This is a genomic window from Bradyrhizobium sp. CCBAU 11434 (assembly GCF_028128895.1).
Classification (GTDB): Bacteria; Pseudomonadota; Alphaproteobacteria; order Rhizobiales; family Xanthobacteraceae; genus Bradyrhizobium; species Bradyrhizobium zhengyangense.
The window spans coordinates 227885-280545 of sequence record NZ_LBJX01000097.1 but is presented as its reverse complement, the minus strand read 5'-3'; the positions used below and the strand labels follow the sequence as shown (position 1 = coordinate 280545).

53 protein-coding genes, 1 tRNA gene and 2 pseudogenes (1 of these 56 cut by a window edge) are annotated in these 52661 nt (G+C 62.9%); 24 read left to right on the top strand and 32 right to left on the bottom strand.

Features of this window, described 5'->3' with window-relative positions; genetic code table 11:
* The 3 genes and pseudogenes from XI06_RS29310 to XI06_RS29300 form a co-directional block, all read right to left on the bottom strand.
* Positions 1 to 274, bottom strand: a pseudogene (locus XI06_RS29310) (DUF2147 domain-containing protein); the annotation flags it as partial.
* Positions 275 to 428: 154 nt separating this feature from the next.
* Positions 429 to 929 carry a hypothetical protein gene (locus tag XI06_RS29305; protein ID WP_237868849.1) on the bottom strand — a complete coding sequence of 167 codons (501 nt, stop codon included), beginning with the start codon at positions 927 to 929 and terminating at the stop codon, positions 429 to 431.
* 1 nt (position 930) lies between these two features.
* Entirely contained in the window at positions 931 to 1713 is a 783-nt protein-coding gene (locus XI06_RS29300) for a transporter substrate-binding domain-containing protein (protein ID WP_237862320.1), read from the bottom strand.
* A 114-nt stretch (positions 1714 to 1827) separates the two neighbouring features.
* Here XI06_RS29300 and XI06_RS29295 point away from each other — a divergent pair, with 114 nt between their 5' ends.
* On the top strand, positions 1828 to 2325 hold the full coding sequence (locus XI06_RS29295; protein WP_237869984.1) for a DUF1993 domain-containing protein: 498 nt from the start codon (positions 1828 to 1830) through the stop codon (positions 2323 to 2325).
* Between the two features lie 60 nt (positions 2326 to 2385).
* Here the strand turns inward: XI06_RS29295 and XI06_RS29290 are convergent, their stop codons facing one another.
* The 6 genes from XI06_RS29290 to XI06_RS29265 all read right to left on the bottom strand — a co-directional run bounded on the left by XI06_RS29290 (position 2386) and on the right by XI06_RS29265 (position 8482).
* Complete coding sequence (locus tag XI06_RS29290; protein ID WP_237868851.1) at positions 2386 to 2862, bottom strand: hypothetical protein; 477 nt, start codon at positions 2860 to 2862, stop codon at positions 2386 to 2388.
* 171 nt (positions 2863 to 3033) lie between these two features.
* A complete protein-coding gene (locus tag XI06_RS29285) occupies positions 3034 to 4023 on the bottom strand; it encodes a hydroxyacid dehydrogenase (RefSeq protein WP_271607061.1) in 990 nt (329 codons plus the stop codon).
* Between the two features lie 35 nt (positions 4024 to 4058).
* On the bottom strand, positions 4059 to 5159 hold the full coding sequence (locus XI06_RS29280) for an ABC transporter ATP-binding protein (RefSeq protein WP_237862323.1): 1101 nt from the start codon (positions 5157 to 5159) through the stop codon (positions 4059 to 4061).
* A gap of 6 nt (positions 5160 to 5165) precedes the next feature.
* Positions 5166 to 6071, bottom strand: a complete 906-nt coding sequence (locus XI06_RS29275; RefSeq protein ID WP_237862324.1) for a carbohydrate ABC transporter permease — start codon at positions 6069 to 6071, stop codon at positions 5166 to 5168.
* A complete protein-coding gene (locus XI06_RS29270) occupies positions 6071 to 7009 on the bottom strand; it encodes a carbohydrate ABC transporter permease (protein ID WP_237862325.1) in 939 nt (312 codons plus the stop codon). The genes XI06_RS29275 and XI06_RS29270 overlap by 1 nt, the downstream gene beginning before the upstream one ends.
* Before the next feature lie 132 nt (positions 7010 to 7141).
* Entirely contained in the window at positions 7142 to 8482 is a 1341-nt protein-coding gene (locus XI06_RS29265; RefSeq protein WP_237862326.1) for an ABC transporter substrate-binding protein, read from the bottom strand.
* 485 nt (positions 8483 to 8967) lie between these two features.
* Here XI06_RS29265 and XI06_RS29260 point away from each other — a divergent pair, with 485 nt between their 5' ends.
* A complete protein-coding gene (locus tag XI06_RS29260) occupies positions 8968 to 9786 on the top strand; it encodes a Spy/CpxP family protein refolding chaperone (RefSeq protein WP_237862327.1) in 819 nt (272 codons plus the stop codon).
* A gap of 126 nt (positions 9787 to 9912) precedes the next feature.
* Positions 9913 to 10290 (top strand): response regulator, encoded by a 378-nt coding sequence (locus XI06_RS29255; protein WP_237862328.1) that lies wholly within the window; start codon positions 9913 to 9915, stop codon positions 10288 to 10290.
* Positions 10291 to 10373: 83 nt separating this feature from the next.
* On the opposite strand, the gene XI06_RS29250 is transcribed toward XI06_RS29255, so the two are convergent.
* The 3 genes from XI06_RS29250 to glk form a co-directional block, all read right to left on the bottom strand.
* On the bottom strand, positions 10374 to 10523 hold the full coding sequence (locus tag XI06_RS29250; RefSeq protein WP_237890138.1) for a hypothetical protein: 150 nt from the start codon (positions 10521 to 10523) through the stop codon (positions 10374 to 10376).
* Positions 10524 to 10675: 152 nt separating this feature from the next.
* Positions 10676 to 10879, bottom strand: coding sequence for a hypothetical protein (locus tag XI06_RS29245; protein WP_237862329.1), 204 nt, complete (start codon positions 10877 to 10879; stop codon positions 10676 to 10678).
* A gap of 143 nt (positions 10880 to 11022) precedes the next feature.
* The gene (gene glk, locus XI06_RS29240) at positions 11023 to 11991 is read right to left on the bottom strand and encodes a glucokinase (protein ID WP_237862330.1); all 969 of its coding nucleotides are present in this window, start codon (positions 11989 to 11991) and stop codon (positions 11023 to 11025) included.
* A 254-nt stretch (positions 11992 to 12245) separates the two neighbouring features.
* Here glk and pncA point away from each other — a divergent pair, with 254 nt between their 5' ends.
* From pncA to XI06_RS29175, 13 genes are all read left to right on the top strand, one after another.
* Positions 12246 to 12872, top strand: coding sequence for a bifunctional nicotinamidase/pyrazinamidase (pncA, locus tag XI06_RS29235; RefSeq protein WP_237868853.1), 627 nt, complete (start codon positions 12246 to 12248; stop codon positions 12870 to 12872).
* Between the two features lie 16 nt (positions 12873 to 12888).
* Positions 12889 to 14004: an alpha/beta fold hydrolase gene (locus XI06_RS29230; protein WP_377802679.1), complete on the top strand. Its 1116-nt coding sequence runs from the start codon at positions 12889 to 12891 to the stop codon at positions 14002 to 14004.
* Positions 14005 to 14130: 126 nt separating this feature from the next.
* On the top strand, positions 14131 to 16164 hold the full coding sequence (locus tag XI06_RS29225) for an NAD(+) synthase (protein ID WP_237868855.1): 2034 nt from the start codon (positions 14131 to 14133) through the stop codon (positions 16162 to 16164).
* Between the two features lie 37 nt (positions 16165 to 16201).
* On the top strand, positions 16202 to 16585 hold the full coding sequence (locus XI06_RS29220) for a GrlR family regulatory protein (RefSeq protein ID WP_237890109.1): 384 nt from the start codon (positions 16202 to 16204) through the stop codon (positions 16583 to 16585).
* Between the two features lie 130 nt (positions 16586 to 16715).
* Entirely contained in the window at positions 16716 to 16928 is a 213-nt protein-coding gene (locus XI06_RS29215) for a hypothetical protein (RefSeq protein ID WP_237868858.1), read from the top strand.
* A 384-nt stretch (positions 16929 to 17312) separates the two neighbouring features.
* Complete coding sequence (locus XI06_RS29210; RefSeq protein WP_237868859.1) at positions 17313 to 18128, top strand: sugar phosphate isomerase/epimerase family protein; 816 nt, start codon at positions 17313 to 17315, stop codon at positions 18126 to 18128.
* A gap of 27 nt (positions 18129 to 18155) precedes the next feature.
* The gene (locus XI06_RS29205) at positions 18156 to 19793 is read left to right on the top strand and encodes an ABC transporter substrate-binding protein (protein WP_237868860.1); all 1638 of its coding nucleotides are present in this window, start codon (positions 18156 to 18158) and stop codon (positions 19791 to 19793) included.
* Positions 19794 to 19797: 4 nt separating this feature from the next.
* Complete coding sequence (locus tag XI06_RS29200; RefSeq protein WP_271607060.1) at positions 19798 to 20781, top strand: ABC transporter ATP-binding protein; 984 nt, start codon at positions 19798 to 19800, stop codon at positions 20779 to 20781.
* On the top strand, positions 20778 to 21764 hold the full coding sequence (locus XI06_RS29195) for an ABC transporter ATP-binding protein (RefSeq protein ID WP_237868862.1): 987 nt from the start codon (positions 20778 to 20780) through the stop codon (positions 21762 to 21764). The genes XI06_RS29200 and XI06_RS29195 overlap by 4 nt, the downstream gene beginning before the upstream one ends.
* Positions 21764 to 22693 (top strand): ABC transporter permease, encoded by a 930-nt coding sequence (locus tag XI06_RS29190; RefSeq protein WP_237862340.1) that lies wholly within the window; start codon positions 21764 to 21766, stop codon positions 22691 to 22693. Before XI06_RS29195 ends, XI06_RS29190 begins: the two co-directional genes overlap by 1 nt.
* Positions 22690 to 23550 carry an ABC transporter permease gene (locus XI06_RS29185; protein ID WP_237868864.1) on the top strand — a complete coding sequence of 287 codons (861 nt, stop codon included), beginning with the start codon at positions 22690 to 22692 and terminating at the stop codon, positions 23548 to 23550. The genes XI06_RS29190 and XI06_RS29185 overlap by 4 nt, the downstream gene beginning before the upstream one ends.
* A gap of 161 nt (positions 23551 to 23711) precedes the next feature.
* Positions 23712 to 25559, top strand: coding sequence for a dihydroxy-acid dehydratase (gene ilvD, locus XI06_RS29180; protein ID WP_237868866.1), 1848 nt, complete (start codon positions 23712 to 23714; stop codon positions 25557 to 25559).
* Positions 25560 to 25794: 235 nt separating this feature from the next.
* Positions 25795 to 26121, top strand: a complete 327-nt coding sequence (locus tag XI06_RS29175; RefSeq protein ID WP_128951785.1) for a hypothetical protein — start codon at positions 25795 to 25797, stop codon at positions 26119 to 26121.
* 131 nt (positions 26122 to 26252) lie between these two features.
* On the opposite strand, the gene XI06_RS29170 is transcribed toward XI06_RS29175, so the two are convergent.
* A complete protein-coding gene (locus XI06_RS29170; RefSeq protein WP_237862343.1) occupies positions 26253 to 26669 on the bottom strand; it encodes a hypothetical protein in 417 nt (138 codons plus the stop codon).
* Positions 26670 to 26902: 233 nt separating this feature from the next.
* Between XI06_RS29170 and XI06_RS29165 the strand changes: the two genes are divergently transcribed.
* Positions 26903 to 26992 (top strand) — tRNA-Ser (locus XI06_RS29165).
* A 280-nt stretch (positions 26993 to 27272) separates the two neighbouring features.
* Here XI06_RS29165 and XI06_RS29160 read toward each other — a convergent pair.
* From XI06_RS29160 to XI06_RS29095, 14 genes and pseudogenes are all read right to left on the bottom strand, one after another.
* The gene (locus XI06_RS29160) at positions 27273 to 28034 is read right to left on the bottom strand and encodes a DUF1275 family protein (RefSeq protein WP_237868868.1); all 762 of its coding nucleotides are present in this window, start codon (positions 28032 to 28034) and stop codon (positions 27273 to 27275) included.
* Positions 28035 to 28073: 39 nt separating this feature from the next.
* Positions 28074 to 28784: an SDR family NAD(P)-dependent oxidoreductase gene (locus tag XI06_RS29155; protein ID WP_237868869.1), complete on the bottom strand. Its 711-nt coding sequence runs from the start codon at positions 28782 to 28784 to the stop codon at positions 28074 to 28076.
* A gap of 37 nt (positions 28785 to 28821) precedes the next feature.
* Entirely contained in the window at positions 28822 to 29604 is a 783-nt protein-coding gene (locus tag XI06_RS29150) for a 3-hydroxybutyrate dehydrogenase (RefSeq protein WP_237862346.1), read from the bottom strand.
* 44 nt (positions 29605 to 29648) lie between these two features.
* Positions 29649 to 31134 (bottom strand): annotated as a pseudogene (locus XI06_RS29145) (MDR family MFS transporter).
* Between the two features lie 41 nt (positions 31135 to 31175).
* Positions 31176 to 32324 (bottom strand): HlyD family secretion protein, encoded by a 1149-nt coding sequence (locus XI06_RS29140; RefSeq protein WP_237868870.1) that lies wholly within the window; start codon positions 32322 to 32324, stop codon positions 31176 to 31178.
* Positions 32325 to 32377: 53 nt separating this feature from the next.
* Positions 32378 to 33553: a patatin-like phospholipase family protein gene (locus XI06_RS29135; RefSeq protein WP_271607059.1), complete on the bottom strand. Its 1176-nt coding sequence runs from the start codon at positions 33551 to 33553 to the stop codon at positions 32378 to 32380.
* 34 nt (positions 33554 to 33587) lie between these two features.
* Positions 33588 to 34385 carry an acetoacetate decarboxylase gene (locus tag XI06_RS29130; protein WP_237868872.1) on the bottom strand — a complete coding sequence of 266 codons (798 nt, stop codon included), beginning with the start codon at positions 34383 to 34385 and terminating at the stop codon, positions 33588 to 33590.
* Positions 34386 to 34456: 71 nt separating this feature from the next.
* Positions 34457 to 35662 (bottom strand): NAD(P)/FAD-dependent oxidoreductase, encoded by a 1206-nt coding sequence (locus XI06_RS29125; RefSeq protein WP_237868873.1) that lies wholly within the window; start codon positions 35660 to 35662, stop codon positions 34457 to 34459.
* A gap of 123 nt (positions 35663 to 35785) precedes the next feature.
* Complete coding sequence (locus XI06_RS29120) at positions 35786 to 36076, bottom strand: hypothetical protein (protein WP_237862352.1); 291 nt, start codon at positions 36074 to 36076, stop codon at positions 35786 to 35788.
* Positions 36077 to 36177: 101 nt separating this feature from the next.
* On the bottom strand, positions 36178 to 37128 hold the full coding sequence (locus XI06_RS29115; RefSeq protein ID WP_237862353.1) for a helix-turn-helix transcriptional regulator: 951 nt from the start codon (positions 37126 to 37128) through the stop codon (positions 36178 to 36180).
* A 53-nt stretch (positions 37129 to 37181) separates the two neighbouring features.
* Positions 37182 to 38060 (bottom strand): helix-turn-helix transcriptional regulator, encoded by an 879-nt coding sequence (locus XI06_RS29110; protein ID WP_377802680.1) that lies wholly within the window; start codon positions 38058 to 38060, stop codon positions 37182 to 37184.
* Positions 38061 to 38328: 268 nt separating this feature from the next.
* Positions 38329 to 40437, bottom strand: coding sequence for a PAS domain-containing sensor histidine kinase (locus XI06_RS29105; RefSeq protein WP_237868874.1), 2109 nt, complete (start codon positions 40435 to 40437; stop codon positions 38329 to 38331).
* Positions 40430 to 40864 (bottom strand): response regulator transcription factor, encoded by a 435-nt coding sequence (locus tag XI06_RS29100; RefSeq protein ID WP_237862356.1) that lies wholly within the window; start codon positions 40862 to 40864, stop codon positions 40430 to 40432. The genes XI06_RS29105 and XI06_RS29100 overlap by 8 nt, the downstream gene beginning before the upstream one ends.
* 39 nt (positions 40865 to 40903) lie before the next feature.
* The gene (locus tag XI06_RS29095; RefSeq protein ID WP_237862572.1) at positions 40904 to 41566 is read right to left on the bottom strand and encodes a response regulator transcription factor; all 663 of its coding nucleotides are present in this window, start codon (positions 41564 to 41566) and stop codon (positions 40904 to 40906) included.
* A gap of 466 nt (positions 41567 to 42032) precedes the next feature.
* Here XI06_RS29095 and XI06_RS29090 point away from each other — a divergent pair, with 466 nt between their 5' ends.
* Both XI06_RS29090 and XI06_RS29085 read left to right on the top strand, forming a co-directional pair.
* Complete coding sequence (locus XI06_RS29090) at positions 42033 to 42797, top strand: sigma-70 family RNA polymerase sigma factor (RefSeq protein WP_237868875.1); 765 nt, start codon at positions 42033 to 42035, stop codon at positions 42795 to 42797.
* Between the two features lie 122 nt (positions 42798 to 42919).
* Entirely contained in the window at positions 42920 to 43849 is a 930-nt protein-coding gene (locus XI06_RS29085) for a helix-turn-helix domain-containing protein (RefSeq protein WP_237868876.1), read from the top strand.
* 1493 nt (positions 43850 to 45342) lie between these two features.
* On the opposite strand, the gene XI06_RS29080 is transcribed toward XI06_RS29085, so the two are convergent.
* On the bottom strand, positions 45343 to 45855 hold the full coding sequence (locus XI06_RS29080) for a GNAT family N-acetyltransferase (protein WP_237868877.1): 513 nt from the start codon (positions 45853 to 45855) through the stop codon (positions 45343 to 45345).
* 157 nt (positions 45856 to 46012) lie between these two features.
* On the opposite strand from XI06_RS29080, the gene XI06_RS29075 reads away from it, so the two are divergent.
* From XI06_RS29075 to XI06_RS29065, 3 genes are all read left to right on the top strand, one after another.
* Positions 46013 to 47104, top strand: a complete 1092-nt coding sequence (locus tag XI06_RS29075; protein WP_237868879.1) for an AI-2E family transporter — start codon at positions 46013 to 46015, stop codon at positions 47102 to 47104.
* Between the two features lie 70 nt (positions 47105 to 47174).
* Entirely contained in the window at positions 47175 to 47639 is a 465-nt protein-coding gene (locus XI06_RS29070) for a potassium channel family protein (protein ID WP_237868881.1), read from the top strand.
* Positions 47640 to 47793: 154 nt separating this feature from the next.
* The gene (locus XI06_RS29065) at positions 47794 to 48483 is read left to right on the top strand and encodes a MarC family protein (RefSeq protein ID WP_237868883.1); all 690 of its coding nucleotides are present in this window, start codon (positions 47794 to 47796) and stop codon (positions 48481 to 48483) included.
* 15 nt (positions 48484 to 48498) lie between these two features.
* Here the strand turns inward: XI06_RS29065 and XI06_RS29060 are convergent, their stop codons facing one another.
* Positions 48499 to 49182 (bottom strand): helix-turn-helix domain-containing protein, encoded by a 684-nt coding sequence (locus XI06_RS29060; RefSeq protein ID WP_237868885.1) that lies wholly within the window; start codon positions 49180 to 49182, stop codon positions 48499 to 48501.
* A 273-nt stretch (positions 49183 to 49455) separates the two neighbouring features.
* Here XI06_RS29060 and XI06_RS29055 point away from each other — a divergent pair, with 273 nt between their 5' ends.
* On the top strand, positions 49456 to 50079 hold the full coding sequence (locus XI06_RS29055) for a response regulator transcription factor (RefSeq protein ID WP_237868887.1): 624 nt from the start codon (positions 49456 to 49458) through the stop codon (positions 50077 to 50079).
* Between the two features lie 171 nt (positions 50080 to 50250).
* Positions 50251 to 50574 (top strand): response regulator, encoded by a 324-nt coding sequence (locus XI06_RS29050; protein ID WP_237868888.1) that lies wholly within the window; start codon positions 50251 to 50253, stop codon positions 50572 to 50574.
* A 14-nt stretch (positions 50575 to 50588) separates the two neighbouring features.
* Here XI06_RS29050 and XI06_RS29045 read toward each other — a convergent pair whose 3' ends face one another.
* The 3 genes in view from XI06_RS29045 to XI06_RS29035 are tightly spaced (at most 23 nt apart) and all read right to left on the bottom strand, a layout consistent with a single transcriptional unit that may run on beyond the window.
* On the bottom strand, positions 50589 to 51176 hold the full coding sequence (locus XI06_RS29045; RefSeq protein ID WP_237868889.1) for an invasion associated locus B family protein: 588 nt from the start codon (positions 51174 to 51176) through the stop codon (positions 50589 to 50591).
* 23 nt (positions 51177 to 51199) lie between these two features.
* Positions 51200 to 52084: an alpha/beta hydrolase family protein gene (locus XI06_RS29040; RefSeq protein WP_237862366.1), complete on the bottom strand. Its 885-nt coding sequence runs from the start codon at positions 52082 to 52084 to the stop codon at positions 51200 to 51202.
* A gap of 11 nt (positions 52085 to 52095) precedes the next feature.
* Positions 52096 to 52661, bottom strand: partial view of an aspartate:alanine exchanger family transporter gene (locus tag XI06_RS29035; RefSeq protein ID WP_237862367.1) — the 3' end only. The gene runs 1123 nt beyond the window's last position; the window shows 566 of its 1689 coding nt (coding positions 1124–1689); its start codon lies off the right edge, out of view; its stop codon occupies positions 52096 to 52098.

Below are 52661 nucleotides of genomic sequence, written 5' to 3'. Positions count from 1 at the left end.
CCGCCGGAGGCGCGGCAACGGGAGGTGGGGCCGGCGCGGGCGGCGGTTGCGGATCGACCTTGGCCTGCTGCGGCGCCTGCTGGTCCTGCTTGGTGTCGTTCTTCTTGGCTTTCTTGGCTTTGCCCTGGCCGGTGTTGTCATAGACGCCGGGGATCTGCACCGTGCCGCGGTCCGGATCGATGCGGATGGTGCGCCCGCCATACTCGAACGTGTACTGCGCCTGCGCTGCGGTGCTCACCAAAAGGAATGCGGCCGTGGCCAACAGCTTCCTCATTTCCATCTCCCGAAAAGCTGATCCCCGCACCGACGCTTACGCCCCGGTTCATCTGCGAAAAGTGATCTAGATCACTGTCTCCGTATGAGTCGTCTGCCGGTGGTCCCCGGTTCAATAACGCCGGACTCGGTCCAGAGTTGGACGGGTGGTCCAGCTACTTCTCCGGGCAGCGCGAATCCGCGGCCTGCTCGGCACGGGCGAGGGCCGTCGCGTTGGCCTTGCCGGTGTGGATTTCGACCGCTCCAACGAGGCAGGCCTTCTCGCCATTGATTGCAAACACCGAGAGCTCCTGGATTTCGCGCTCGTCGTCACCGACCCGGCTCCAGGTCCGGATCACCGCGGCCCTGGGGACGCCGGCGCGCATGATCCACTGCACCTTGTCGCCAAAGGCTTTGCCGGCACCGCGCCATTGCGCCGTCGGCCCCTGCACCTTCTCGATCGCGCGCCTCGGCGCAATCGTCAGCGAGACGATGTTGCCCTCGTCGGCGAAGCGCACGACGTAGCCGGCCGGACCTGGGCAGGTCCACAGCCCGAACCCTTCCTTGGATTGGTCCTTGCAGGCGGGGCCCATCGCCGGCGTGAAAGGCGTCTGCCCGAATGCGCTGCCGGCTCCCGCCAGCGCGAGCGCCGTCGCCGACACGATCACCAGCCGCATGCTAGTCGAACCAGGCGGCGTAGATCTTCTTGTAGCTGCCATCCTCCATGGAGATGTGCAGCCATTGGTCGACGAAGGCTTTCAGCGCCATGTCGCGCTGGAGCCAGTAGGCCTTCTCCGAGAAGTCGAACGGCTTGTCCGGATGCACTGCGCAGAGCACGCCTGAGTTCTGCTTCTGCTGGTAGCGGGTCTCGGAGGCGTCCGTCATCATCAGGTCAGCGTTACCCTTGGCGATCTCGTGGAAGATCTCGGTGTTGTCGGGGAAGACGGTGATGTCGGCATCCTTGATGTTGGCGCGCGCGAAACGCTCATTGGTGCCGCCGGGATTGACGATGACGCGGATGCCTTTCTTGTCGATGTCGGCAATGGACTGGTACTTGCCGACGTCGGCGCAGCGCGCGATCGGTGTCTTGCCCTCGCGCATGATCGGGATCGAGAAGTAGCCCTTCTTCTGGCGATCGAGCGTCACGGAGACGCCTCCCATCGCGATGTCGAACTGGTCCGCCTCGAAATCCTTCATCAGCTTCGGCCAGGCCGTCGGCACGAACTCGACCTTGACGCCGAGCGCCTTGCCCAGCGCCTGCGCCATGTCGACGTCGAAGCCGGAGAACTGCTGTGTTGCCTTGTCCAGATAGGTGAAGGGCTTGTAGTCGCCGGTCATGCCGACGCGCAAGGTGCCGCGCTTGATGATCTCGTCGAGGCGAGAGGGCGACGCCTGCTGCGCGTGAGCCGAAAGGTTCATCAGCAGTGCGACGGCCAAAGCCGCCAAGATTCGAACGGTCATCTCTTTTCCACCCAAGCCCGAGCTGTCATTGTGCAGCTCTTCTGAGTTGGATTTAGACCAGTTGCCGGCCGCTGGCGAGGCGGAATTGAAGGGAATTGTGAAGTGACGATCTCGATGTACGAGGCCTCTGTCGGCCTCTTCGTGCCTTACCTGCGCAATCTGTCCGTGCTGCTCGACAAGGGCGTTGCCTATGCCGAGACCCGCAAGTTCAATCCGGCGGTCCTGCTCGGCATGCGCATGGCGCCGAACATGTACGATCTGGCGCAGCAGGTCGGCGAGGCCTGCCGCCACGCCACAGTGGCGCCGGCCCTGCTGGCGCGGTGCGAGCCGGTTGCGCTGCCGCCGCTGGAGCACGACATGGCCGGGCTTCAGGCTCGGATCGCCACCTCAATCGAGTTCATTGAAAGTCTTCCGCGTGCCGAAATCGATGCGGCGGCGGAGCTGAAGGTCTTCTTCAAGCTGAAGAACGGGACCGAGCTGCCCTTTACCGGGCGGACGCTGCTGCTCACCAACAGCGTCCCGCAGTTCTTCTTTCACGTCACGACCGCGTACGACCTGTTGCGGCACGCAGGCGTCGAGCTGGTGAAGAAGGACTTTTTGGGAAGGAAGTAGAGGCTTGGTCTACACCTCTCCCCGTCAGGGAGAGGTGTACGGAGTGATAGGGCAAAGGAATTACGCTTCGCCCTTGCGCTCGTAATCGGCGAGCGAGCTGCGGCCGGCTATCTCGCTGCGCAGCAGCTCGAAGCGCCTGTTGGCCTCGTCCTCGTGTTCGTCGACGAAATGCACGGCGGCCTCGCTGGTCATTGGGCCACTGACCACGGGAGCAGACTGCTCGCCGATGGTCTCGTGCACGTAATACTGGCCGTCGTCGCCGCGATGGACCGTCCATTTCAGGCGGATCGCCACCATCGGTCCGGGACCGACTTTGCTATAGCCGTCGGCGTCGGCCGGGTGCTGCGGCACCAGCGGCTGCTCCTCGACCACGGGATGCTCGTGCGCGTCCATGGTAGAATGTTCGGCTACGGCAGGATGCTCATCAGCGACGGCCGCCTCCGTCTCGGTGTCCCGGACAACGAAGGTCGGCTCGGGGTGCTCGAAAATGCTGGCGATGGTCGCCAGCGCTTGGTCGGTCGGGTCGATCTCTGACAAGGGTCCATCCTCCAGCTCGACGCGGCCGGCAAGTCTGTCCCACTGCCGCCGCGGCCGGATACATTACGCGGGTTTGATTAAGGCTGAGTTGGGGCCCGATCTGCACCAAAATGGGACGCATTCTGGCCATCCGAAGGCGGGTAGAATGGTGGCCCGCCCCCGGGATTTGCCTCAGCCGAGCACGTCCTGATTGATGATGTTCTGCCTGATCGGATCGCCGTCGATCACACTCAAGATGTTGCGCGCGGTCTGCTCGCTCATGCGCTGGACCGCCTCGACAGTCACGCCGGCGACGTGCGGGGCCATAATCACGTTGGGCAGCGCGAACAGCGCATTGCTGACCGGCGGCGGCTCGACCTCGAACACGTCGATGCCGGCGCCTGCAACCTTGCCGGAGACGAGGGCATCGTACAGCGCGGCCTCCTTCACGATGCCGCCGCGGGCGGTATTGATCAGATAGGACCTTGGCTTCATCCGGCCGATCCTGTCAGCATCGAACAGGCCGACGGTCTCAGGTGTCTTCGGGCAGTGGATGGTGACGAAGTCGGCGTTCGGCAGCGCCGCGTCGAGATCAGTGACCGGCTCGCAGCCGGCGGTCTTGATGTCGGCGGCAGGCTTATAGGGGTCGTAGACCTGCACCTTCATTTCCATCGCCTGACAGCGCTTGGCGGTGCGGCTGCCGATGCGGCCGAAGCCGATGATCAGCACGGTCTTGCCGTAGAGATCGAACGGCAGCATGCCGAGCCGGTTGGCCCATTGGCCGTCCTTGACGCAGGCATGCATCTCATTGGCGCGCTTGGCCAGCGTCAGCATCATGAACAGCGCCTGCTCGGCCACCGAGGGCGAGTTCGCGCTACCCGCGACCATCAGCGGCACCTTGCGGCGGGAGAGCGCGGGTACATCGACGGCGTCGTAGCCGACGCCGATCCGGGTCACGACTTTCATGTCGCGGGCCGCCTCGAGTTCGGTCTCGCCGAACGCGGTGGCGCCGAGCGCCACGCCGTGGACCGGCGCGTGACTCTTCAGCAGAGCCTCAAAATCCTTGGCGGAGATCAGGTTCGTAAACTCGACGAGTTCGATATCGTCTCGCTGGGTGAGGAGGGCGCGCGCCCCTTGCGACAAAGTTTGTGTAACGAAAATCTTCTTCTTGTTGGTCGCCATCGCTCCCCGCCTGCTCCAAGTTTCTTAGACCGGCGTCACAGCACGGCGCCGGTCTCCTCGTTTAGCAGGTGCATGTTGTTGAGGTCCATCGCCAAACGCATGGGAGCCCCGTCCTTGGCGCCGGCATTGGGGTCGACACGGCCGCAGACCGGCGTGCCGTCGAGCCCGAAATAAACCAGCGTCTCCATTCCCATCGGCTCGGTGACGTCGAGCACGGTGTCGAAGCTCTCGACTCCCGACCCTAGATGCGCATGCGACTCGGTGAGATGCTCGGGGCGGATGCCAAGCAGCAGCTTGTCGGTGCGCGGCAGCGCGTTGTAGCGCGCGGCGCGCGCCGATGGCAATGCAAAGGCGATGCGGTCGGTGAGGCGGATCTGGAGCGTGCCGCCGGCATCCTCCAGCCGACAGGGGATGAAATTCATCGCGGGCGAGCCGATGAAGCCTGCAACAAAACGCGTCGCCGGCTTGTGGTAGAGCTCGTTTGGCGTGCCGATCTGCTCGATCCGTCCCTTGTTCATCACCACCACACGATCGGCCAGCGTCATCGCCTCGACCTGGTCGTGGGTGACGTAGACGGTCGTGGTGCGCACCTTCTGGTGCACCTTCTTGATCTCGATGCGCATCTGCACGCGAAGTTTCGCGTCGAGGTTGGACAGCGGTTCGTCGAACAGGAAGACCTTTGGATTGCGCACGATGGCGCGCCCCATGGCGACGCGCTGGCGCTGGCCGCCCGAGAGCTGCTTCGGCTTACGGTCGATCAGGTCGGTGATGTCGAGCAAGCGTGCGGCTTCGGTCACCCGCGCCTTGATCTCGGCCTTGGGATAGTGCTTCAGCCGCAGGCCGAACGACATGTTCTCGGCAACCGTCATGTGCGGGTAGAGCGCGTAGTTCTGGAACACCATGGCGATGTCGCGATCCTTGGGCGGCACGTCGTTGACGACGTCGCCGCCGATCATGATGTCGCCGTCGCTGATGTCCTCGAGCCCCGCGATCATGCGCAGCGTAGTCGATTTGCCGCAGCCGGAGGGACCGACCAGCACGATGAACTCATGGTCGGCGATATCAAGGTCGATACCACGGACGGCTTCGACATCATCGTAGCGCTTGATCACCTTACGCAAGGAAACGTCGGCCATGAGCATTCAACCCTTTGTCGCGCCGGCAGTCAGGCCAGCAATGTAGTAGTCCATCAGGAAGGCGTAGATGATCAGCGGCGGGGCCGCGCCGAGCAGCGCGCCGGTCATGATCTGCCCCCAGTTGAAGACGTCGCCCTTGATCAGCGTGGTGGTGATGCCGACCGGCAGCACGAGCTGGTCGACCGATGTCGTGAACACCAGGGGATAGAGGAACTGGGCCCAGGACACCGTGAACGCGAAGATGGTCGCCGCGATCAGCCCGGGCAGTGCCACCGGAATGAAGATGCGCAGCAGCGTCTGGAGCCAGGAGGCGCCGTCGATGATCGCGGCCTCGTCGAGCTCCTTCGGGATCGAGGCGAAATAGCCGATCATGATCCAGGTGCAGAACGGCACCGTCAGCGTCGGATAGATGAACACCAGCACATACCAGCGGTTCAGGAGCGTGATGCCGGTGAAGTCCTGGATCATCGCCAGCATCTTGAACAGCGGAATGAACAGCAGGCTGTCCGGGATCAGATAAGTCAGGAACACGCCGGTCGCGAGCGTCGCCGATCCCCAGAATTTCATCCGCGCCAGAGCGAACGCCGCGGGGATGCTGATCAGCATCGTCACGATCACGACCACGATCGAGATGATCGACGAATTCCAGAAGAATCGCAAAAACTGGTTCGAGGTCAGCAGCTCGACATAGTTCGAGAGCGTTGGGTGAAACACCCACCACGGGTTGGTTGCCGCCGAGATCTCTGCGCTGCTCTTGAGCGAGGTGATCAGCATGTAAACTGGCGGCGTCAGGAAGAAGATCGCAAACAACACCAGGAAGAAATAGGACCAGCGCAATGCCCAGGCGCGATCCCGGCTCATGCTGCCGAGTTTGCGGGTCGGTCCAGCCTTGTCGATTACGAGCGTACTCATCAGGCTTCATTCCCGCGTTTGGAGACGTCGCGCAGGATGAAGATCGCCGCGACGGCGAGGATCGGCACCATGAACAGCGAGACGCAGGCGCCGAGCGGAATGTCGCTGCTCTGGATGCCGACCTGGAATGCCCAGGTGGCGAACAGATGCGTCGTGTCCAGCGGTCCGCCCGAGGTCAGGATGCGCACGATGTCGAAATTGGCGAAGGTCACGATCAGCGAGAACAGCGTGGTGATCGCGATGATGTTGCGCATCATCGGCAGCGTGATGTACCAGATCTTCTGCCACCAATTGGCGCCGTCGATCGCCGCCGCCTCATAGAGCTGGTCGGGAACCGATTTGAGCGCGGCCAGGTACATGATCAGGAAGAACGGCGCGCCGTACCAGACGTTGACAAGGATGACGGAGAAGCGTGCCCAGAAGGTCTCACCGAGCCAGGGGATCGGGCCGACGCCGAAGAAGGAGAGCGTGTAGTTAAAGGCGCTATAGGACGGATCGAACAGCCACAGCCAGGCCAGCGTGCTCATCGCCGGCGGAATCACCCAGGGCACCAGCAGCATGCCGCGCCATTTGCGCTGCTTCTTGCCGGGAATGTTGTGAACGAAATGCGCGACGATGAAGCCGATCAGTGCCTTGAAGACCACGGCGGTGACCGCAAAGATGCAAGACTGCTTCACCACCATCCAGAACGTCTCGCGTTTGAACAGGAAGGTGAAATTGCCCAGCCCAACGAATTTGGTCATCGCCTTGTTCAGCGTCGCCAGATATAGCGAGAAGAAGGCGGGGTAGAGCACGAGCAACGCGATCAGAAGGATCAGTGGCAGCGTCAGGAAGAACGCCACGGTCGATTTCCGGCCCAGCATGTTGCGCAGACCCGAAGCTTTTCGCGGGCGCGCGTTGCGGACGAGGCGACCTTGCTGAACGACGACATCGGCCATGGAATGAGCTTTCTGACGGAAGATGAAGGAGGAAGCCGGCGACCGGTCGACTCCTTTGTCATGCGGACGGAGTGCGAGCGCGCCTTGGCGGCTCATGCCCGGAGGCACGAACCGCCTTGGCACACACCCGGCTCAGGTCCGCATAAAACCCTCGCACTCGTCCTCGGCCCAGGCGAGCGCGGTTTCCATCTTCTCACCCTGCGCGAAGCGCAACGCCATCTTGGTCAGCGTGGCCTGGAAATAGATCTGCTGGGCGATCTTCGGCGGCGCCGGTGACGCGGCGATCGACAGGGTCTGACGATGGTAGGGATCCGGATAGTGGAACAGCGTGCCCTTGGGCGGCCCTTCCTCGGCCCAGGTCTTGAGCTTCGTCATGTTCGCGTAGGCCGGGAGATCGTATCCGCCGCTCGCCACGACGAACTTTTCAATCGCCGCGGGTGAAGACAGATGGACGAGCAGGCTCTTGGCCGCCTCCTTGTTCTTGCCGAAGCTCCAGACGCCCCAGAAATAAGGAAGGAACGGCGCAAAGCGGCCCTTCGGCCCCGACGGGAAACCATGAGTCCAGCATTGCTCGGCGACCTGCGGCGCATCGCGCTTGGCAACGGCCCAGGCGCTCGGTGGGTTCATGATCATCGCGCCGCGGCCCGAGATCAGCCATTTGTTGTTGGAGGCGTCATCCCAGGACGGCGCATCGGCTGGCAACACGGCGATCAGCTTCTTGTAGAATTCGAGTGCCTGCCGCACCGCGTCAGTCTTGACGGTGACGTCGCCCTTGGCATTGACGAGCTCGGCGCCAAACGATTGGAAGATTGCACCCGCCGTATCGACGCTGTCGGTGGTCTCGCCGAGACCGATGCCGAAGGGGAAGCCGGCCTTCTGACAGGCTTCCGCCGCCTTCAGGAATGTCTCCAACGTCCAATTGTCATCTTTCGGCGGGCCGCCGGCCGGGTACATCTCCTGGACGTCGATGCCCGCGTGCTTCTTCATGAGATCGATACGGGAGCAGGGGCCCTTGATCTGGCTTCCTGGGGTTGCCGGTACTGCAAGCCATTTGCCGCCCGACTGCGCCAGATATTTGACAGTGCCGTTGACCTCGCCATTCTGCTTGATGAGCGGCTCCATGACGTCGTTGAGCGGCTCGAGGTTTTCGGAATAAGCGTGCGGCCACCAGCTCGGCATCTGAAGAATGTCGTGACCCGACTTGGCCTGTGCTTCGGCCGCCGCGGTCAGCTCAATCTTCTTGTTGTTGCTGGTGATGTAATCAATCGAAACCTCAACTTTTTCCTTCTCACCCCATTCCTTGACGAGTGCGGTGGAGGCATCGTTGGCGCCGGGCACCCAGTGGTCCCAGAAACCGATCGAGAGTTTGCCGGCGGCGTAAGCGCCTCGGACATAGGGCGCTGCGATCAGCGCCGTGGAGGACATTGCAGTGGCAGCCACAAATTGACGTCGCGTCAGTGTCTTGCGTGACATCTCGTTTCCTCGCCTTGGTTTGTTTTATTGTTCTGTCGTTTCCTTTGAATTTCCCAAGTTTGTTTTTGATTTTGTTGTTGGACGTTTCTTTTTGGCCTCGTCATCCCCAGCGGCAGATTCACGCGAGGGACGCGGCAAATTGGTAGCGCGATCAGATCATGATTGATTGCGTCTGTCGAGAAAGCCGAATGCGTCGCGCTCTAGAACTAACGTTGTGTATGGGGCAGCGACGGCGCACGTCGTCGGTCATGAGCTGCGGCAGCTCTTATTGCGATGCACACGTGGAGCGAAGCCGCCAAATGACCCGTGCGCAATTACGCCGTAGTTCCGAATAGGCTTGCATCGCCGCTTCGCGCCAAAGCTCTTTCGAGCGGGGACAGCGATGTCCGTACCTAGACCTCGGCTCGGCGAAAACGGTAGAGTTGCAACCGGCAGGAGGCCTGCCGTTTCCTTGAGAAGGCAAGCAGATCGAGATGGAGACCCAAATGATCAACCCGGCGCCGCCTGCGCGGCTTGGCCTGCGACGATGGCTCGCGCTCGGGTCCGTGCTGACACTGCTTGTCGGCGCGTCCGCGGTTGCGAATGCACAAGGTTTGGTCAAGGGCGTCCAGGACGGAGCCGCGGCTGGTAACAAGGCGGCGGGTCCTGTCGGAGGCGTCCTCGGCGGCGCCATCGGCGGCGTGGTCGGCGTATTCACCGGTGTGCTCGGCGTCGGGAATAACAACAACGGCCAGGCGCCGGCAGCCAAGGACGCCAGCAAGGATGCTGGTAAGGACGCTTCCAAGGATGCGAAGGACGCCAAGCAGTCGGGCCCGGCCAAGGACAAGGACGCCAAGACAGCAAAAGGCGCCAAGGGGGCCAAGGCGAGCAAGGAAGCCAAGAACGCTCCCCAGGACACCAAGGACAATAAGGACGTCACGGTCCTGACCCAGCCCGGCGCGCCGCAACTGACCGCCGACCAGATCGTCGCCAACAGCGATTCCTATATCGAGCGGATCAAGACCGAGCTGAATCTCACGCCCGATCAGGAGAAGAACTGGTTCGGCTTCTCCAGTGCCATGCACTATCTCGGGCACAATGGCGCGGAGCGTCTCAACCTGCGGATGGAGCGGGCCAAGCGCGATCCGCCCGACGACATTATCGAGCAGATGCGCAACGAGGCGCAGTTCCTGATCGACCGCGCCGCCGACCAGCGCAATGTCGCCGATGCGGCCGAGCCGCTGTACTCGAGCCTCGATGACAAGCAGAAGCAGGTGTTCATCCAGGAGATGGTTCGCCTCAGCCATGAGCGCGGGCTGGATTGACCAGATTTGGATTGATCGAGCTTGAATCGGATTGCATGCATTGGTGGAATTTGAAGGCCACGAATTCGTGAATCCTTTTCGCAAATGGGGTATGCTTAGCTTCGCAACGAGGCTTGCGGGGTTGATATGGCGGACGGACTCTCCGTTTTCCTGGTCGAAGACGAGGCGTTGATCCGGATGATGATGGCTGACATGGTGGAAGAGCTTGGCCACCATGTCGTCGCGGAAGCGGACAATGTGCGCGATGCGAGCGCTTTTGCGATGACCGCGCAGTACGATTTCGCGATCCTCGACATCAATCTGATGGGCGTTTATGTCGATCCGGTCGCCGATCTGATCGAGCGGCGCGGCAAGCCGTTTCTGTTTGCCACCGGTTACGGGCCGGAATTGCTGCCGTCCTTGCTCCGGCGCCGGCCAATTCTGCGCAAGCCGATAGCGCTCGATCAGCTCAAGAGCATCATCGACTCGCTGTTTCCGGATATGCCCGCCAAAGTGCCGCACTGACACCGTCGACAGTGGAGGCATCGCCCATGAAAATGGCCGCCCGAAAGGGGCGGCCATTTGGTGACGGAAGGTCCGTCAGTGAATCACATCAGGCCGGCGCTGAGGTCGACGCCCTGCGCCATCAGGCTGAACGAGGCAATGAGGCCCAGGCAGCAGAAGACGACAATCGCTTTAAAAGAATAATCGTTCGACCGGGTCTGGATGGCAGCCGGCATTTCGGCGAGCGAAATCATGCTCATGTTCATTCCCCCTCTGTTTAATCCTGAATTGCATCAGGTGAGGGAACTTCTAGAGCAGAAAGTTTGATACAGGATTGCCAAGGATACTTAACGGAATCGCAATCGATCGCAGACTCCTCGCCGCCGGGCGTCAGGCCTTGCAAGCGTTAGTTGCGGCCGCCCCTTAGCACCGTCGCAATGGTGTGGGCCGTCATGGCGGCGCGGTCCGAGGCACGCTGTGCGGCCAAGCGGTCCCTCGCTTTTTCCTCGATCAACAGCTCGATCAGCGCTACCCGCTTCGTTTCATCATCCGCCTCGGTCAGCAGCCGGTGATAGCGGTGATAGTCGAATCCTACATCCTGCTTACGCATGTCACGCCCCCGATACGTACGCCACACACGCCGGGATTGTTTCGCATCGGACGCAAACGGGCAAGCACGATCCTGCATGGAACTGCGGATTGGCCGCAGTCAGCTGTGAATTGCCGGAGACAGACGATCCGTGCCGGCGCCCCTCAAGCCAGATTGTGATCGGCGAACATCTTCAGGCCAACGAAGCTTGCGTCGGGCTTCATGACAAGGCGCGTCGGGATGTTGCGCAAATAATCCTGGAAGCGCCCCTTGGCTTCGAAACGCGCACGGAAAGCTGAAGCCAAGAGGAATTCCGGAAAGCGTGGGACGATTCCGCCGGCAATGTAGACGCCGCCCCTGGCGCCGAAGGTCACCGCAAGATTGCCGGCCACGGAGCCGAGGATGGCGCAAAACATCTCCAGCGTCGCGCGACTGAGCAGGCAAGAGCCGTCCAGCGCCGACTTGGTGATCGCTGCCGCATCGCGTTGCGGCACCTGGGCTTCATCGACCTCGGCCATCGCCTCGTAGAGGGATTGCAGGCCGGAACCGGACAGGGCGCCGCGCTCGATCGAGACATGGCCGAAGCGCCGGCGCATCGAGGCGATTACCCGTTCCTCGCGTTCGTTCTCCGCCGGCAAGGTGGCATGCCCGGCCTCCGTGACGACAGCGAGCCGGGAGCCGTGGCGTTCGACCAGGCAGGAGACGCCAAAACCAGTCCCGGGTCCGACCACCAGCAGTGGCTCACCTGGCATGCCGTCCTGCCCGCCGAGCGGAATCAGGTCGGCCGGCTGCAGGGCGGGCAGGGACCAGGCCACCACCTCGAAATCGTTGAGCACGTGGACGCTGTCGAAGCCGAGCGCCGGCTGGAGCTCGTTGCCGTCGATGACCCAGGGGCTGTTGGTCATGACGCAGCGGTTATTGGTAACGGGGCCCGCTACAGCCAGAACGGCCCTAACCGGCTTTTCGCTGTCGGCCCGGCGCAGCACGTCGGCGATGGCCTCGCGGACCGTTGGATGGTCGGCGACCTTCACATAGTCGATCGGTCCGATCTGCTCGCCATTGCTCAGCGCGAAACGTGCATTGGTGCCGCCGATATCGGCGAGAAGAATGTTTCCTGTCTTGCCGATACTCATGGTCCTTTGGCTGCCGTGGCCTTTGGCCACAGGAACCGTTCTCCTCTGCTTCGTCGCTGCGATCCGTATGGCGCGGATACCAGAGATTCCGCTCTTGGGCACAGCTAGTCAACACGGACCCCCCAAAAGCGTTGCATTCAGGACGGTGGTTGCGAAGCCGGGCGGGAAGGTCGACATTGGCGAGAGCGGCTGGCGCCCGATGCGCCGGTCAGACGGCATTGGACTTGCGATTGGGAAGCGATTGGGGCCTCTCGATGAAGATATCCGACCGCGACGTGCTGCTGGTGATCGACGTGCAGAACGATTTTTGCACCGGAGGGGCGCTCGCCGTTCCCGGCGGCGAGAAGGTCGTCCCCGCCATCAACCGGATCGCCCAAAAATTCGCCAATGTGGTGCTGACGCAGGACTGGCACCCAGGCAATCACGTCTCCTTCGCGCCGAACCATCCGGGCAAGCAGCCGTTCCAGACCATCGAGTTGGACTATGGCACCCAGGTGCTGTGGCCGACCCATTGCGTCCAGGGCACGACTGGTGCCGAATTCCATCGGGATCTGGACCTGACGCGGGCAAGCCTGGTGGTGCGCAAGGGCTTTCGCCGCGGGATCGATTCCTATTCGGCGCTGTTTGAGAATGACAAGACGACGCCGACCGGCCTGCTGGGCTATTTGCGCGAGCGCGAGCTGAAGACCGTTTTCGTTGCCGGCCTTGCGCTCGATTTTTGCGTCCGCTTCTCCGCCGAGGATGCCCGCAAGGCTGGCTTCGAAGTTGCAGTGATCGAGGACGCCTGCCGTGGCATCGACCTCGACGGCTCGGTCGCGGCGACCCATCGAAGTCTTGGGGAGCTCGGTATTTCCGTCGTCAGCCTGGAGGCGTTCTTGTGAGGATCAATCGGTAATGGTGGCGGAGAAGACCAGTCAGCAGCCCGAGGAGGCGGGGCGTGGCCCCGATGACCCCATGCTGTGGCCGTTTGCGGCAGCAAAGCTCGCGATGGATGCCTGCTTCTGGTGGTTGGAACGCAGCCCGACGGAGCAGGGCGAAAGCGAGCTCCCCTGGACCACATCAGGCACCGTAGCATTGGAGCTTGCCACCATGCGGCTGCGGGATTGCGCGCCGACGCGATCCGGCCAGCCGGCGCTTATTTGCGCGCCCTATGCGCTGCACCGGGCCCTGATCGCAGATTTTGCACCCGGTCACAGCGTGGTGCAGTCGCTGCAACAGGGCGGTATCGATCGGGTCTATCTTACCGACTGGCGCTCGGCCACGCCTGAGATGCGCCACCTCTCGATCGACAGCTATCTGTCCGATCTCAACGTGGCTGTCGACGAGATCGGCGCGCCGGTCGATCTGGTCGGCCTGTGCCAGGGCGGCTGGCTGTCGCTACTCTATGCGGCGCGTTTTCCGGCCAAGGTACGGCGGCTGGTGCTGGTTGGCGCGCCGGTCGACCTCTCGGTCGAGTCCAGGCTGGCGCAGCTCGCCCGCAACGCGCCCGAGATGGTCTACGATCAGCTCGTTGCGCGCGGCGGCGGCAATGTCAGCGGCGAGGAGATGCTGCATGTCTGGTCGAAGGTGCCAGGTCCCGACGACATCGCGGCGGCATTGCAGCGAGACCTCTCGGACGAGGAGGGGGCGGCCCTGCTGGCGCGCTTCGACCGCTGGAACAGCGAAACGCTCAATTTGCCCGGCACCTACTATCTTCAGATCGTCAACTGGATCTTCCGCGAGAATCGGATCGCATCGGGTCATTTCACGGCGCTCGGCCGTGCGATCGACCTGAGGGACGTCAAGGCGCCAGTATTCATGCTGGCCGGGCTCGATGACAATGTCGTGCCGGCCGCGCAGGCCTTTGCCACGGGGAAGCTCCTCGGCACGCCGCCGGCTTTCGTCGCAGCACGCTCAGAGCCGAGTGACCATCTCGGTCTGTTTATGGGTGCGCGGACCCATGCCCATGCCTGGCCCCGGATCGCCGAATGGCTGCGCAACGACCTCTCCGGCGTGCTGGCGCGCAGCGCCTGACATCAGCGTGGCTTGCAAATCCGTTATGCATGACGACGGATGGCCTGCACGGGGCTCGGTCGATGGGCTACATAGAGTCGAGAGCCGGCCGCGGCCGGTCCGACAAGATCTAAGGTCCTTTGCGCGATGAGCTTCCACTCGATCTACGCCCACGGCTTTGCGCGCGTTGCGGCCTGCGTCACCACCTCCCATGTGGCTGATCCCACCGCCAATACGAAGGCGATCATCGCGGCGGCAAAAACCTGCGACGCGCAGTCGGTCGCGGTCGCCGTGTTTTCCGAGCTATGCCTGTCCGGCTACGCGATCGAGGACCTCGTCAAGCAGGATCCACTGCTCGATGCCGTCGAGCGCGGGCTCGCCTCGATCGTCGAGGCTTCGTCGGGCCTGATGACCGTGCTGATCGTCGGTGCGCCGCTACGCTTTGGCAATCGCATCTATAATTGTGCCGTCGTCCTTCACCGCGGCCGTATTCTGGGCGTCGTGCCCAAGATCTATCTGCCGACCTATCGCGAATTCTACGAGGGCCGCCATTTCGCCTCGGGCGCCGGCATCGCCGGTGAGGCGGTTGCCATCGGCAAGCTCCAGGCGCCGTTCGGCACCGACCTGCTGTTTGCGGCCGAGGACGTGCCCGGTCTCACCATCGGCGTCGAGATCTGCGAGGACATGTGGGTTCCGGTGACGCCGGCCTCCGAACTGGCACTGGCCGGCGCCAGCGTGCTGATCAACCTCTCGGGCAGCCCGATCACGATCGGCCGGGCGCGCTCGCGTGCGCTGCTCTGCCAGTCGACCTCGGCGCGCTGCCTTGCGGCCTATGTCTATTCCGCCGCAGGCGCCGGGGAATCCACCACGGACCTCGCCTGGGACGGCCAGACCTCGATCTACGAGAATGGCGTGCTGCTGGCCGAGGGCGAGCGCTTCAGGCAGGACGGCCAGATCACGATGGCCGACGTCGACCTCGACCTGCTCAGGCAGGAGCGTGCCTTGATGGGTACGTTCGACGACAACCGCCGGCAGCGCGAAGCGCTATTCCGGAAAGTGACATTCGCCCTCAAGCCGCCGTCCGTGGATATCGGCTTCCTGCGCAAGGTCGAGCGTTTCCCGTTCGTGCCGAGCGACGAGCATTTGCTCGAGCAGGACTGCTACGAGGCCTACAACATCCAGGTCGCGGGCCTCGTGCAGCGCATGCGCGCCACCGGCACCAAGCGTGTTGTGATCGGCGTATCGGGCGGCCTCGATTCCACCCACGCGCTGATCGTCGCCGCCAAGGCCGTCGACCTGCTCGGCCTGCCGCGCGAGAATATTTTGGCCTACACCATGCCGGGCTTCGCCACCGGCAGCGAAAGCAAGACCAATGCACTGGCGCTGATGAAGGCGTTGCAGACCACCTGGCAGGAGCTCGACATCCGCACCACCGCCACGCAGATGCTGAAGGACATCGACCATCCCTTCGGCAAAGGCGAGAAGGTCTACGACGTCACCTTCGAGAACGTGCAGGCGGGCCTGCGCACCGACTATCTGTTCCGGCTCGCCAACCATCATGGCGGCATCGTCATCGGCACCGGCGACCTCTCCGAACTCGCGCTGGGCTGGTGCACCTATGGCGTCGGCGACCAGATGGCGCATTACAACGTCAACGCCGGCGTGCCGAAGACGCTGATCCAGCATCTGATCCGCTGGGTGATTGCTTCGAAGCAGTTCAGCCGCGATGTGAACGGAACCCTGGCTTCAATCCTCTCGGCCGAAATCTCGCCGGAGCTGGTTCCCGTGAAGCCGGGCGAGAAGCCGCAAAGCACCGAGGCTTCCGTCGGGCCCTACGAATTGCAGGATTTCAACCTGTTCTACACGCTGCGCTTCGGCTTACGGCCGTCCAAGATCGCCTTCATGGCGTTCCAGGCGTGGAAGGATGTCGCCGAGGGCGAATGGCCGCCGGCATTCCCGGCCGATAAACGTCGCGCATACGATCTTAAGGAGATCCGCCGCTGGCTTGAGGTGTTCCTGCGACGGTTCTTCGCCTTCAGCCAGTTCAAGCGCTCGGCGATGCCAAACGGGCCAAAAGTTTCAGCCGGCGGCTCGCTGTCACCGCGTGGTGACTGGCGCGCGCCGTCGGATTCCAGCGCCGCGGCCTGGCTCGAGGACCTCGAGCGAAACGTGCCGAGCTGAGGGCGCGGCGGGTCGGCATTGCCGGGGAGACGATCTGATGTCGGCCGGGGACGGGTCGGAAGCGGGCGAGAAGGCCAGGGTCGTCAACGGCCTCTACATCTTCGATATCGAGATGCGTGACGGCAAGCGCGGTCAGGCGAGAGGCGTGGTCGTGCTGTGCGACGGGCGCATCATGGGTGGCGACAGCTATTTCTACTACACGGGCAGCTACACCTTCCGGAACGGCAAGTGGCGCGGCGACATGATCGTCAACCAGCACACCGAGGCGGTCGGAAGGACTCTCGCCTTCGGAGGCAGGGAAGTCACTTGCGGCTTTTCGGGGGACTACTCGGCCGGCGGTGCGGAGGTTGAAGGCATGGCGCTGGTCGGCAAGACCAGCGTGACGTTCACGGCCCGGCTGACATTAAAGGATGCGATGTAGGGCGACCTGATCTTCCCACGAGCGAACGACGATTCGGCTCAGGAACATTCGTACCGAAGGGGCGTTCGCGTCTGTCATTGAAATCGAGCCGTCAACGGTGGGCTCGAGTGCGTGGACGGATTCACTGAGCGTGACGGTTCAGATGCCGGGCGGCAGCTCATCCACCCCGATCCCGCTCGGTACCGCCGCCGGCGATATCATGGTCGCGAAGCAAGGGCAGGGTGACTGCACGGTGATTATCGATCCGCAAACGCGCCGAGTGCTGGACCGGCAAGGCACCGTCAAAACGACTTCGCGCCGCGCGGCTCATAAAGCCGGCGGCGCGAAATTGCGTTCGAAGTAGAAAGTTCCGAGGTCCGGAGTGCCTAGGAGTCCGGACCTCGTCACCTTGCCCCAGCCTTCAATCCCCCGCCCCATGTGGTCCCCCAACCCCATGGTGCGCGATCAGAGGGTGATGCCCGTGGAAGTGGCCGCCGATCGATGTCCCGCGATGTACGCGAGTTGTAGTTAGGATTCCATTCCGGATCACTACGGACTGAAAAACACTTGATCCAGCACGCGGATGTATGCGCATGCGCACGCTGCATTTGCCGCTGCACGAAATCACGCAAGCGCGCGACACGATGTCCACATCTCATGCAGCTTGCGGAACCTCGATTTCACCGGCCTGTCATTGAACTGGTCTAGCGCTGCTCTCCGTCATCGCTGACGATCAAGGGAGCAAGTCATGTCGAAGCCGGTGTTGGGCGCCGCACTGTCCATCAAGTCGATCCCCGCTCATCGCGACTGGCTTCTCGAACGGCAGCGCGATCTCGAAATTCAGGATTTCTTCCGCGCCGATCTGCTTGACGGCGACTGGCGCACGCCCGCCGCTGAAATCAAGCAGATGCTGTCGGGCCACAGCGGGCGCCTCGGCATCCACGGTCCGTTCTGGGGCTTCAAGATCGACAGCCACGATCACCTGATCCGCCAAGCCGTGACCAAGCGGCTGCTGCAAGGCCTTGATGCTGCGGAATTCCTCGGCGCGACGCAGATGGTCATGCATTCGCCCTTCACCACCTGGGATCACAACAACCTCGATCTCTATCCTGATAACCGCGCCAACATCGTCGAGCGCGTCAAGGCGACGCTGGCTGAGGTGATCGCGCGCGCCGAGACCATCGGCTGCGAGATCGTCATCGAGAACATCGAGGACAAGGACCCGCGCGACCGCGTCCGTCTCGCCAAGGCGCTCGAAAGCAGCAGGGTCCGTGTCTCGCTCGACACCGGCCACGCCAACTACGCCCACATCTCCACCGGTGCGCCGCCCGTCGATTATTACGTCGAGACCGCCGGCGACATGCTGACGCATGTGCATCTCCAGGACACCGACGGTTTTGCCGACCGCCACTGGGCGCCGGGTGAAGGCAACATCCCCTGGGTGGCCGTGTTCCGTGCGCTCGACCGGCTGAATTCCAATCCGCGGCTGATCCTCGAACTGCGCAACCATGACGACGTCCGCAAGGGTGCGGCGCATCTCGCCGCGCTCGGTCTCGCCGAATAACAGACATCAGAGGGCAGGGTCACCGCCATGAGCAAGCTTACCCGTCGTACGATCCTTAAGTCCGGCGGTGCCGCCGCCGGCACGCTGCTGCTGCCACGCTTTGCGATTGGGCAGGCCGACAACCGTCCGTCGGTGACGATCGCGGTGCAGAAGGTGACCAACGCCAACGTGCTCGACGTGTTGCGCGAGCAGTCCAACGTCGGCGAGCGCGTGTTCTTCTCATCAATCTGGGAAGGCCTGATTTCCAAGAACTGGCGCGGCAATCTCGAGGCCGTGCCCGGTCTTGCCACCGAATGGCGCCGCATCGACGACCAGACTGTGGAAGTGAAGCTGCGCCAGGGCGTGAAATTCCACAATGGCGACGAGCTGACGGCCGAGGACGTTCTCTTCACCTTCAGCCGCGAGCGCATGTTCGGCGAGACCGAGGCCAAGAGCCGCAGCACCATTCAGGCGTTCGAGAAGATCCCGATGCCGAAGCCCGGCAAGGAATTGCCACCCGACGTGCCCGCGGTTGCGCGCCGCATCTGGCCGGACCTCGTGCGCGTCGACGCCGTCGATAAATACACAGTGCGCTTCTACAACGCGACGCCCGACGTCACCATCGAGGGCCGGCTGTCGCGCTTTGGCTCCGACATCGCCAACCGCCGCGCCTGGGACGAATCCGCAAGCTATCTCGACTGGGCGCGCAAGCCTGTCACCACCGGTCCCTACAAGGTCGTCGAGCTCAAGCCCGACGTGTCGCTGACGCTGGAAGCGCACGACGAATATTGGGGCGGCCGTCCGCCGCTCAAGCGCATCCGCTTCCTGGAAGTCCCTGAAGTGGCGAGCCGCATCAACGGGCTACTCTCGGGCGAATATCAGTTCGCCTGCGACATCCCGCCGGACCAGATCGCCGGCATCGAGAAGAATTCCGCGTTCGAGGTGCAGGGCGGCACCATCCTCAATCACCGCCTGACGGTGTTCGACAAGAACCACGCCGTGCTCGCCAACCCGCTGGTGCGCCGCGCCTTCACCCACGCCATCGACCGGCAGGCCATCGTCGACAGTCTGTGGGCCGGCCGCACCCGCGTGCCGAAGGGCCTGCAGTGGGAGTTCTATGGCGACATGTTCAACGCCGATTGGGACGTGCCTGCCTATGATCCCAAGCTCGCGCAGGATCTGTTGAGGCAGGCGAACTACAAAGGCGATCCGATCCCGTACCGCCTGCTCAACAATTACTACACCAATCAGGTCGCGACCGCGCAGGTGCTGGTCGAGATGTGGAAGTCGGTTGGTCTCAACGTTGAGATTGAGACCAAGGAGAACTGGTCGCAGATCATGGAACGCGCGCCGACGCGTGCGGTGCGCGACTGGTCGAACTCGGCGGCCTTCAACGATCCGGTGTCGTCGCTGGTTGCCCAGCATGGTCCGAACGGCCAGCAGCAGCAGATCGGCGAATGGACCAACGCCGAGCTGAACAAGCTCTCCGAGTTCCTGGAGACCTCGACCGACCGCGCGGCACGCAAGAAAGCTTTCCACCGGATGCTGGAGATCGCCGAGCGCGAGGACCCCGCCTACACGGTGCTGCACCAGAACGCGACCTTCACGGCCAAGCCGAAATCGATCAAATGGAAGGCGGCCCCGGCGTTCGCGATGGATTTCCGCGCCGGCAATTTCGAGGCGTAGGGCGGTGACGCCGCTCATCAGCATCCAGGGCTTGAGCGTTGCCTTTGGCGGCGTGCCGGTCCTGCGGGGCGTCGATCTCGCGCTTGGCAAGGGCGAAGCTCTCGGCCTCGTCGGCGAGTCCGGCTCGGGCAAATCAGTCACGTGGCTTGCCGCGCTTGGGCTCCTGCCGCGACATGCTGATGTCTCGGGCTCCGTCCGGCTCGACGGACGCGAGCTGCTTCTCGCGCCGGCCTCCGAGCTCGACAAGGTCAGGGGCGGGAGGATCGCCATGATCTTCCAGGATCCGGCGAGCGCCCTCAATCCGGTGCTGACCATTCGCAAGCAGCTTTGCGAAGCCTTGGCGCTGCATCGCGATCTCTCCGGTGAGGCCGTGAAGGCGGAAGCGCTGCGGCTGCTCAACCTCGTCGGCATTCCCGACGCGGCGCGGCGGCTCTCCGCCTATCCGCACGAATTCTCCGGCGGCCAGGTCCAGCGCATCATGATCGCGATGGCGCTTGCCGGAAATCCTGACCTGCTGATCGCGGACGAGCCGACCACCGCGCTCGATGCCACCATCCAGGCGCAGATCCTCGAACTGCTCTCCACCATCTGCCGGGAGATGAACATGGCGATGGTTTTGATCAGCCACGATCTCGGCGTCGTCGCCGAAAACTGCGACCGCGTTGCCGTGATGTATGCCGGCCGCATCGTCGAGCAGGCGCCCGCCAACCAGCTCTTCGCCGACCCCGTCCATCCCTATGCGCAGGGCCTGATCGGGGCGCTGCCGCCGCTCGACGGGCCGCACCGTCGCCTAACCGCCATTCCCGGCGCGGTGCCCGATCCGGCGCACATGCCCGGCGGATGTGCCTTCGCGCCACGCTGTGCGCTCGCAACTGAACCGTGCGGCCTTGCCGCGCCGACTCTTGCGCCGATCGCCGACGACCGCACCGTTGCCTGCATCCGCGCCGAGGCCTCGCGCCGCGCGCTGCTCGGGATCGCCGCCGAATGAACCCGCCGCTCGTCGAGGTGTCCTCGATCTCACGCAGCTATGCGATGCGTTCCGGGATGTTCGGACGCAGCACCGCCGTGCACGCCGTTGACGGCATATCGCTGACGATTCCCAAGGGCGAAACACTCGGCCTCGTCGGCGAGTCCGGCTCGGGCAAGTCCACGACGGGACGCATCGTGCTGGGCCTTGAGCCGCCCGATCGCGGCGAAGTGAGGTTCGAGGGCAAGCCGATGGCGGCGCTCGGAACGCCAGCGTGGCGCGCGCAACGCGCCCGCATGCAGATGATTTTTCAGGATCCGCTGGGCGCGCTGGACCGACGCCTGCCGGTCGCGACCCAAATTCGCGAGCCCCTGGATATTCACGGCATCGGCACACCGGACGAGCGCGAAGAGCGGGTCCGTGAATTGTTCCGGGCGGTCGAGCTGACGCCTGCCCATGGCGCGCGTTATCCCGGAGCGCTCTCCGGCGGCCAGCGCCAGCGCATCGTGTTGGCGCGGGCGTTGGCGACGAAGCCGGATTTCCTGGTCTGCGACGAGCCGGTCAGCGCGCTCGACGTCTCGATCCAGGCCCAGGTGGTAAATCTGCTCTGCGATCTCCAGGCGCAGCTTGGGCTGACGCTGCTGTTCATCAGCCACGATCTGCGCGTCGTCAGGCAGATCAGCAATGTCGTCGCCGTGATGTATCTCGGCCGCATCGTCGAGATCGGCAGCGCCGACGATCTCTTTGCGCGCCCAGAACACCCGTACACGCAAGCGCTGGTCTCAGCGTCACCCGCGCCCGGTCGCCGCAGCGCGGGTCGCATCATGCTCTCAGGCGATCCGCCGAACCCGGCGGCACGCCCGCAAGGCTGCGCCTTCCACCCACGCTGCCCGCGCGCCATCGCGCGCTGCGCGAGCGAGGTGCCGCCACTTTCCGCGGTCGGCGGCGACAGGCAGGTGGCCTGCCATCTCGTCACGGGCGCCCAAACGCGGGATGCCGCGTGATGGGACGCTATTTCGCCATTCGAATCGGACGCGCGGCGCTTACGATCGTGCTCGTCGTCACCTTCGCCTTCGTCGTGCTGCGTCTCTCGGGCGATCCCGCGCTGATGATCCTGGGCCCCGAAGCGCCGCCGGAAGTCCTCGCCGCCTTCCGCAAGGCCTGGGGCCTCGATGACCCCATCTGGTTTCAGTACCTCGATTACTTCGGCGCCATCGCCAAGGGCGAGCTCGGCCGCTCCATGCGCGACGGAAGGCCCGCGATGGAGCTCGTGCTGGAGCGAATTCCGGCGACGCTGGCGCTGACGCTGCCGGCCTTTGTGTTCAAGGTCGCGCTTGGCATTCCTGCCGGAATCTATGCCGCGCTGCATCGCGGTTCGGCCATCGATCGCGCCGTGATGATGACGGCGGTTGCCGGCTTCACCGTGCCGAGTTTTGTCCTTGCGCTGCTGCTGGTGCTGATCTTCGCCGTGCAACTCGGCTGGCTGCCGTCAGGCGGACAGGACAGCTGGCGTCACGCTATCCTCCCGATCGCGACACTCAGCCTTGGCGGGGCCGCGGTGCTCGCACGTTTCACCCGCAGCGCGATGCTGGAAGTGCTCGGCCAGCCCTATATCCGCACGGCGTCGGCCAAGGGCGTGCCGTGGCGCAAGGTCGTGACCTCGCATGCGCTGCCAAACGCGGCGATCCCGACCGTGACCATTCTTGGCTTTATGATCGGCTCGCTGATTGCGGGTGCGGTCGTGGTCGAGAGCGTGTTTGCCTGGCCGGGGGTAGGGCGGCTGCTTGTCGTCGCCGTCGCCAACCGCGATCTCGCGGTCGTGCAGTGCATCTTGCTGCTGGTTGCACTGACCATGGTGACGTCGAACCTCGTCGTCGACTTCCTTTACGGCTTCCTCGATCCGCGCTTGCGCGCCAAAGGAGCGCATGCATGACCGAGGCAACGCTGAAGGACACCGCTGTCAGCAGGCGCATCAGCCTGCCGGCGATCCCGATCTCGGTTACGCTCGCAATCACCTGGATCGTCGCGATGCTCGTCATCGCGGCCTTCGCCGAGAAGTTCACGCCCTATGGCTACACGCAGTTCGATCTGCGCAATCGCCTGGCTGCCCCGGGCAATGTCGCGCATTGGCTCGGCACCGACGAGCTCGGCCGCGACGTGCTGTCGCGCCTGCTCGTCTCGATCCGCATCTCGCTGCTGATCGCATTCGGCGCGACCGCGATCTCGGCCGTTGCAGGAACCACGCTCGGCTTCCTCGCCGCGCATTTCCGCGGTTTGGTCGAGCAGCTCGTGCTGATGCTGTCCGATTTCCAGGCCAGCATGCCGTTCCTGATCATGGCACTCGCCGTGCTCGCCTTCTTTGGCAACTCCCTGCCGCTCCTGATCGGCCTGATGGGCCTGTTCGGCTGGGAGCGCTACGCCCGCATTGCGCGGGGCCTTGCCATCTCCGCCAATGCGCAAGGGTACGCCGCTGCCGTCCGACAATTGGGGGCGCGGCCTTCGCGGATCTATCTCAGGCACATCCTGCCGAACATCGCCTCGACCCTGATCGTCTCGACGACGCTTGTTTTCCCAGAGGTGATCTTGATGGAGTCGGGCCTGTCCTTCCTCGGCCTGGGCGTGCAGCCGCCGATGACCAGCCTCGGCAACATGGTCGGCTACGGCCGCGAGTATTTGACCCGGGCGCCCTGGATCATGCTGGCGCCGGCCACGACGATCGTGGTCACGACGCTGGCGGTCTCCGTGATCGGCGATTGGCTGCGCGATAAGCTCGATCCGACCCTGCAATAGGGGCGCGTCGGGAGCAGGGGAGGCCTGCACCGGGCCAATCCGGGGGTGTCAGGGGCAAGTTCCCGTTGCGCCTGACCACCCCGTGCGCTATCCGGCCGGAAAGGCCTGAGGCGGCTCCAAATTTTCCGCCCGGCCGGTCAACCCCGAGGACGGAAACCGCCATGCCAGCCTATCGCTCCCGCACCACCACCCACGGCCGCAACATGGCGGGCGCCCGCGGCCTTTGGCGCGCGACGGGCATGAAGGACGGCGATTTCGGCAAGCCGATCATCGCGGTCGTCAACTCCTTCACCCAGTTCGTGCCCGGCCACGTCCACCTCAAGGACCTCGGCCAGCTGGTCGCCCGTGAGATTGAGCAGGCCGGCGGCGTCGCCAAGGAATTCAACACCATCGCGGTCGACGACGGCATCGCCATGGGTCATGACGGCATGCTCTACAGCCTGCCGTCGCGCGAGCTGATCGCCGACAGCGTCGAGTACATGGCCAACGCCCATTGCGCCGACGGCCTCGTCTGCATCTCCAATTGCGACAAGATCACGCCCGGCATGCTGATGGCCGCGCTGCGTCTCAACATCCCCGCCGTGTTCGTCTCGGGCGGCCCGATGGAGGCCGGCAAGGTCAAGCTGCAGGGCAAGACCAAGGCCGTCGACCTCATCGACGCCATGGTCGCCGCGGCCGATTCCAAGGTCAGCGACGATGACGTCAAGGTGATCGAGCGCTCGGCGTGCCCGACCTGCGGCTCCTGCTCGGGCATGTTCACCGCCAACTCGATGAACTGTCTCACCGAGGCGCTTGGCTTGGCGCTGCCCGGCAACGGCACTGTTGTCGCGACTCACGCCGACCGCAAGCGCCTGTTCGTCGAGGCCGGCCACACCATCGTCGATCTCGTGCGCCGCTACTACGAGCAGGACGATGCATCCGTGCTCCCGCGCAACATCGCGAACTTCAAGGCGTTCGAGAACGCCATGACGCTCGACATCGCGATGGGCGGGTCGACCAACACCGTGCTGCATCTGCTCGCCGCAGCCCACGAGGGCGAGGTGAAATTCACCATGCAGGACATCGACCGCCTGTCGCGCCGCGTGCCCGTGCTCTGCAAGGTTGCGCCCTCGGTCGCCGACGTGCATGTCGAGGACGTGCATCGCGCCGGCGGCATTTTGGGCATTTTGGGCGAGCTCGACCGCGCCGGCCTGATCGACACCTCTGTTACGACCGTGCACGCGCCGACCATGAACGAGGCGCTCGAGCGCTGGGATATCAAGCGCTCCAAGAGCGAAGCGGTGCGGACCTTCTATCGCGCCTCGCCCGGCGGCATCCCCACCCAGGTCGCCTTCAGCCAGGACCGCCGCTACGACGAGCTCGATGCCGACCGCGAGAAGGGTGTCGTGCGCAGCATCGAGCACGCCTTCAGCAAGGATGGCGGTCTCGCCGTGCTCTACGGCAACCTCGCGCAGGACGGCTGCATCGTGAAGACCGCGGGCGTCGATTCTTCGATCCTGAAATTCTCCGGCCCCGCGCGCGTGTTCGAGAGCCAGGACGCGGCCGTCGAAGGCATTTTGGGCGGCAAGGTCGTCGCCGGCGAGATCGTCGTGATCATCTACGAAGGCCCGCGCGGCGGCCCCGGCATGCAGGAGATGCTGTATCCGACCAGCTATCTGAAATCGATGGGCCTCGGAAAGGCTTGCGCACTCGTCACCGACGGGCGTTTCTCCGGCGGTTCGTCGGGCCTGTCGATCGGTCATCTTTCGCCGGAAGCGGCCGAAGGCGGCAACATCGCGCTGGTACGCACCGGTGATCGCATCGCCATCGACATCCCGAACCGCAGCATCAACCTCGAGATCTCCGACGAGGAGCTCGCCAGCCGCCGCGCGGCCGAAGAGGCGAAGGGCGATGCCGCCTGGCAGCCGGCTGCGCGCAAGCGCAACGTCTCGACTGCGCTGCAGGCTTATGCCGCGCTCACCACCAGTGCTGCGCGCGGCGCCGTGCGCGAAGTGAAGCGCCGCAAATAGGCGCATCTTCCGTGGGTGTGATCGCAACTCTTGCGCTCACGCATGGTCAACAAGTTCTGAACGGCCGGCGATAGCCGGCCGTTCGCATTAAGGATGCCCCAACGAACTTCGGCAGAGATGAGTTTTGCGGCGTATAATGCGGCCACCTTCGCAAATCCATTTCGGGCAATTGGGGCGCCACATAATGTCTCGTAGTCTTGCTGTTGTCTTCTCTACAGTCGTCGCCGCGTTTTCGATGACATCAGCGGCTTCTGCCGGCTGCTATAATTGCTACGCGCCGCCGCAGCCGTGCACGACCTGCTATCAGCAGCAATACGTCGCGCCGCAATACCGCACCGTCGATGAGACCGTGATGGTATCGCCGGGGGCGACCGTGGCGCACCGCACGCCCGCGCAGTACCGCACCGTGATGGTTCCGCAGACCGTGATGGTGGCGCCGCCGGGTGTGCAGTACGAGCGCATCCCGCCGCAATACGCCACACGCCAGCGCGTCGAGATGGTCTCGCCGGGTTATTCCTATTATGCTCCGGTGCAGCCGGCTTGCGGCCATTGCGGCTACTGAGCCGACATCGTAACGGACGGATTTGGCGCGGGGCTCTCATGGGGCGCCGCGCTTTTTTTGTCCGTTGCCAAGGAGAAATGGATCGCTTTGAAAGACGACGGCCCGCTTATCCGGTCTCTACCAGATTCCGTTCATGGAATGGCCACCTTGTTCGACACCACTATTCGGCGCCGCAGCCGGTCGATGAGAGCGATGTAAACCGCCCTTGGCCGACTCGCTTCCGGAATCGAGAACCAGAACTCTGAGAGAAGGGACGGATCTGTGAAGCCGCAGAATCCATAGAGCCTCTGGCCTCTGGCGTTGTAGATCTCGACCCAGGTGCGAGATGCAGAGGTATTGAGCCCGCATGGTGGCAGCTTTGGCGAAGCTGCAAAGAGCGCGGGCGAGTAATCGCTCCAGTTGACCACCCTCAGCCCGACGATAAGCGTGGGTCCGAAAATCACTTGCCCGGCAAACTGCAGGACGGGACGTGGAAACGGCTGCGCCAGCGCGGGCGTCGCAAATCCAACCAAAAGCACCAGGGCCCAAAGAATTCGCTTCAGCCTCATATTGATCCTCCCTCGAAGGCGTAGGGCCACGCTAGCGACGACCGACGGAAGCCCATTGATCCCGGTCAACGGAGAGGCGGTTCCTTTTGGCGGCGAAGCAACTACGGATCGGTCGCGATGACACCCTCCTTCCGAAACAGGGCTCCTGATGGCGCCCGAATCTCGATCGCGCCGCCAAGGCCAAACTTCGCGTTGCCTTCCCGAACGGCCTGCGATAAGCGACAGCCAGGTTTGGAAGGGTGGCCGAGTGGTTTAAGGCACCGGTCTTGAAAACCGGCGTGCCCGCAAGGGTACCGTGGGTTCGAATCCCACCCCTTCCGCCAGTATATTGTTCTCCACTGTTCACCGCCCCTCGTGGCCAAGATATTGCAATATCAGAAGAATTTCCCCTGCGCGCCACGCTTGGAGTGAGTGGCTACGGTTGCAAGCTACAAATAGATTCGCTGCCACTTGGAATTTTGAGGGGCCACCCGGCATCCGGCGCGCTAGCTCGGACGTGACCCCATAAATCTTGAGTAGCCGGCGGACGCATAAGATCTGTTCACGTTGGCGCGTAGTGAACTCCCGAAGCAACGGCCCGCGGCGTGCCAGCGTTGACAATCGCTAACGCACCGCGGTTGCAACTGCGGCTACTGCTGCTGGAAGCGACCAAGCCCAGTCACCTGCCGCCGAAACCGCTACTGCGGCAACGACGCACCCCAGGAGGAAACCGAGTAGGCGATGAAGCGAGTGACTGAGCGGCGTTGAATCTTGCGGCAGCAGAGGGTTGTGCACGGCAAGCAGGTCCATAGTCGACAAAACGGCGTTGGCCAGATTGCCGGTCATCACCGCTGTCGAGATTGCGCCGGGCACTGCGAGACGGAGGAGCGCGTATTGGCAGGCCATGGCCGACACGGCCAACAGCGCAGCCGCACCGGCCCGCAATCCAACCGGATCGGCAGATGGCTTGGCGATGACGCTGAAGATCAACAGCGTAGCTAGCATGAGGAATTGAACGCGAAGCAACAGCTGCGCCAGGTTCGAGCCGCGACGGCCGGAAGCTTTGGCGACCATCCAGATGACCGCCAGGGCCAGCATGAAAACAGGGACCGCCAACAGCTGCGCCCAGTGAAACGAGCCGCCGTCGATGACAACGGCAGCGGCTAGCACGATATTGCCGGTCACGTGGGCAGTGAAGATATGACCCAGCGTGAAGAATCCGGTGAAGTCGACCATTCCGGCGATGACGCTGAGCAACGGCGGCAGCCGCGCCTCCAGGCGCGACAGCTTCGCTGCATCATTCGCTAAATCCACGGGCCGTTCTAATATGGGGCTGTCTTGAGCGAACATAGACCAGCAGTTCCAGTTGAGCTTCAGCGGCTCCATCGACCTCAGGTCTGGTGACCGGGGTCGTACGGCTCCGTCCTAGAAGCCAGCGCTTTGTCCGCCATCGACATGCAGGATTTCGCCCGTGACGAAGCCGGCAGTTTCAAGATAGAGGACGGCTTCGACGATTTCGTGGACCTCGCCCATGCGCCCAATTGGATGCTGCTTCGCGAGGACATCATACATCTCGGGCCTGTGCATCGACGTCTTGGTTGCCCCGGGGGCCACAGCGTTGACGCGGATTCCCTTGCTTGCGTACTCGATTGCAAGCGACTTCGTCGCCGCATTCAAACCACCCTTCGTCAGGGCCGCCAGTGCCGACGGCGCGCTGCTACTGACGTTCTCGTCGAGGCTGCTCGTGATCTGCAAGATATGCCCGGACCCGCGCCCTAGCATTTGCGCGGCAGCACGTCGCGTCACGTGGAAGAAGCCGCTGAGGTTGATCGATAGCATCCTGGAATAGTCGTCGTCGGTATACTCAATGAACGGCTTTCCGATGAAGATGCCGGCATTGTTCACAAGCGTGTCGATGCGACCGAACCGATCGAGTGCCTGCAAAACAATTTGCTCTGCCGTCGTCGGGTCGCCGATGTCGCCGGATACTGCGAGAATATCCGGATCCGGCGACGGCTTGATCGAGCGGGCGTTCGCAACCACACGGTAGTTTCTGTCGCGATATGCCTCGACCAACGCCTCTCCGATACCCCGCGAGGCGCCGGTGATGATTGCAACTTTGCGTTCTGTGTCCATGATGGCTTCCGTTCCTGTTCTTCGACTGCTGCTTCAGCTATTGCGCGGTCCAGCCGCCGTCGACCGAAATCGCGGTGCCCGTAATCTGGTCTGCCGCAGCGGAACATAGGAAGGCCACTGTGCCTCCAAGCTGCTCCGGGGAGACGAACTCCGAGGACGGCTGTTTCTCGCCCAGCAGTGCCTTTGCGGCATCCATCTGGCTGATGTTCTTCTGCGCAGCGATGTCGCTGATCTGCTTTTCGACCAAGGGCGTCCGTACCCATCCAGGACAGACTGCGTTGCAGGTCACGCCGGTGCCGGCCGTCTCCAGGCCAACCACCTTGGTCAGGCCGATCAAGCCGTGCTTGGCCGCCACGTAGGCTGCCTTGTGGGTCGATCCGACCAGGCCGTGCGCGGAGGCGATGTTGACGATTCGCCCCCAGCCCTGCTTCTTCATCTCGGGGACCGCCGCCGCGATGCCGTGGAATGCGGCCGACAGATTGATGTCCAGGATCGCGTGCCAGTTGGCGGGCGGAAACTCTTCTACGGGTGCGGTGAACTGGATGCCGGCATTGTTCACGAGGATATCGAGGCGCCCGAATGTCTCGACCGTCGTGGCGATCAACCGGCGTACGGCGTCGCCCTTCGACATATCGGCGCCGTCGTAGACGACGCGCACCCCGTGCTCGCGCTCGATCCCGCCGCGGATCGCCTCGATCTCACTTGCGTCGCCGAAGCCGTTCAACACAATGTTGGCGCGAAGCCTGGCGAGCTGCCGGGCGATACCGAGCCCGATTCCGCTGGTCGATCCGGTAACGATTGCGACTTTGCTTTTCAACATTTGACGTCCTTTCAGTGCTTGGAGGTGGTTGTCGTCTTGGTCGGTCAGTGGCCGCCGCCGGCTTCGATATGGCCGGGTTTCGTGAGCATGAGCGCTGCTGCGAGGGCGACGATCTGCGAGGCGCCGAGCAGATAGAAGGTGTCGCTGAAGCCCAGGATGAATGCCTGCTTCTGGATGATCTTGCCGATCGCGACATAGGCCCGATGAGCCGCATCGACGCGGTCGATCACGCCGTGATTGATGAAATATTGCGTGAGCTGCTCGAGCCGCGTGCGGGTCGCGTTCTCGAGATGCCGATCCGGCGTTCTCCGCCTCGACGCCCGACGTCGCGACGGCCGAGAGCGGGGCGAAGACCAGGGCCTGACCAAAGGCGCGGATGACGTTCGGCCATAGCAGCTGGTCCGCCGCATAATCGTTGGTCATGAAGATGTTCATGAAGTTGGACCCCGCGAACAGTGCAAAGCCGACGCCGATCACGATGCGCGGATCAAGGCGCTTCAGCAGCTGCGGCACCAGCGGAATCAACAGGAGCTGGGGAAATCCGGTCCACGCCAGCACCATGCCGATCTGCTCGGAATTGTATCCCTGGATGCGGGACAGATAGACCGGCAGGACGTAGACGGAGCCATACAGCGCGACGCCGAGCAGAAAGTTCGCGAGCACGCCGAAGCCGAAATTGCGACGGAACAGGATGCGGAGATTGAGCAACGGCTTCTTCGTCAGCAATTCGATCACGACGAACAGCGGCAGAGCGATAGCGGCGACAATTGCGAAATGAACGATGAACGGCGAGCCGAACCAGTCATCCTTGTTGCCTTCCTCCAGCACGGTCTGCAGCGCCGACAGGCCGATCGCCATCGTGATGATGCCGAGCCAGTCGCCTTCGCGCAGCAGCGACAGCTTCATCGGGCCGGGTTCGAGCGAGACATAGAGCATCGCGATCATGATCGCGCCCGGCACGGTGTTGACGTAGAAGATGTATTGCCAGCCAAGATTCTCGGTGAGATAGCCGCCGATGGTCGGACCAATCGCGGGCGCGAACGTGGCTGAGATCGCGAACATCGCGAGCCCGATCGGTTGCTTCGCCTTGGGAAGCAAGGTGATGATCAGCGTGAACGCCATCGGGATCAGGACGCCGCCCGTGAACCCTTGCACGGCGCGCAGCACGATCATCTGCGGCAGGTCCTGGGCCAAGGCGCAGGCCGCCGAGAACACCAGGAACAGGAGGGCGTTGGTCAGCAGGTAGATGCGGATCGAGAACACCTGGGCGAGCCAGCCGGAGAGTGGAATCACCACGATCTCGGCAATCAGATAGGAGGTCGAGATCCAGCCGCCATCATCGATGCCCGCACCGATCCCGCCCTGGATATCGGCCAGCGAGGCATTGACGACCTGGATATTGAGAACCGCCATGAAGGCGCCGAGCGTGGCGCCGATCACGGCAAGCCAGGTCTTGGCGGAGACGGCAGGCGTTGCAGCTTCTGGCTCGCTGGCCGGAACGTCGTCGAGGGTGGTGTTCAACGTGGTCATGGTTGTTCCTCGTCACGTGCGACTGAGCGGCGCGCGGTTGCTCAGCTGCGGGGCTTGCCGTCGCGCGAGGCGAGCTGCTTCCCGGCTGCGCGCTCGGCGACCACCGTCGACTTCGTGTCGATCGTCGGCACGGCCGACATGCCCGGACGCAACAGGCCTTTCAGGCCATGGCCGTCGAGTACGATCTTCACCGGCACGCGCTGGACGATCTTGGTGAAATTGCCGGTTGCGTTATCCGGCGGCAACAGCGCGAATTCCAGGCCACTCGCGGGGGACAGGCTGTCGACATGACCCTTCAGCACGGTCGATTCGAAACTATCGACGTATAGCTCGACGGGCTGGCCGCTACGCACGTGGGTGAGCTGTGTTTCCTTGAAATTGGCGACCACATAAACCGCATCGAGCGGCACCACGGCCATCAATTGCGTGCCGGCCTGGACATATTGGCCGACCCGGAGCGAGCGGGCACCGATCGTTCCATCGACCGGGGCTGTGATCCGGGTATAGGACAGGTTCAGCGCTGCCTGCTGCTCGACCGCACGGGCGCGATCACGCTGTGCGACGGCCTGCGCGCGCTGGGTCGCAAGCACCTCGACCTTCTGGTTGGCGGCGATCAATCCAGCTTTACCTTGCTGCAGCTGCGCGGTCTGCGCCCGCAGCGCCGCGTCGGTCTGCTGGGCGCGCTGGATGGTGCCGGAGCCCGACTTCATGAGATCGTCGTAGCGGGCTCTCTCTTCCTTGGCGAACTTCAGGTTCGCCTCGGTGGCCTCCACCGCAGCGGCCTGCTGTTGAATCAACGGCTGCTGCAGCGCGATTTGCGCGTCGAGATTCTTCACCGCGGATTCCGCGGCAGCGACGTCGGCCTTGGCCTGGCTGAGGGCTGTCCTGAAGTCGCGGTCGTCGATCCTTGCCAGCAGCTGGCCGGCCGTCACCGACTCATTGTCCGTGACCAGCACTTCCGCGATGTAGCCCGATACTTTCGGCGCGATGATCGTGGAATCTGCTTTGACGTAGGCGTCGTCAGTCGTTTCCAGATAGCGGCCGGTCGTGAAATAGTAATGGCCGAAATGGGCTGCGGCAGCGACGCCGAGCGCCGCAGGGAAGGCGATCGCCGCTCGCCTGATCGCCTGTCGCGACGGACGCAGCTTCAACTTCGCCGTGGGATCTGCAACGTAATAGGCGTTCGACATGGCATTCTCCGAATGACCTGATCAAGGGCAGTTAGGCGACGAGCTGGAGCAGCCTAGTCGCGGCGATGGACGTCATGGGTGACGATGCCGAGCTCCGGGTCGGGCGGGTCCAGGCGATTCGGGTCGGCGAGGGTGCGGCGGATGTCGTCGAGGCCGCTCTGCCAGTGGGCGCGCATCGCGCTCAGGCCGAATTCGTAGTCTCGCGAATGGCCCTCGTGGCTCTTGGTCTGATAGATCAGATGAACGATGTTGTAGGCGCGCTGGCGTGCCATCTCGGCGATGGCGCACATCTCGGGATCACGCATTGCGGATTCCGGCAACTTCTCGATCGTCCGCTGCAGCGCCTGACGCATCGTCTGCATCCGCAGCGCCTGATCGGTGACGTTGCGGGTACGGCTGGAATACTGGATGTCCTTCTGCCGACTCGACACCTCCATCATGTCGTAGGGAACGCGTCCCTTGGCCGACCAGAGGTCGATCTGGAACGTCAGCGTGTCGCACGGCTCGCCGGACAGCAGACGGGAAAGGGGGGTGTTGGAGACTACGCCGCCGTCCCAATAGTGCTCGCCTTCGATTTCGACGGAGGGGAAACCCGGAGGCAGCGCGCCCGACGCCATGAAATGTTTCGGTCCCAGCCGGCGCTCGGCGGTGTCGAAATAGGTCAAATTGCCCGTGCGGACATTGACCGCGCCGACGCTGACGCGGACCTCGCCCGAATTCAGTCGATCGAAGTCGACTAGCCGCTCCAGCGTTTGTTGCAGCGGCGCTGTGTCGTAGAAGCTGGTCGCTGCGTCGCCGGAGAACGGCGACCAAAGCGGCGAGGGGAAGCGCGGCCTGAAGAATCCCGGCTGGCCCTGCACCAACGCCCGCGTCGCAGCCAGCGCGTTGCGGATCGAGCGAATGTCGAACGCAAAGGGCAGGGCATTGGCCAGTCCTTCGCCGGCCGGCCACTCGATCGAGAAAGCACAGATGGTTTCCCAGAACTCGCGCAGCCGCGCGACGCGCTCGGCCTCGGGTGAGCCCGCGATGATGGCGGCGTTGAGCGCGCCGATCGAAATGCCGGCCAGCCAGTTCGGCCGGATGCCGGCCTCGTGCAGGCCCTCATAGACGCCGGCCTGATAGGCGCCGAGTGCGCCGCCGCCTTGCAGCACGAGAGCAACGACATCATAAGGCAGTGATTTGTTCGACTGCGACACAGGGTTGCTCTGCTCGCGCATCATGTTCAGCATTTTGATGACTCCCGATGGCATGGATGACGTTCGATCAGCCAGTGCTCGCATCGGCCAGGCTCTCTGCGTGGCCGTGGCGGCGCGTGGTCGCGCTTGACGCGAGATAGTCGTGGACCACGGTGCCTAGCCCGAGCGTCAGGTCGGCGACGACATGCTTGGCCGACAGCACCTGGAGGACCGGCAGCTCGGCGACCGGAGCAAGCGCATGCGAATACAAGTCGAGCGCAGCCGGCCCGGTCCATGCGCCCTTCACGGTGATGTCCTCGAGGTGGTAGCGCACCAGCTCGCAGATGCGCGGCGCGCCGTCGACATGCGGAATGATCTTGAGCAGGAAGTTCGGCGCGGTGAGCTTCTTCGCTTCCATCGCGGCGTCGAGCGCGCGATGCTTGTAGCCCATCGTGCCGGTTGCGATGCGGACCGAGCCGTAGTTCAGCGTGCCGACCAGCGTGTCGATCTCGACCGCGAGCTTCGGTTGCGCTAGCTTCTTGGGGAAACCCCACAGCTCGCGTCCGCCCGCGATGGGAGGGTGATCGTTGAGAAACATCTGATGCGTGAAGCTACCGGTCTGGCCCTGATAGGACACCGGAATGACCTGGCCACTTTCGGTGTAGTCGCCAAAGCCGGTGGAATCGGGCATGCGGATGAATTCGTAGTTCACCACCGGCTCGGTGATTTCGAGCGGAGCCGGCACGATTCGGCGCAGCGCCTCGGGATCCGTTCGGTATTGGATGATGAAGTATTCGCGGTTGACGAAGCGATAGGGTCCGGGTGGGAAGGCCGGATTGGTCAGCGGCATTGCAAACGCAGTTGTGCGCACGGTCTCGTGTTTCATCGGTCTGGCTCCAGATTTACGGAAGACGACGGGCCGCGCTCTGAGGTTCGCGGCCCGATCGATTGACACGGCTAAAGTTCGCCGACGTGCTCGGGATCGGCCGCCGCCAGTGCCGCAGCGCGTTCGGCCGGCGGCGGATAGATCCAGACGGTGTTGATCTGCTGCTTGGTCTTCTTTGCTTCCGCGCCGACCAGTTTCAGCGTTCGCTCCCACCCAAGCGTGAAGATCGCGCCGGCCTCCCCGAGGTCGAGACAGGTGGCGTAGGCTTCCTGGTGGTATGGCTTGGTCGGAATTCCCAGAAGCTCGGCGGCTGCGTTATTGCCGGCAAAGGCACCCATCCGCAGGGCATGCTGGCACGACATCAGGGCGTAGTTTCCAATTCCGTCGCACGCAGCCCTGGCGGCGTCACCTGTGGCGAACACGCCAGGCACCGACAGCACGCGCAGATCGCGGTCGACCAGCAGCCGGCCGAAATTGTCCCGCTCGGCCGGAATCTGCGCGGTCAACGGCGCGGCGCGCATGCCGGCGGCCCAGATCACGGTCGCACTCGCGATGTGCTCGCCACTCGACAGCGTGACGCCGGACTTATCCAGCGACGCGACGCCGACACCAACCCGGGTCTCGACACCGAGATTGCGGAGGGACTCCTCGATGACGGGGCGCGGGCTCGCGCCCATGTCGGGAGCGACCGCACTGTTCCGCTCGACGATGATGACACGGGGTTTGGCATCCTTGCCGAGGATCGCGCGGAGTCGTGACGGCATCTCGGTCGCCACCTCGATTCCCGTGAAACCGCCGCCGGCCACAACGACCGTGTCGCGCGCCGCGGATTGCCGCTGATGCGCCAGGGCGTGCAGATGCCGGTCGAGCGCGATCGCGTCGTCGAGCTGGTCGACGCTGAAGCCGTGCTCGGCGAGGCCGGGAATATTCGGGCGGAACAACCGGCTGCCGGTGGCGACGATCAACCGATCATAGGGAAGCGTCTTTCGTGCGCCCTTGGCCGCAACGATCTGCACGGTGCGGGTCTTGCTGTCGATCGTCTCGGCGCTGCCCTGCACGTAGTCGACGTCGATCGCGTTGAGGACGTCCAGCAGAGGTGCCGTCAGGGTCTCAGGCTTCGGCTCGTAGAGCCGGGGGCGGACCACCAGGGTCGGCTCCGGTGCAACAAGCGCGATTTCGAGAGCCTCGGGCGAGACGCCCTGGATGTCGCGCAAACGGGCTGCGGAAAGGGCGGCGTACATGCCGGCAAAGCCGGAACCAATGATGACGAGTCGCATGTGGTGGTCTCCTGTGGTTTGTGGTTGCTCGGACTTAGGCGCGTTGCCGCCGCCGCCTCTCGTTGGCGGCAAGGCTTTTGCGATCGATGATGACGCGAAGAGGTGGAACGAAATCGCGTGGTCTTACCGGGAAGCGCAACTCGACATCGAGGACTTCAGCGGGAGCCAGCGGTTGCGAAACATCACCGGCTGAGCTGCGTTCGGAAGCCAGTCGGCGTAGGGCCGAGCGTCGTCCGTGGTCATGATCGACATCACCGGAATGGCCCTCTGCATGGACTGAGCCGGAATTTCCATCTGTTCGCCGGTTGCCGAGGTGAAGCGGACGGCCAGCGAAAGGCCGTACAGGATCGTGGTTGCGGCAATTCTCCTTCGCGGTACGAATGCAAGAAGGCTGATGAGGGTTCTCGAGGCCATCGTTTGTCTCCGTATTTGGGAGCGTAGGGGACCCTGAACATCTACCTGTCCGGAGCTGCAATTGCGCCAGAGCGATTGCGGCACCTGCAGAGCGATTGTCATTACCGCGTGCGTCGTCGCCATTCGCTCGGGGTTTCGCCGGTCAGCTTCTTGAACGCCGCCGCAAACGCAGTTTGCGAAGCGTAGCCAAGCTGTTCGGCTACTGAAGCGATCGCCACGTCGCTGTCGCGCAGCATGTTCATGGCCCGCTCGAGCTGGTTCTGGCGCAGCCAGGCATGAGGCGACAGTCCGGTGCTTTCCCTGAAGGCCCGGCAAAAGTGGAAGCGCGACAGCCCGGCATCGGACGCGAGCGCGGCGAGGGACACGTCAGCATCGCTGTCCGAGCGCAGTCGCTCGATGGCACGTCGCAGCGCATGGGGAGAGAGCCCGCCCGCGATTGGCTCCTGCGCAGTCGGCGTGCCGGAGTGCTCTGCCAGGAGACGCGTCGCTATCAGATCCGTCAGTTGCTGTCTGAATAGAGCATCCAAAGCTGCATTGCCTTGCAACACGTCGGCCGCACTCATCAGCAGTTCGAAAGTGAGGGAATCGAGATATGCAGTTCTTTCCAGAAGATCGCCGGGAGCGGGTGCATTGGCTTCACGCGAAACGCGTTCGAGGGTTGCGGGCGGAAGATAGAGCTGGATGACGTCCACAGAGCCGGGGATATCCCATCGCGCGCTTGTCCCGGCCGGGATGATCGTCACCACTCCGGAACGCGCCGTGCCAATCGCAACCGACCTGCCGATGCGCCGCTCGAGGCGTTGGACCCCGGTGGGGTAAGCCATGATGACGTGGTCGGCCATGGGTTCGACCACATCGTGCAGGGCGCCATGCTTCCAGTGCGCGATTGCGCCGTTGGAGGGGTCGGAAGCCATCTGGAGCGGTGCGGTCTTGAGGACGCGCGACATCTCCAGATCGGCGGGACGCCGGTCACCGACCGGCAACTCGCGCTGGCGACCGCCAGGCGCAACCAGCAGAGCCCTCAGAGGATCGTTCAAGATCTCGTTGCTCATGGCGCTATCCTCGCATTCGGAAACGGGCTTCGTTACCTGCGGAGCGATTGATGCTAACGGACGCGCTGTCGCCAATCGCTTGGCGTTTCGCCGGTCGATCGCCGGAATGCCGCGGCGAAGGCCGTTTGCGAGGTATAGCCGAGCTCCGCTGCGACCGAGGCGATGGTTGCGTCGGTGTCGCGCAGTATGTTCATGGCCTGCTCGAGCCGGTATTGCCGCAGCCAGGCATGAGGTGAAAGACCGGCGCTCTCCTTGAAGGCACGGCAGAAATGGAAGCGCGACAGGCCGGCGTCAGAAGCCAGCGCATCGAGGGAGAGGTCCGCCTCGCTGTCCGAGCGCAAGCGTTCGATCGCACGGAGCAAGACTTTGGGCGAAAGCCCGCCCACGACCGGCTGGAATGTCGTTGGCGAGCCGGTGTGTGCCGCCAGGAGGCGCGTGGCCAGGAGGTCTGTCAGTTGGAGCCTGAACAGCGTATCGAGGGCTCCATTGCCGTTCAGCACGCCGGCTGCACTCAGCAGCAGTCGGGACGTAACGGGGTCGGGGTGTGCCGTTCGCTCGAGGAGATCGGTCGACGAGGTCCCGGCTTCGTCGGCGACGCGCTTCAGCGAGGCATGAGGAAGATAGAGCTGAACGACATCGACGGATTTCGGAATGTCCCATCGGGAGCTCGATCCTTCCGGAATGATGATCACGACGCCGCGACGGAACGTTCCTTTGGCAACCGAGCTTCCGGTCCGCCGCTCCATGCGCTGGACCGTGCCATTGTAAGCCATGACGACGTGGTGGCTCATGGGTTCGACCACGTCGTGCAGCGGTTCATGTTGCCAGTGGGCGATCCCTGCACCGGAAGAGTCCAATGCCATGTGCAGAGGTGTCGTGTGGAGAACGCGAGCCATCTCCGCATCGGCAGCAAGCCGCTCGGCAGTCGGCATGTCCGCCTCGCGCGTCCTGGCCGCGACCGGCAGAGCCTTGACTGGATCGGTAATCGGCTTGCTCATGGATATTGCTCGCGTCGAGAACAACCTGTGCTCCGCTTTCGCCGGCCTATACGTGGCCGCCGAGGCAGGCTCCTTGTTCCGTGCATGATGATGGGAAACAGCGCGCAGCGGTATCGTGCTGCCGGTTCGGTCTGGCTGGTTCAGCGGATAGAGTCAGCTGTACCTTGGGATAGGATGACGCGTGATGTGCCGGATTTTCGGGTCATGCGCGTGCGGATGGCGCCACCGAGCTTGTTTCAGGGCCGGCAACCGTCAACGGCGGGAGCGCGAAGTGGAAATGCGCTCCGCCGTTCGCACGGTTCACGCCCGTGATACGACCGCCATGCGCCGTGATGATCGACTGGCAGATAGCGAGGCCAATGCCGATTCCCGTATCCTTGGTGCTGAAGAAGCTGTCAAAGATGTGTTCCAAATCCTTGGCGGGAACGCCCGGTCCATTGTCGAGAACGGAGAAGACCACCGAACCTTCGTCGTCGATCGACGTCCGGGTGTCGATCCGGCGCGTCGGTTGGCCCGACTGCACGATGGCCTGGACGCTGTTGACCAGCAAATTGATGATCACTTGCTGCAACTGAATCCGGTCGCCCATGACCTTGGGAAGCTCAGCGCCGAAGTTCGCTGAAAGGAGGATCGACTTTGAATCGATGTCATGGCGAATGAACAGGAGCGCTTCCTCGACCACCTCGTTCAGGTCGATCAGGCGCTTCTCCGGTTCGTGCTTCGCTGCCATGTCGCGGATGCGATGAATGATGTCGCTGGCGCGGCGCGCGTTCGATACGATTCGTGAGGTGAGTTGCGTGACCTTTTCCGTGTTCTGATCTTCGCGTGCCAGCCACCTCAAGCTGGTCTCGCCGTTAGTCACGATGGCCGCAAGCGGCTGATTGATTTCATGGGCGATCGACGTCGCAAGCTCTCCGAGCGTCGCGATGCGCCCGGCATGCGAGAAGTCGGCCTGCAGCTTGCGAAGCTGCTGTTCGGCGTTCAACCGCTCGCTGATGTCCTGCATGGTGATGAAGGTGTTGTCGAGCTGCTCGGGCGGCACCGGATATGTCACCGTGAACAGGACGTCGACGATCGAACCGTCAAAGGCGCGGATCCTGGTTTCCGCAATGAAATTCCGGCGGCCTTCGAAGTGCGCCACCATCACTCGTTCAGCCAGTCCTGGAGCGGCGGCGAAAATGTACCTGACGGGCTTGATGAGATCGGCGGGGTTGCCGGCGCGAAACAGCGAGACGGCGTCCCGGTTGACGTCGGTGACGCGAACGACGTCTTTGGCGTGTTCGACGAGATCCGGATTGCGCCCGAGATGGGCCGCGATATCGTGGACACCGGCTGCCTTCAATTGGTCGAAAGCCTCACCTGCGCGACGCGAATCGACCTGCCAAAGCGCGGTCGGAAGATACTGGATCAGCCTACGATATCGATCCTCGCTCGCCTGCAGTTCCCAGGTGGTCCGGTCGTCATTCGTCACGCCGTTGATCGTCACGAACACGGTGTCGGGCGGCTTCGGCTCCGCCGAATGCCAGGCCTTGATGACGGGTTCGCGCAAGCTCCCGCTCAAGACCATCTTGCGTGTCTCGAGGCGCGTGCGATCGCTGGCGACACTTTCGAGCAGTGTCGCCAGGACAGAGCGGCTCTCGGCTGGCCAGAACGTGTCGATGGATTTTCCGATCATCTGCTCGTAGCCGGCATGCGCACCGAACATGCGGACCGCGCGATCGTTGACGGCCAGGATGCGGGTTGCGGACAGCATCCTGTCGACCCAATCCGGATGCTGATCGAAGTCGATCGCGACGCCGCTACGTCGATGTTCCGCGATCGCATCGAGCAAGGGGCGCGCGGCCGACGTGTCGAGCTCCCAGGATGCAGCGAGGGACGATTGCAGCTCCGCATCCATGCGCAGATACGACGCTCGGGTGAGGGACCCGGCGTCACGACCGAATTCGACAATATCGAGAAGGTCGCCGGCGGAGTCCCGCCTGACGATTTGTCTCACGGCGGCGACGATATCAGTTCCGGTCAGCCCGCGCCGGTGGACCACACCCTCCCACCGGCCTTCGCGCAGCAGTGCGTTGAAATGGTCGGTGCCGGCGTGGGCGAGCGATCCGATCGTCTGGACATGCTGCCCGACCATCGCCAGGGCAGGCCATCCGTAGAGCGCTTCCGAGGCCGGGTTCCAGTACCTGATGACACCATGAACGTCGCTGACGATGATGCTTTCGGATGCCAGATCGGAGAGTTCCGCGACGAAAGGAGCGGCGAAAGCGGGGTCGTGGCCGTTTGCTGCGGCGCGTCGGGAAGAATTAGTCATCTGACGGTGCGTCCCGTCGATCGTCGCGCACGCCGCTTGCGCGGTTTAGCGCCGACTCCAGGTGGCGAAGCAGAACATCATCATTGACCGGCTTCGTCAGGCAGGCAAGGGCGCCGCCGCTCAGCGCGCGTGCGCGGGTGGCCGCATTTGTATCAGCAGAGATGACAATAACCGGCATCGACGAGCCAAGTTCCCGTAGTCGCTCCTGGAGTTCGAGGCCACTCCGGCCCGGCATGCTCACGTCGGTAATCAGACAGTCGAACCGATCGGGCTGATATTCGGCCATGAAGGCTTCCGCTCGATCGAATGTCCGGCATGCGAGTCCCAGCACCAAGAGGAGATCCGAAAGCGCCTCTCGCACGGCCTCGTCGTCATCTATGACAGCGACGATGGGTGCTTTGGGCGGACGAGCGGTTTTCGCTGGCATGGCCCTTCGACCATCCGCCCATTGCGTCCTGGGTTGTACCTATTCTTTGGTGTAGGCCGATGGCTTCCCTCGAATTTCCGGGGGCAATGATTCCCAGATCCTGACCAACTGGCCGACCGATCCGGCCTGGAGTTTCCGCGTCGCATTGCCGCGGTGCAGCTTGACCGTGATTTCGCTGATGCCGAGATCGAACGCGATCTGCTTGTTGAGACGACCCCTGACCACTTCACGCAGCACTTCACGTTCGCGCGGAGTCAATGTCACGTAGCGATCGACATGTTGGCGGACACGTTCGGCCGATGCCCTTTGCGCCAGGTCTTTTTCGATCGCTGCGGTGACCGCGTCGAGCAACGCCTGATCCCTGACTGGCTTGGTCAGGAAATCCACCGCTCCTGCCTTCATCGCTTGCACCGTCATGGCGATATCGCCGTGACCGGTGAGGAAAACGATCGGCCGCGCGTTGCCGTTTGCGGCAAGATGCTGCTGCAGATCCAGGCCGCTGGCGCCGGGCATGCGGACGTCGAGGATCAGGCAACCCGGTCGCTCCGGCAGATCGGCGTGCAACAGTTCCTGGGTCGAGCCGAAGCAGCACGCGTCGAGTCCAACCGACAGCAGCAACTCGCGCAGCGCGAAGCGAATCTCTTCGTCGTCGTCCACGATCAGCACAAGCGGACGGTCGGTGATGTCGGCGTTGATGGTCATGAGATGGCAAGGCGGGTCAGGTGGAGCATGAGAGCTGGCGGTAATATCAAGCATGGCTTGGCCTCTTGATCGCTTCCTGCTCCGCGGTTTGTCGCCGTTTCCTGGCCGGGGCTTTCGGCCCTCAGCTTCGCGGTCTCACCCGGGTTCTTACGGCTCTTAAGGCTATGCAATACCGTCGTCTTTCCCAAAACCCGCGTGTTTTGTCTGATTCTGCTCTGCGCCTTGAGGCGATCGTGCGTTTGGGCAAAGTCGTCACCTGCGACCCAGAGCCGTCGTGAGCGTTTCACAAGCGTGTGCCCGACGGAGAGACCTGACCGGAGCTACGGCTTCGAGCTCCCCTTGGCCCGCCGAGCGGGTAATAGACCCTAGACCAGAAGACTAGAAGCGGACGCCCCTCGTAGGATAGCCGAAGAGGCTTCATGCGACCCATCCTCATCGCAATCTCGTCAAGAGAACGGAGGGGACGATGTCTGTTATCAGGGAACGACAACGAGCGCGGGTGCGTACCCCATCATTTCATCGACCTCGGCGAAGCGCTCCCTTATCCGGCTGCGCCCAAACGGGCTCAGTCGCGTCCGCAACCAGGTGCAATGATCCTGTTTTGCAATCATCGGACGGGCCATTCGATGCCAAGAGCCGCGAGAGGCTGGTCTATGCGGTCCGCCAGGAGGCCGACGTTTCCGACGAGATGCTGCTGAAGAACGTCGCCGAGGGCGACAAGGCGGCCATGCACATCATCTTCGCCCGCCACCGCAAGAGAGTGTCCCAATTCATTCGGTGTCTCGTCCGGAATCCCGCGATCGTCGACGATCTCGTCAACCAGGTGTTCCTCGATGTGTGGCGCTCCGCAAACATGTTCGAAGGTCGCGCGCGCGTTTCCACATGGCTGCTCTCGATCGCCCGATTCAAGGCCATCAACTCGCGGCGAGAACGAACGCACGAGAAGATCGATCAAGACGAGACTCTTGGGATCATCGATGACGGGGATACACCTGATGTTGCTCTGGACCGCAAGGAAACAGAGGGACTTTTGCGGGCGTGTATCGATGAGCTATCCCCGGCTCACCGGGAGATCATCGACCTGTACTACTATCGTGAAAACTCCACGGCCGAAGTCAGCGAGATCATCGGCATTCCGCAGGCGACCGTGAAAAGCAGGATCTTTTACGCGCGCAAGCAACTCGCGAGGATCCTGGTGGCGGCAGGTCTCGACGCCGCGGCAACACGTTGAAATCGCGTTGTAAACCATTCGTGTCATGGGTTCCGCTGGACGGCTCTCCCTCAACCGCGATAATGGAGGCCGACGTGGCAGTAGGCTGATCTGCGGGTCTGTAGGAGCGATGGTCGACCGATATGGCACAGAGCGGCTTTCATGGGGAGAAGTTCAGGGAGCTTCTGCACCTTCGGGACACGCCCTCGTCGCTGATCGCCCGTTCCGTGCGCGGCGTCGAGGTCGCTGCGACGGAAACGCGGGATGACAATCCCGTTCCGGGCCTTTGCGGTGCGGTCGATCCGGAAGACGCCTACCTCGTCAGCTTGAAGCTTCGCGATTACCCGGATTGCGAATATTGGGAGCATGGCAAGTGCGTGACCAAGCCCAATATCCGGGCAGGCGCGACTTACCTCTATGACCTGAAGAACGATCCGCGCTTTGTGATCGACAAGCCGTTCCATTCTGTTCATTTCTACGTTCCTGCTTCGGCCCTTAACGGCATTGCAGGGCAGTTCGGCGTGCGGCGTGTCGGGCAGCTCGATTGCCAGTTCGGCACCGGCTTTCGCGACGAAGTCGTGCATCACATCGGCGCGGCACTTCTCCAGGGATTGCGCCGGCCCGCTGAAGCCAACCAGCTTTTCGTAGACCACATGATGCTTGCGCTCACTGCGCACGTCGCTCAGGCGTATGGTGGCCTGCGCAACGCCGAACTCGTGCCCAGTGGTCTTGCCCCATGGCAGGTGAGGCGCGCTTGCGAAAAGCTCGAGTCGGATCTCAGCGGGAAGTTCGCGTTGGAGGAGATCGCGGCGGAGTTGGGCCTGTCGGTTGGCCATTTTTCTCGCTCGTTTCGAGCGTCCGTCGGGCTGCCGCCACATCAGTGGCTGCTTCGCCAACGCGTCAGCGCTGCGAAGCAGTTGATGACCGTTCGGGACCTGTCGCTCGCCGAGATCGCAATGTCGGTCGGTTTTGCCAATCAAAGCCATTTTACGCGGGTATTTTCCACTTTGGTCGGTCTAAGCCCGGGCGCTTGGCGCCGCGACATGCGGGGTAATTCGGTACGTGAGACGTGAGCTCCGGATAGTGAGTTTCGTCCTCGGCCGAGCGGTTAACCCCGGGCAGGGATTCGCGATCGGCAAAGATCCGTTTGTCCCCGTGTTCCGGATCCCTGTGCAGAACGCTAGGTAAGAAAAAGTGCGCTAATCCAGCAAAATCAGTCGATTGCTCGGTACTCGCGTGTTCGCGAACGTTTTCTGCAATTCGAGCATTTGTCGCGACCTATGCCCAGGTCACTCTCGAGCAGCATGCTTGCGGAGCGTGACCAATGAGGCGCCGTCGTCGAACTCACCGCAAGCGCGACCAGCAGCGGCTGATTGCGCCGAGACGACCAAGGCCCGCCGGTTCAGGCGGCGGCTTCCTTAATAATAGCGATAATAGCGCCGGGGGCGGCGATCGTAGTAATCGTCGCCGTAGTACCCCTGCCGGCCCTGTTGAAATTGAGGCGGTACTGTCCCGGTCGGGTAGCATTGCCCATCTCGGATATCGATGTCAGCACCGTTGCCGCAAGGAACGGGATATCGGCCGCCGTAACCGTATCCACGTCGATACTGCCACTGCCTCGCAGCCTGTTCCTGAGGCGGAAGGTATCCGTTCGGATAGCACCAGCCATCCCGAGCACTGATATCCCAACCGTCCCCACAAGGGGGCGGGTGCCTGGGGACGCCGTACTGGACCTGCTGCATAGGCGGCTGAAAGTCCATGGTCGGCAAAGCCTGACCTGCGAGTAGCGATGCGGCGAGGCCGATAATGATCATCTGAAAACCTCCATAAGGCGAAGCGTGCTTCAGCAGGTATGAACCCCTCGTGAATGGCAGGGTTCACGAAGACGGGCTCGTCACTTGGGAGAACGGGTGGTTTTCCTGGCCTGATGGCAAGCCGCTGGTTGCTCCGTTCGGAGTCGCGGCGGCGTTTGACGCGTGGCATTCCGCGATCCAGGCGCAGCGCCGGCGAGAGTCAAAATTCGCGATTACTGGCGGCTCAAAATGCGCGGGCGCTACTGCGCGTCGCGGGAGTGGAAGAGAGCGGCGGACTCCTACATGGAGGAGCTACTGAGGGATCCGCAAGGCTGACGAGTGAGCACATGCTCGTGCAAGTCTTGCAGCACGTGCCCATTCCAGCATTGATGGTGCTTTTGGGAGAAGGCAAGCAAGACCATAAAACCCACAGCGACCACAACGCATCCGGTTACAAAGTTCTGCATCCATGCACTCCGGAGCAAGCTGTGAGTGGCTAACCCTGGGGGCATCTTAACGAACAGAAATACAAAATCCACCGCGTGAAGGCTTCACGGGTGGGGGGGGCAGATCGCCGCCGTGTCCTCGGAGAGGGGGCATCGGCCGGCCGTGCCCGGTACCCGGGGGCCTCGCATTCCAGCCTGGGAGCGTGTCCTCGCGAGGCTCTGCGAGGCAGGCGCGCTGCGGGAGTTGCAAAGGTTGACAGGTCACCCCTTCAATTTCAGCGTCAATAATTCTGTCTAATTGGCTGAATTGACTGGAGTTTGATCCGTTTAGCTCAGCTTCAATTCCAGGTGGAGGGCATCGGGATCCTGGCCCTTTACGCGCACGAATCCGAATCTATCGAAGACGCGGCGCATGGCGGCGTTCTCGAGGAGCACCTCGGCCATCAATTCGCTCAGCTTGGCGTCGCGCGCCAGCGCGATCAGGTGGCGCAGTAGCAGGCCGCCGATGCCGCGCCCTTGCCAGGCGTCGATCACCATGAAGGCCATTTCGGCGCGGCCAGGCTCTGTGACGATGTAGCGGCCGCCGCCGACGATGCCCGCATCGTCCACGCAGGCGACCAGCGCGACATGATGCTCGAAATCGATCTCCATGAAGAAGTCGCGCTCCCTGTCCGAAAAATGCTGCTTCGGGATGAAGAAGCGACGCCGCCGCGACTGCGCGCTGGTCTGGCCCAGCGCGGCGAGCATCTCGACCGCATCCTCGGGGCGGAGCGCTCGGATCTCGACGGGCGTGCCGTCGCGCAACGTGTCCCTGTGCGAGTAGCTCGCGGCATCAGTCATCGGTGTCTCGCTGCGTTTATGAGGCGGAGACGACGACTGTCGTCTGCATCCGGCGATCAGGCTGGTGACTGCGGCGGAACTGCTTGATCTGGATCAAGCCGGCTGCGCGAGCGGGGCGGCTACGCTTGGCGGGCTCCTGAGGACACAGGCACCGCGCGTGAAGACAATTCGACAAGTTCTGACGACCGACGGCGTCATCCAGCTCGTGATCCGGCTCGGATTGCTCGGGCTGCTGGTCGTGTGGACCTTCCTGATCATCCAGCCGTTCGTGCCGATCCTGACCTGGAGCGCGGTGCTCGCGGTGGCGTTCTATCCGGTCTTCAGCTGGCTCGCCAAATTCCTCGGCGGCAGCCCGCGTATTGCGGCGGCCATCCTCACGGTGGTCATGCTCGGCATCGTCATCGGGCCCGCGGCGTGGCTAGGCTTGAGTGCCGTCGAAGGGATCAGGGACATCGCAAGCCAGATCAGCGCTGGCGAGCTCGCGCTTCGGGAAGCACCTGAGCGGATCAAGAGCTGGCCCTTGATCGGCCCGCAGCTCTACGATCTCTGGAATCTGGCCTACACCAATATCCGCGCGGTGCTGCGGGAGGTCACACCGTATCTGAAGCCGTTGGCCGGGTTCATGCTGTCATTCGTCGGCAGCGCCGGCATCGGCACGCTTCAGTTCCTGCTATCAGTGCTGGTCGCCGGGCTCCTTTTTCCCTACGGGCCGCAGCTTGCCGGCGCGATTCGCAGTTTCCTGTACCGGATCGTGCCGGAACAGAGCGAGCATTTTCTAGAGCTCTCCGGCGCAACCATCCGCGCGGTGTCGCAGGGCGTGATCGGCGTTGCGATCATTCAGGCCTTGCTCGCCGGCATCGGTTTCAAGCTCGCCGCCATTCCGAGCGCAGGCCTGCTCGCCGTCATCGTTCTGTTGTTGTCGATCGTGCAGATCGGCGCGGCCATCGTTCTTCTTCCCGTGGTCATCTGGGTCTGGACGGACAAGGACATCACCACGGCACTGCCGCTGACGGTCTTCTTCGTCATCGTCGGCCTGCTCGACAACATCCTGAAGCCTTTGGTCATGGGGCGTGGGCTGACCACGCCGACGCTCGTGATCCTGATCGGCGTGATCGGCGGAACGCTCGCGCACGGGATCATCGGGCTCTTCATCGGGCCGATCATCCTGGCGGTTGCCTGGGAGCTTGCCGCCGCCTGGATCCGCATCGAGCAGGCCGCGCCGGTGCCGGACGGGATTGCCGATCGTTGACCCAAATCAACGTCGACGATTGCAGCCCCCCTTGAATATCGTTCGGCACCCGCGAGGTTGGTCGATCCTTATGCTGTTGCAATTGACGGTCGGCGCGCTGATCAGTGCGATCAATATCGGCATCCACGCGCTGGTTACACTCGTCGCCGTCGCAATTGCCCGCAGCGCAGGTCTTCGAAAGGTTGGGCGGCCGAGATTGCACCTGATGGGTGTGATGGTTGCGACGGCAGCGGTCCTGAACGTCGCGCACGCGCTGGAAGTTCTGGTATGGGCATGGACCTATGCCGTCGTCCAGGCCGTGGCCGCTGCCGACAGCGACCTCGTCTATTTCGCTTTCGTCAACTACACGACGCTTGGCTACGGCGACATCACGCCGGTGCGCGAATGGCGGCTGATCGGGCCGCTGACCGCGATGAACGGCGTGCTGCTGTTCGGCTGGTCAGCCGCGATCCTGTTCGAGGTCTTGCGCAAGACGCTCGACCACGTCGGGCTGATCAAGGACGACGTCATCCGAAGAAAGGAACAAGTGCCGTGAATGCGACTGTCCCGAAAACGATGAGAGCACTCCGAAACGCAATTTCGCTGGACATGGACCGAAGCGACCATCGGGCGGAGCTGACGTGATGTGCGGATCGTGCCTGTCAGGCTCGTACGGAAACCTTTCGCGGCGCAACGGAATCTGAGGCCAGATGCCCAATTTCGCGACATCCCGGTGGGTTGCCGATTTCTTGTTCGGCTTTGGCGCGCTATTCGCTATCATCAATCCTTACGGACTGGCTTTCATCTTCCTCGACCGGACCAGGGGCCTGTCTGAGGAAGAGCGTGCGGATCTTGCGCTGCGCGTTGCCGGATATGCCTTCGCTGTTCTGTTGGTCTCGCTGTTTCTCGGCAGCCAGATTCTGAACTTCTTCGGCGTGACCATACCGGCGCTCCGGATTGCCGGGGGCCTCGTGGTTGCCGCAACCGGCTGGTCGATGCTCCACGCGTTGCCCGGTGCGGCCGGCCCCCATGCGGAGGCGACTGCCGATCTTGCGACCATGAAGCGGATGGCGTTCTTCCCGCTGACGATCCCGCTCACAACCGGACCTGGGACGATTGCGACCGCCATCGCCATCGGAATAAGCCGGACCGACAGTCTGGACGCGATGTTCGAATCGTCGATTGTTTCGCTGGCAATTGCGATCGCCGTAACCGCGGCAATATACCACGCCTACCGCAAATCGAGCGCCATGGCGCGCGTGTTCGGCGAGGAAGGCACCAGCGTGGTTACAAAGCTGTCGGCATTCCTGCTGCTCTGCATCGGCGTGCAGATCATCATCACCGGGACGACGGACGTCGCGCGAACCATCCTGGATGGTGCTGCACACACCGTCCATTAGCGGCTTCTCGTCAGATCAAGCCGGCAGATCGAGGCTTGCAAGCTGGTGCCGGTCCAGCAACACGATCTGGCGCTGTGTGTTGCCGATAAAGCCGATGACGCCGAGCTCATGCAACCGCGACAACGCACGTGAGACGGTCTCCAGCGTCAGGCCGAGATAGTCGGCGATATCGCGCCTCGACATGGGCAGCGCCATGACCCCAGCCGCTGTCACCCGCTTGTCCATCTCGAGCAGGAACGCCGCAACCCGCTCCAGCGAGGTCTTGCGCCCGAGCAGCAGCATATGGTCTTCCGCATGCTGCAGATTGTTGGTGGTCATGCTGAGCAGGTTCCTGGCGACCACGGTGTCACTTTCAGCGACCAGTTCAAGGCTCTGCCGCTTGACGAGACGTACCGTGGTATCGACGATCGCCTCGGCCGTGAACCGGTGCTCGCTGCCATTCTCCAGGCCAAAGATATCGCCAGTGAGATGAAAGGCGCCGATCTGCCTGCGACCGTCCGACAGCAGCTTGTAGCTCCGCACCGCCCCAGACTTGACTTGATAGACATAATCGGCGGGTTCCTTCTCGCCGTAAACTTCAGAACCTTTCTTATAGGAAAATTCGCTCAGACTGATCAGCGTAGTCGACGAACTGGTCATGCCGAGGTCGCGGAGCGAATTGGGGCGGGGTGCGGAATCCGTGGTGATGCGAACGAACATAGGCCAACTCCTCAGCTCAACGCCGAATTGGTCTGTCGGACAGAAACTCTCGCCGCAGGAAATGCGCCGCGCTATCCCACTCCCGCTGAAGTTGATTTACGACTAACGCGGTATTCCCATCCATTGTCCCAAGGGCCAATGTACCTAGGGACAGACTGAAAATTTCGTTGCGCGGATTGAGAAGCCCTTGCTGCCTTCGGAAAGGATGCCGTGTGGAAGCACGATCGTTTCGGTCTTTCATTCGTCATTGCTAGACTTTGCGAGAGGTGAAGAGTGCCCGGCCTGGTCCACGTAGTTGATGACGACGCATCGTTCCGGACGGCGATCGAACGCCGGTTGAAGCTCGCCGGCTATGATGTCGCGACCTATGCGTCGGCGCAGGATCTGCTGGACGCAGCGCCAGGTGACGATCAGCCGGGATGCATTCTGCTCGACGTGCGGATACCGGGACTGAGCGGCCCCGAATTGCAGAGCCGGCTGGTCGCGTCAGGCTCGACGCTGCCCATCATCTTCCTGACCGGACATGCCGATACGGCAACGACGGTGCGGACCATCAAGGCCGGAGCGGAAGACTTTCTGACCAAGCCGGTCTCGTCAGAATTGCTGCTTGACGCGATCGAACGTGCGCTGGTGCGGCAGGACGCCATGCGGAGCCAACGCAGCAGGCTAGAGGCGTTTCGTGCGCACCTCGCCAGGCTGACCCAGCGCGAACGGCAGGTGTTTGATCTCATTGTCCGCGGCAAGATCAACAAGCAAATTGCATATGAGCTAGGGACGACCGAGCGGACCGTGAAAGCCCACCGCCATCAGGTGATGGAGAAGATGCAAGTTCATTCGCTTGCAGAGCTTGTTTCGATCGCGGAACGACTTGGGATGCTCGATACGAAGGGCGATTAGGTTCCCGTCGCTGGGAAAGTAGTTTGCCGCGTTGGACTGCCCCAAGGGACAATATGAAAGTTCGTGGAGCGGTGCTGCCATGCGGGCATCGCGCTACAGATAGCGCCGGACCGAAAGGTCGCCTCCTTGCCGTCCCGCGATACAGTTTTCGTCGTCGATGACGACCCTTCGATGCGGACCAGCCTGAACAGGTTGCTTCGTGCGCACGGGTTCGTTGCGGCTCTGTTCGACTCAGCGAATGCTTTGCTCGATCAGGGCAAGTTCGACGAGGCGATCTGCATCGTGCTCGACATCAATCTCGGCGGAAAGTCGGGCATCGATTTGAGGCTCCGACTGGCAGGGCAGGGGGTTGTCGCGCCGGTCATCTACATCACCGGCAATGACAGTGCGGCAAATCGTGCCGCTGCGATGGCATCAGGTTGCGTTGCATATCTGACAAAGCCATTCTCGGCGCAATCGCTGATCGCCTCGGTCGAGCGTGCATCCGCCGCCTGACTTCTCGGCCCCTCTCACTCGTCGACATATTGCTCCAGCGTTTTGGCCGGCGCGCCCTTGTGGACGGTGGCGAATTGCGCGAGCGGTATCGACGTCGTCAAGGCAAGCAGATTGGCGTCGACGACCTCCAGCGTCAGCGTCTTGCCGGACTCCATCTCCTTGATCATGGCTGGGTCGGCAACATCAGCTGCGATGCAGGTATTGGTGGCGCACCAATTATAGGGGACCCGGCGAGCCGAGCCGTGATCGATCCTCACCTTGGCCGGCTGTTGCAGATACATGCCGACGGGCATGAACAGTTGCAGGCGCACCGTAGGTGAGTCCTCGCGCTCGATGAGGTCCACGCGTACTGCCGTTTGTCCGGTTGGAAATATTCCGGTGATGGATGTTCGGCAGAGCTTGGGCGCGCCGCCGGCCGTGAAGCATACCTTCTGCCAGTCGCCATAGGTGACATCCTTGGCTTCGCGCTGGCCTCGCGTTGCGACCTCAGCCGATTTGTCGACTTGCGCCGTCGCCTTCCGTGCGGCGAGGCCTGGACTCGTCGCGGAGCTAGCGACAGCGAGGACCAGAAAGCCGGAAAGAAAACGAAGAGGACGGGGCATCGTCGCGGCTCCCAAGTTCAGGCTCATTTTTGCGCATCGAGAAACTGACTCACGATTGGCGACCAGATCGGGATCGCGTCCGGCGAGCCAATAAAGTAATGGCCCTCACTTCCGAATGGCGGCATCAAATGGTACTCTGCCTTGCCGCCGGCGGCGGTAAAGGCCGCATGCATCCGCTTCGACAGATCAGGGCCGAAAAACGTGTCGTTTTCGATGTAGATCCACAGCATCGGTATCCGCGATGTGCGGCCGAAATTCCCCGTCGCCTCGACGAGCTTGTCGGGCGCGCAATTGTTGTTCGGCTTGCCCCCGACGCGGCCGCCACGGCCGGCGGCGAAAGTGATGATGGCCTTCACTTCCGGTGGGTTCATGCTCGATAATGCAATTGACGCCCAACCACCGGCGGATTGGCCGACGACGATGACATCCTTTGGAATGATGCGCTTCTCGGCGGTCAGATAGTCGATGATCCAGCGATCGACCTGTGCGATCGCGAGGCCGGCATCGGGGAAATTGGGGTTCTCACATTTGCCGATCTTCGAGAAAAATGGCCCATACAGCCCGCGCTCCGGAATATCGATCGCGGCCGCCCCATATCCGGTGCCCACCGGCGCGATCACAAGATAGCCGCGCTTCGCGAACCATTTGGCTGCGTCGCGAAACTCCACCAGCGGGAAGAAGCTGCGGTCAGCCATGTTGAGCGAAACGCCGTGGTTCATGATCACGAGCGGGAAGGGGCCGTCGCCGACCGGGCGCACGAGATAGGCGAACATCGGTAACGGCAACGTCAGGGCCCAGAGCTCCTCCTGGATGCGGACCTCATCATCGGCGCGCGCCGGCGCTGCGAAGATGAGGAGGCCGAGCATGACCGTCACGAACGGGCCGAGGATTGCACGCAAGTCACGCATCTGGGCCTCCGTCATCCCGAATATGTGGCGGCGACGACGATCGGACCGAGCACCGTCAGCACGACGTTGCCGACCGCATACGGCACCGCAACGCCAAGCACCGGGGTCTTGCTCTCGGCAACGTCGCAGGCGCCGGTCACGGCGGCATCGACCGTCATGGCGCCGGCCAGCGCGCCGCACGTCACAACCGGGTTCATCCGCAGCACGTAACAGGCGACGATCGTACCGACCGTCAGCGGGACGAGCGTGACAACGATCCCCATGCCGACAAGCAACAAGCCGTGGGCCTGGATCGCCGACCAGGCGGCGAGGCCGTTGCCCAGGCCGATCGCAGCAATGAAGCCGCCCAGGCCGATATCACCCAAGGTCTGCTGCGCGGCTGGCGGCATGGCGCCCATGCTAGGCTTGCGCGAACGCAACCAGCCGCAGACCAGGCCCGCAATCAGCGCGCCGCCTCCGCCGCCCAGCGTCAGCGCAACATTGCCAATCTTGAAGCTGGCGAGACCGGCCAGAAGACCGATGGCAATGCCGGCGGCAAGAAACGCAATATCAGTGCGATCGCTCGTGTTCAGGGCAG

What these genes read in the sequence shown, in the direction of transcription:
- XI06_RS29100 (WP_237862356.1), bottom strand. Translation starts at nt 40,864, where the DNA reads ATGCCAGCGAAAACCGCTCGTCCGCCCAAAGCACCCATCGTCGCTGTC.
- pncA (WP_237868853.1), top strand. Translation starts at nt 12,246, where the DNA reads ATGAAGATATCCGACCGCGACGTGCTGCTGGTGATCGACGTGCAGAAC.
- XI06_RS29045 (WP_237868889.1), bottom strand. Translation starts at nt 51,176, where the DNA reads ATGCCCCGTCCTCTTCGTTTTCTTTCCGGCTTTCTGGTCCTCGCTGTC.
- XI06_RS29105 (WP_237868874.1), bottom strand. Translation starts at nt 40,437, where the DNA reads ATGACTAATTCTTCCCGACGCGCCGCAGCAAACGGCCACGACCCCGCT.
- XI06_RS29160 (WP_237868868.1), bottom strand. Translation starts at nt 28,034, where the DNA reads ATGGAGCCGCTGAAGCTCAACTGGAACTGCTGGTCTATGTTCGCTCAA.
- XI06_RS29060 (WP_237868885.1), bottom strand. Translation starts at nt 49,182, where the DNA reads ATGTTCGTTCGCATCACCACGGATTCCGCACCCCGCCCCAATTCGCTC.
- XI06_RS29185 (WP_237868864.1), top strand. Translation starts at nt 22,690, where the DNA reads ATGACCGAGGCAACGCTGAAGGACACCGCTGTCAGCAGGCGCATCAGC.
- XI06_RS29065 (WP_237868883.1), top strand. Translation starts at nt 47,794, where the DNA reads ATGCCCAATTTCGCGACATCCCGGTGGGTTGCCGATTTCTTGTTCGGC.
- XI06_RS29250 (WP_237890138.1), bottom strand. Translation starts at nt 10,523, where the DNA reads ATGATTTCGCTCGCCGAAATGCCGGCTGCCATCCAGACCCGGTCGAAC.
- ilvD (WP_237868866.1), top strand. Translation starts at nt 23,712, where the DNA reads ATGCCAGCCTATCGCTCCCGCACCACCACCCACGGCCGCAACATGGCG.
- XI06_RS29265 (WP_237862326.1), bottom strand. Translation starts at nt 8,482, where the DNA reads ATGTCACGCAAGACACTGACGCGACGTCAATTTGTGGCTGCCACTGCA.
- XI06_RS29295 (WP_237869984.1), top strand. Translation starts at nt 1,828, where the DNA reads ATGTACGAGGCCTCTGTCGGCCTCTTCGTGCCTTACCTGCGCAATCTG.
- XI06_RS29205 (WP_237868860.1), top strand. Translation starts at nt 18,156, where the DNA reads ATGAGCAAGCTTACCCGTCGTACGATCCTTAAGTCCGGCGGTGCCGCC.
- XI06_RS29190 (WP_237862340.1), top strand. Translation starts at nt 21,764, where the DNA reads ATGGGACGCTATTTCGCCATTCGAATCGGACGCGCGGCGCTTACGATC.
- XI06_RS29120 (WP_237862352.1), bottom strand. Translation starts at nt 36,076, where the DNA reads ATGGCCTCGAGAACCCTCATCAGCCTTCTTGCATTCGTACCGCGAAGG.
- XI06_RS29255 (WP_237862328.1), top strand. Translation starts at nt 9,913, where the DNA reads ATGGCGGACGGACTCTCCGTTTTCCTGGTCGAAGACGAGGCGTTGATC.
- XI06_RS29300 (WP_237862320.1), bottom strand. Translation starts at nt 1,713, where the DNA reads ATGACCGTTCGAATCTTGGCGGCTTTGGCCGTCGCACTGCTGATGAAC.
- XI06_RS29095 (WP_237862572.1), bottom strand. Translation starts at nt 41,566, where the DNA reads ATGACCATCAACGCCGACATCACCGACCGTCCGCTTGTGCTGATCGTG.
- XI06_RS29040 (WP_237862366.1), bottom strand. Translation starts at nt 52,084, where the DNA reads ATGCGTGACTTGCGTGCAATCCTCGGCCCGTTCGTGACGGTCATGCTC.
- XI06_RS29110 (WP_377802680.1), bottom strand. Translation starts at nt 38,060, where the DNA reads ATGCCGACTGCCGAGCGGCTTGCTGCCGATGCGGAGATGGCTCGCGTT.
- XI06_RS29225 (WP_237868855.1), top strand. Translation starts at nt 14,131, where the DNA reads ATGAGCTTCCACTCGATCTACGCCCACGGCTTTGCGCGCGTTGCGGCC.
- XI06_RS29270 (WP_237862325.1), bottom strand. Translation starts at nt 7,009, where the DNA reads ATGGCCGATGTCGTCGTTCAGCAAGGTCGCCTCGTCCGCAACGCGCGC.
- XI06_RS29220 (WP_237890109.1), top strand. Translation starts at nt 16,202, where the DNA reads ATGTCGGCCGGGGACGGGTCGGAAGCGGGCGAGAAGGCCAGGGTCGTC.
- XI06_RS29260 (WP_237862327.1), top strand. Translation starts at nt 8,968, where the DNA reads ATGATCAACCCGGCGCCGCCTGCGCGGCTTGGCCTGCGACGATGGCTC.
- XI06_RS29140 (WP_237868870.1), bottom strand. Translation starts at nt 32,324, where the DNA reads ATGTCGAACGCCTATTACGTTGCAGATCCCACGGCGAAGTTGAAGCTG.
- XI06_RS29150 (WP_237862346.1), bottom strand. Translation starts at nt 29,604, where the DNA reads ATGTTGAAAAGCAAAGTCGCAATCGTTACCGGATCGACCAGCGGAATC.
- XI06_RS29210 (WP_237868859.1), top strand. Translation starts at nt 17,313, where the DNA reads ATGTCGAAGCCGGTGTTGGGCGCCGCACTGTCCATCAAGTCGATCCCC.
- XI06_RS29090 (WP_237868875.1), top strand. Translation starts at nt 42,033, where the DNA reads ATGTCTGTTATCAGGGAACGACAACGAGCGCGGGTGCGTACCCCATCA.
- XI06_RS29130 (WP_237868872.1), bottom strand. Translation starts at nt 34,385, where the DNA reads ATGAAACACGAGACCGTGCGCACAACTGCGTTTGCAATGCCGCTGACC.
- XI06_RS29135 (WP_271607059.1), bottom strand. Translation starts at nt 33,553, where the DNA reads ATGCTGAACATGATGCGCGAGCAGAGCAACCCTGTGTCGCAGTCGAAC.
- XI06_RS29245 (WP_237862329.1), bottom strand. Translation starts at nt 10,879, where the DNA reads ATGCGTAAGCAGGATGTAGGATTCGACTATCACCGCTATCACCGGCTG.
- XI06_RS29085 (WP_237868876.1), top strand. Translation starts at nt 42,920, where the DNA reads ATGGCACAGAGCGGCTTTCATGGGGAGAAGTTCAGGGAGCTTCTGCAC.
- XI06_RS29125 (WP_237868873.1), bottom strand. Translation starts at nt 35,662, where the DNA reads ATGCGACTCGTCATCATTGGTTCCGGCTTTGCCGGCATGTACGCCGCC.
- XI06_RS29080 (WP_237868877.1), bottom strand. Translation starts at nt 45,855, where the DNA reads ATGACTGATGCCGCGAGCTACTCGCACAGGGACACGTTGCGCGACGGC.
- XI06_RS29170 (WP_237862343.1), bottom strand. Translation starts at nt 26,669, where the DNA reads ATGAGGCTGAAGCGAATTCTTTGGGCCCTGGTGCTTTTGGTTGGATTT.
- XI06_RS29070 (WP_237868881.1), top strand. Translation starts at nt 47,175, where the DNA reads ATGCTGTTGCAATTGACGGTCGGCGCGCTGATCAGTGCGATCAATATC.
- XI06_RS29280 (WP_237862323.1), bottom strand. Translation starts at nt 5,159, where the DNA reads ATGGCCGACGTTTCCTTGCGTAAGGTGATCAAGCGCTACGATGATGTC.
- XI06_RS29050 (WP_237868888.1), top strand. Translation starts at nt 50,251, where the DNA reads ATGCGGACCAGCCTGAACAGGTTGCTTCGTGCGCACGGGTTCGTTGCG.
- XI06_RS29275 (WP_237862324.1), bottom strand. Translation starts at nt 6,071, where the DNA reads ATGAGTACGCTCGTAATCGACAAGGCTGGACCGACCCGCAAACTCGGC.
- XI06_RS29175 (WP_128951785.1), top strand. Translation starts at nt 25,795, where the DNA reads ATGACATCAGCGGCTTCTGCCGGCTGCTATAATTGCTACGCGCCGCCG.
- XI06_RS29285 (WP_271607061.1), bottom strand. Translation starts at nt 4,023, where the DNA reads ATGGCGACCAACAAGAAGAAGATTTTCGTTACACAAACTTTGTCGCAA.
- XI06_RS29195 (WP_237868862.1), top strand. Translation starts at nt 20,778, where the DNA reads ATGAACCCGCCGCTCGTCGAGGTGTCCTCGATCTCACGCAGCTATGCG.
- XI06_RS29305 (WP_237868849.1), bottom strand. Translation starts at nt 929, where the DNA reads ATGCGGCTGGTGATCGTGTCGGCGACGGCGCTCGCGCTGGCGGGAGCC.
- glk (WP_237862330.1), bottom strand. Translation starts at nt 11,991, where the DNA reads ATGAGTATCGGCAAGACAGGAAACATTCTTCTCGCCGATATCGGCGGC.
- XI06_RS29155 (WP_237868869.1), bottom strand. Translation starts at nt 28,784, where the DNA reads ATGGACACAGAACGCAAAGTTGCAATCATCACCGGCGCCTCGCGGGGT.
- XI06_RS29115 (WP_237862353.1), bottom strand. Translation starts at nt 37,128, where the DNA reads ATGAGCAACGAGATCTTGAACGATCCTCTGAGGGCTCTGCTGGTTGCG.